The sequence below is a fragment of the Shewanella donghaensis genome (genome assembly GCF_007567505.1).
In the GTDB taxonomy this organism is placed as follows: Bacteria; Pseudomonadota; Gammaproteobacteria; order Enterobacterales; family Shewanellaceae; genus Shewanella; species Shewanella donghaensis.
Genome location: NZ_CP041783.1, coordinates 1,672,475 through 1,730,145, shown reverse-complemented (window position 1 = coordinate 1,730,145; position 57,671 = coordinate 1,672,475). Strand labels below are relative to the sequence as shown.

The window sequence follows — 57,671 nt, the reverse complement described above, 5'->3', positions numbered from 1 at the left end:
GCCATGAAACCCAACAAATGAACTAATGAGTATAAATAATGCGAAGGTTAATAAAATTCCTTTGAAATATTTGAAATGTTTATTTACCCTAATTCTGTTTATTTTTTGTTCTAGCATTTCAACAACTATTACCTATACCTGATTTCGTTTTTCTGTAAGAAGTGAAACTGATTTTTCATTGTAACTTTTCAATATAAAACCAAGCTTAAAGATAGTTATAGGTTTCTGCTTTATGCGGTCAAAATACGATACCATTCACGATTTAAGGCGAACTATAGCGAGTTGGAGTGTCATGAGTGCTTGTCGCTTTATATTTCAAGAATCAAACCACAAATAAATGATTCGGTCATAGTAGAGTGGTGATAGCCAGAGAGGTAAACAAGAGTCGGCATAACAGCCAGCACTTACGCCCATTTGGATATTGAATATGTTCGAGAAGAATTAGGGATTACCACGGCACATTTGCTTGGGACATTTGAGTAAGAATCGAATGTTGATAGGTTTTTGAGGGGAATGGAACAGCTCTCTTGTGCAGAAAAGTAGAGCTGTTTAGTAGGATTTAAGATTAATAAGAAGTTTTTGTTTAAATTAACTTCTTTCTTGTAATTAAATGATATTAATTAACTTTTTTATCTTAATTTAACAAAGCCAAGAATATATTATCGGAAGTATGCTGCCAGTTAAAACAATAAAGTGTAACAATGAAAAAGCCCAAGGTATATAAGCTTCTATTTTAGTAAATGGTAAGTAAACTTTTGAATCGTTACCTCTTCCCAAAAGTTCCCACTCCGCTTTATATGGACTAATAGGCAGTTCTTTCTCTATTTCATTAATTACTTTAAACTTTGCTGTGTTTATATCTTTATATGATCTGATAATTCTGTACCACATAAAGGAAATAATAATCCCAATTAATGATACTGCCCAATAATAATTTTGATTCTCAGTAGCTCCTAGGTTGATATATGTAATTAAAGATATTAAAGTTGTATTTAAAGTGACGAAGAATGTATTAGATGACTGTCTTCTGTTACTGATATTTTCGGCTGAAGATAAATATATTTTATATTGTTCTAGTAGGTGGTTATTATAGTGTTCTACTAAATTATAAGTTTTTGCATCCTGGCTTTTTAATATTTTACTTACTTTTTCAGTGTTCATGCTCATGCTCATTTTTTATCTTGGTAAATGCATAGGTTATTATTGTAACTTATAAGAATTGCTATGTTAAAGATTAGGTCACTTAAAATAACACCAAAATAATATATTTATTTGGATGCGATCCTTTAAACTTTCTAGTCATCCTCAACTCCTTCTGCATAGTGAATATCTAGAGAGGATAGTTTGTTGTAAACTTTGAAGTTTTTTCCTATATAATCAGGTAAAGCTAAATTGTGTGAAGTTTTAAAGATATATAATTGTTTATTATAAGCTGAAGCTAAACCAAGTTCATGAGAAACCCAAGTAGAGTTTTTGCTTTTTGCCGATAAAATGAGAATAACATTATTACTATTTTTAATTTTATTTTTAATTGTTTCTTGTAAGTTGGAAGCGTCGATGGTTAGGTTTTTTTCAAATGTAAATGTTTCCACCCCTAGCGAAGAAAGATATTTTGAAATTGAAATAGCTTTTTTACTAGCGTCTTTTGAATAGCTGATAAAAGTTGATTTCATTTTTTATTCTCTAAAGTTAATATGAGACAAGGTTATATTTGTTAAATGTAACTTTGTCTCAGCTATCATTTTTATCTAATTTATTTTGCGTAATTTCTAATTGCAGTAACAATACTTTCAGTATTCCAACGAACGTCAACTATAGAGCGGGTAGAAACTGTTGTTGATATTCTTTCTTGTGCCCATGGTATTACTCCAACGATAGGGATTCCAAGGCTTATTGCCTTATCTAGTTCCCACTCCATCCAGTCACTATAACTAGCGTACATACCAGCAAGCGCTAATACAATATCTGATTTTTCAATTTTTTCAGTTAAACGTAATTTAATGTAAGGGGAATTTGTGGAGTTGATAGGTTCATCTTTACTTACTTCTTCAAAAGTAACATTGAAATAACCACGCTCATTCAGCAAATTTCTTAGTGATACTAAATCATCAGAATTTTGCCACGAATGACTAATAAATATACTGTACGTTTTTGCCATTTTATTTCCTCACTAATTTAAGTAATCTTTCTTTACTTTCAAAGAATGTATCTTTTTCCCACTGAGCTTCTGAAAATTGTACAAATAAATTTTCAAATAAAAATGCTTTCTCATCATTTTTAAGTCCATAATAACAATTTGCTAGAGTTGCATAGGCCCATTTGTATTCGATATTGCTATTCCCATCATTAACTGAGGTTTCTACATTGTCCAAGATTTTTATTATCTTTTCGCGAGCTTTTTTTGCTGATATTACGTAGTAATTTTTTTCACACTCATCTTGTTCAATACTAGAAATAATATCTAAGCAAAGGGCGTAATTTTCTCCTGTGTAATAATCATTTCTTATCTGAAAACCTTTTTGATAATAGCTTATAGCCCTTTTTAAACACTCTGTATCAGAGTTTATAAACCACATGCGCTTATATATAGCACCAATTAAACCAAGAGTCTCAGGGTCATTAGATTCTCCTTCAGGTGCTAATTTTTCAATTACCCTCAATGCATCTGTTAAAGCTGTGGCTTCAGAGGGATTTTTAGATTTATAAATTGATAGTGCTTGTTGCTGAAGAAAGTAATCTTCAGATGGTAATGCAACAGCTGCTTTTTCCCAGAGTTTTGCAGCTTCAGTAAACTCATTTTCTAGCATGTGATCTTTGGCTTTTTCGACTATTGCAAATATATGAGTTTCTTTCTGAGCTAAATCACCTATAATTTTTTTGTACTCAGCTACTGGAATTTTTGGAGGTTTGATATCTTTAATGAATTCATATAATGGACTGTCAATAAAGGTGTTTTTAGTTATATTTATGATAATTTCTTTTAATTCATCTTGGCAACGTTTAGCTTCATCTGTACCGATATCTTCACCTAAATGTCTGTAAGGGAAAATTTTGTTGTGGTCTAAATCAAAAGGGATTTTACCTTCCTCTTCCTTTATTATAATAGTGGAGAAAGGTCTAACAGCATGCCGGATGCCTAGCTCATAAATAGCATTTGGATTGAAAGTTGAAATGTCAGCTACGACTAACTCAGCTTGCATAAGTAATGCATACATACTTTTATCAATTAGGCCAGCTTCTTGAATTTCATCACCTCTTACACATTGATAATCAGCGGCCTCAACCGCTGGTTGTATAATATTTTTGTATGTCTTATCTAAGTCTAGTGTTTTACCTGTAGAGTAATCCGTTTTCTTTCCAAAGCCCATAATAACAAAACATATCTTTTTCATTTTAGCCACGATGACTCCTCACTTTAACTTTGACAGTCATATTTATAGAGTTTTATAAGCAGGTTGCTTTCTTTGTTAACTTTTCTTTTCTACAGTTTTAGCAAGAAAATAAACTGTTTTTTCGAATCTATTTGGGCTTCAAGTTAGTGGGGGCAGAGTAAACAATACGTCAACCCCAAAGATTGCCTTAAAAGTTGCCTTATAAATTTTTTCTAGTATTAAGTTCCACATGCTTTTTCTTTTTGCTTTAAAACCTCTTCACTACTATCCTGCATTGCCTTCAATATCATCAAATTACATTCTTTCAGCTTTAATTCTTGCTCTGATTTCTGCTCTGGCTCACTAATATAAGCAACCATAGGTTTGTAATTAAGTGAAGCGTTACAGTACATGTTAGAGAGGCTGCGGCCTTTGTTGCTCAAATTATCCATGCTAGAAAGCTCTGAACATAATTCTGTAAACATAGATTTAGCTTGTTGAGTGCATTTGGAGAATTGAGTGGCTTGTTGTGTGAGATTGCTGCAAACACTGTTCGATATAATCTTCCAGAGCTGATGCTGAAAACGAATGTTGGTATTCTGATAAACTAAAGTTTTTGTCGTCACACTAGTATTCATTGAGTCTGTATAGACTTCAGTAATACTGTTAGAGACCGTATGCAGATATGCTGCAAACAATTGTGACAATGGGTCTATCATTACTCTTCCTTAAGTATCTGTTCAACCAGTGTTTATACTATCGATGTTACTATGTACTACTTGTGATTAATAGCTACTTTTAGGTTAATTATTCAAATGATTGAGTTTAGTTGATTCATGTCAATTTACATTTCGCTCTACCAAGCAGTTATTAACAATTTGGTACGCTAAGCCACTTGAATCACAAATCACCATCGCCCCTGCTAGCAATTGATTCACTGATAATTCATCGACTACGCCTACCGCTTTTAATGCTTTGACGAATTTAGAATCCATTACCGTGGTTGTGATGTGTTCTTCCATATCGGAACCATCAATCACACTTTTAATTTCTGCTTTGGGTAATGAATCTAGGGTTCTAGTCTCAACCGAACAGTTATTCCCACAAGTCCAAGGAGAGCGAAAATCAACATCTAAAGCAGGTTGCTTCCATGTTGGTAACGCAATGCGTTGGGTTTTATCTAATTTGGCATTTGATGCATTTACTGAAGCGCGAGATTTTTTTAACTCAGAAAATTCTGACCTTTCTTGGGTCACCATCGGGCGTAACTTCCAACGCTCTTCGCGAGTCACAATCACAGTGCTATCTGCAATCAAGCCTTTAATACGTTTTACGGTTTCGCCGTATTCATTACCATTTTCGGTTTCGTCATAATCAAGCGATAACGGCGTAACACTCAACGCCTTTTCAAATTCTAACCAATTGGATTGGTCTGCGGCGGCGCGTGCTTGTTCGATAACTTGACCACCATTATCAAGACGGCGCAATTCGCGCCAAATCGACACGCTAGATGTACCAAAAAATTGAAATTGTCTTAACTTATGACGGGATGCCCACGCACTAGCCAGCATGGCACCATGCGATGCGCTACAATCAGCGGTAAAATCTTGCTCTTCGTCCATGTGTTCGGCGGCAATGTTTTTAGAAATATATTTAATGACATAACCCACAGCGCTACCTTTGGACGGGTCGATGTTTTTAATGAGTAAACGGTTTTTAGCTGCGCCATTTTCGTCACCATCAACCTCAAAAGCATAGTCATGCAAAATTGATTTGAATTCACCTACGTCATTCGGTGCCATAAACGCTAATAAATGCCAATGTGGTGTGCCGTCTTTGTGTGGCTCAACTACCCGTAAGCCTGTCATATCAATACCTTGACGTTTTAGCTTGCTGCGAATTTTAGCCCACTGAGCCACAAGATATTTTTGTGCTGTTTTCGGGCTTTGTTCATTCCACTTGTGACTTACAGCATGATACTTACTCGGTGCAGTTAAGGTGATAAACAAGCCTTCTTTGCCTGCATCTTGCGCCATTTCTTCAAGACCGCGAGCGCGAACCACTAATTCAGTAAAGCGATTTTTGGGATTGGCCACACCAGCGTTTGATGCATCAGCCAAAGGCAACATCATGCCGCTTTCAGATTCAATCATGGTTGATTCAAGCCAATCCTGTGCACTACGCTGTTGCGTTTTCCATTCAGAAAAACTTTCTTTCGAAATATAAGGTGAATGCTTACCGACCATGCCTGCCGCAATGAATAAGTGTTCAATACATTGGTCGCGTAAGGCAGACAATTTACGTAACCACCACTTAGGGCAAATCATACGTAAAATACCGCATTCAGCCGCCTGCTCAATTCCATCATTTAATACTGCATTCGCATAAGGTGGGTTAACCTGCCAGTGCTTGCATAATTTCGCGGCATCAGTGTAAGCCGAAAAAATATCACCGCCACCATCAGATGCCGCTTGCACCCGTCTTAATGCTTCATTGGCGTTACTGTTAGCCTCAGCAATTAGCGCGTTTGTTTTTCTATAGCGGATCATTCTTGCGCCTTGCTGCACTAGCTTAAATGGGTATTGTTGCCAAACACGATTTAATACGCCTAATTGTCTTTCGGTGTCAGCATCAAACGCTTGAGCATGTTTTAGTTTCACTACACTTTTTAAACGCTTGTTGTAGTTATTGGTTAACTTATTTTGAATTTTCTTTGGCAGGTAATAGATATTACCAAGCGGTTTCACTCGCTCGACAGTTTCAATCTTTGACTTGAGCTTAACAAAATTTGGCGTGTAGCCGTCAATGTGACCAACGACGGCATAGGCGGCTGGTTTAATCTTCATACAGAGCGCATTCCCGTATATGAAAAGCAGAACAGCTAATATCTTTATGCTGAGTCACAAGCCCATCACCGAATATATTCACTTGTAGTTGTTCAGTTGTACTATTTGGGTTTAAAGGCCTATTTAAGGGGAGTTCAGTGAATATTGCAGGATTTTCGGTAAATATTCCCGAATCCAATCCAGCCATTGCAGGATTCGTTTCGGGAATATTCTCAGGAATTTTCGGCTCCAGTCCTGAATTTACTTCTGCAATTTCAGGGCTGATTGCTGCAATTCCCGAATGTGGATTAAAGCTAACCATATCAATATTCGGTTGTTGTACTGCTTCACCCTTAGTAGTTTTGCGGGTTTCTCTGGAATTAAACTCATCATCGACTTCATCAATGGCTTGGTGTTGCTTATCGGTACTAGGGCAAGCACCGTTTAAGAAACCATTCATGTATGAGAGCTGAAGCAAGATCATGACAACCATCGCTATAGTGACAAGCTCTAAGAATGAAAAACTAAAGATGTACTTATAGAGTGTGTTCATAAACCCTCCCATTGATGAAGTTTTCAACATCACTTTGACGGTACATGACTCGACGACCCACTTTGATAAAGCTAAGGGGGTATCTGCCAGTACAACGCCAAACGGAAAGGGTGCCGATAGTGACACCTAAGAACTCAGAAACTTGAGCTGGGGTAAGTAGTAGATTATTCATGTTAACTCCGATTAGTTTGTGTTCGTCGGAGTGAACAATATGATCAAAGAGGAATAGGGTATGCGCTTGTCAGGCTCAAAAAGGTGTTTCTCAGGGTGAGAAACACCTTTTTAATTTAGGTTCTATTTTGACATTTTTGACATTTTTGACTAATTTGAAGCATTATTTGGCTTATTTCATAAACTTTAGATTCATTTTTAGGCGCTAATAGAGGTAATCGAATGCCACTATAGCCACCAACTCCAATAGGGCCATAATCTTCATCCCATTGCTCACCTGTATCCATATTTATTGCATAGTGATTATCTTGAGTTACATCAATTTTGTTTTCTTTAGCAAATAGTGCCCAGGCATGCTGTTCAATAGGGTCTCTAGAGTTTTCAATTAATTCAGAGATTAAGCTTCGATTAGGTTGCTGTAAGGCTGAGAGCTTTAACCATTGATTAAATGGCTGCTTTTTAGAATCACTATCATAGTCTTCTCCCCAGTATTGATTGAATAAGTCAAACATTTCCTCACCATCGAAGTGGTAGCAGATTGATTTTTCGATTGAATCAAAATCATTTGCTTCAAAAATATCATCTATATTCGGAGAGGCTAAATCAGAAATAGTTACTTGAGAAATAAACCGTTCGAATGCTTGAGTAGGCTTTATCTGTTTCGCATAGTTATCTGCCCACTTTTTTTGGGTGTCGCCCATAGTTTGGCCTTTTAAGCTTTGCTCATACCAGTGTTGACTACTTTCACCTCCAGTAACTGAAGATAAATCATCTAGTAGCCATAAAAACTCCAAAAGCGTTGATTGCTTATCGCCTTTTATAGAACTCTGCTGTAACTCAGTAAAGAGGTTTTTAATGTCAATTTCGAATCCATTATAAGAAAACTTATTTACTGATTCATTTTCAAATCTGCTACTAGATTCACTGGAGTCCCTGCTGTCAAAATCATCATAGTTGGTAAGACTGTCAACATAGGTTAAGTAATGTAGTGCTTGCTGATTGATTAGTGATGATTGCATACCAATAAGCGAAGCTAATTCATCACGTATTAAATTGGCAAGTTGAGTTGAGTCTGTTTCGGTTTGATTTAGATGGATTGCTTTGAGCTTACATCTCTCAAAGGCTATTAAAGGTTCTTTATTTGCTTGCTCTAATAGATTTGTAATTGATGATGTTTTTAAGGCTGCATAAGTTTTTTTACCTAGGTATGCGGCAATTAGTTCGATGACTTGTGCTCTAGAAATCGTGCATTCAGGCAGTTTTTTTGCGCGTGAGGATACGTTATAAGTGTAAGTTGAAAGCATGTTCATAAATTAACTCCGCGGTTGAGTGCGAGGTGCATTAAAGCATTACCACATGCGATTACGGCGAGGCTTCTCAACCTAGTCATTTATGAAAAATTGGTTTTAAATTTTGATTTTAAACTTTCGTTTTTAGTGCCTGTTTTCACTCGCATGTAAGTGAGGCTGGCGCCTAATAAAGAATCTATATTAATGAGTAAATTGAATCAAGTTTATTTGCTTCAATTTTGACTATGACTATATGCGATTGCTACTTATTTGCCGCAAGAAACCAACGGTATACGGTTTGAAACCCTTGGTAATCGCTTGTGAAAGGGTGATGCATTGTGTTAGCAAAATCATTAATTGATGGAAATAGGCGTTCCGCAGCTTGTTTCGGGTTCTTGTAATCTTTCGTTGAATACAACGCTAGAGCAAAATCTTTACGTTGGCGGTTTTTACTGTGCCTAGTATTTTGCCCTTTTTTTGAATGACTTTGAGCGGTTTCAAGGATGCCTTTCTCAATACTTATGTCTGATTGCAAGGATTGATAGCTTTCATTTTTATCGATGAATTGCTGTTGAAGAAACAGCTTAAACAGATACTGTGAGTTTTTTGTCAGTCCAGCTATTTGGCATGTCATAGCTGCGTGCAGCAGTTCATCAGTATCTGGTGATATTGTCTCTTCAAAGCAAGATAGCTCAGAAGTACCAGCTTGCTTGAAAGCTTCAAAGATAGACGATGCATTAGCAAACTCTCGGATTACATTTAAGTCATCGCAAGGTGGTGTATTTGAGAATTGCTCAAACATCTCAGTAAACACATTGATTAACTGTGATTGCTCATTTTCTAAAGTTTGTTGGCTGTTATTTATTTTGGCTAGATCTTTGGCCAATGTTTCTTCAGTTATATCATCAGGAAGATTTTCCATTAATGCTGACGGTTTTGAAGATAATGATTCGAGGGATGTAAATTTTTGCGATAAATTATGATTATCGGGAGTGTAAGTTTTATTTGAGTTAAGAACTGCTAACAGTTGTTCTTTTTGTTCAACAGGCATTTCACTAAACATTTTGTTGAGCAATTCATCTTTGACTTTACTGTGATTACTACTTGATGAGGTGTCATCCATCACGTTCAACTTCCATATTCTTGTTTGATACAAAACTATTAGAAATGAAGCTAAATGTCTATAACTGAGATCAACTGTGTAAAACCCAGACTTTTGGAAAAGGTAAGAAAAAAAGTAGTGATTAGGGGGTGTTCTATGGCGGCACATAGGCGGCACAATTTTTAGTGTTTTTTGTAAGCTGCTGATAAGATTAAGTAAAAGAGGTGTTATGGTCTCCCCACAAGGACTCGAACCTTGATCGATCGCTTAGGAGGCGACTGCTCTATCCTGTTGAGCTATGGGGAGACTAAGCGCAATTATACAAGTTTTAATCTTGATTAAAAGTGTTTAAATTTAGTCGCTTAAATATTAAACATTACATCGTTTTTTCACCGGTTTACCTTCAACGGCTATTATCACCGATATTAACCTTAGCTATTGGTAAAATAACTTGCTTAAAATTATGACGTCTAATTGATAGATTATTGGTGGCTTTGTCGTATTGCTCAAACTATGAATTATTCATTATCAATTTGATTTTTTATGTAAATATGTCGTGGTAACATGAGTTTATGTGAGATATATTGATTGATTAGTGGATATGTCTATTGCTTCATTTAATCAAGAATGTATACATTTTATTTCTTGGTCCACTCTCCATTTTTGCAATGGAAAAATGTAAAGTCTTTTAATTATAAAGGAAATTGAAATGCTGCAATTTAATTACTTTTTAAAGTATTCGTAGACTATATGAAAGTGGCTATTATTCCCGCTAGAGGCGGAAGTAAACGGATATTGAAAAAGAATATTCGTTTATTCCATGGCAAACCTATGATTTTGTGGTCAATTGAGGCTGCATTAAATAGTGGTTGTTTTGATAGAGTTATCGTTTCAACAGATGATGAACAAATTGCTGAGATTTCAAGAGCTGCTGGTGCTGAAGTTCCATTTATTAGACCCGCTTCATTGTCTGATGATTTAACAGGAACATCTTCAGTCATTAGTCATGCAATTGGTTGGTTAACCGCAAGCATTGAAAGTAAATGCCTTAGTGAGCCTAATGCTATAATTGATGACTCTGTTTCTTATGTATGTTGTATCTATGCCACCGCTCCTTTTATAAGAGCGGAAGATATCAAGAATGGATTGCAATCTTTACTCTCGTCAGAAAGTGACTATGCATTAGCTGTTACTAAATTTAACTTCCCAATCCAGAGAGCTACCTACGTAAATGCTGAAAATAGATTGGAAATGTTTCAACCTGAATTTTTTCATACTCGCTCTCAGGATTTAGCTGAAGCTTTCCATGATGTAGGGCAGTTTTGCTGGGGAACTTCCGAGGCATGGCTAAATCAAAAAGTTGTTTTTGTAGCGCCCACTGTACCTGTCATTATACCTAGCTATAGAGCGCAAGATATTGACACTGAAGATGACTGGGTGAGAGCTGAAATGATGTTTTCATCTTGTTGTATCTAGCATCAATTATAAGATAGGCAGTAACGTTATGAGTACTCATATAAGCAGTGAAACAGTTGTCTTTAGAGTCGATTCTAGTGTTCAAATTGGTTATGGTCATTTGATGCGATGTCTGACGTTAGCTGTTGAACTTCGAAAGCAAGGCGCTGAGTGTTACTTTTTGTGTAGAGACTTAAGCGGTCATAATGCTTCAATTCTTGAGAAAAATGATTTTACTGTTTATTTGTTGCCAGCAAAAGAAACAGAACAATCGCCCACTTGTCATGAAGAAGCTATGCCTTGGCATTATTATTGGCTTGAAGTGAGTTGGTTGACTGATGTTAGTCAATGCATGCAGCATTTTAAGCGCTTAAAACCTAGTATTATCATCGTTGATCATTATGCCCTAGATGTTAATTGGGAGCGCCAGGCTAAACTATACTGTAATAAATTGATGGTTATTGATGATTTAGCAGACCGAGAACATTATTGTGATTTTTTGCTAGATTATAATTTAAGCGTGGCTTCTAACAGTTATCAGCAGCTCATTCCTGCATTTTGCCGTCAATTTTTAGGTGGGAAATACACTTTACTTCGTAATGAATTCTTACTTTGGAGAACAAAAAGCCAAGTTCGACGTATTAATAATAAACTGGAATCTATTTTAGTGACTTTTGGGGGGGCTGACCCTGACAACAATAGTGAGAAAGTGTTGGAGATCATTGCAAATTTACCTTTCAAACTAGTCAGAATAAATGTTGTGGTTAGTGATAAAGCATTACACCTACAGTCGCTAAAACGTTTTGCTTCCAGAATGTCAATTAGCACTAAAATACATACTAATGTCAATAATATGGCTGAATTGATGGCTGTTGCAGATCTTGCAATAGGCTCAGGTGGAGGAAGTACCTATGAACGATTATTTTTAGAATTACCTTCATTGTTAAAGCCTATCGCAAAAAATCAAGTCGAGCCGTTAACCCAAATGAGTGAGCAAGGTTTATTTACCCTTTTTGATAGTTATTCTGAATTAAAGAGTATTTTATTAACCCTCTGGGATACAAAAATACCTAAAATCGAATCTCCTGTTCTTTTTGGCGTACCTCTAGTGAGTCGATTGTTATTATCTAAGCAGGTCATATTATCTGATGTTAAATGCTGGGATGTTCGTCGAACATTTAGATGGTTGCAAAGTAAGGAATTGCAGAAGGCATTTTTAGTTTCTTCTCCCCCTCAAATATCCCGTCATTTTTCTTATTGGAGAAGTTTGCTACAAGCAAAAAATCAGTTTGTTTTCAGTATAATTAAAGATGGGAAGCATCTAGGAAATATAGGTGTAAAACATATCGATTATGAGAAAAGTGAGGCTGAAGCTTGGATATATATTGGGGAATCATCCGAACATCATTCAGGCGTTGGATCTGCGGCACTCTTTTTATTAGAGAAGTTTATAAAAGAAACCTTATTAATTCATCAGGTTATTATACATGTATCACAAACAAATCAGCCGGCATTATCTTTTTATAATAAGCAATGTTACAAAGAAAATTCAGACTCATTGACTGCTGAGTTTTCTGATAAAAATGTAATACAGATGAGAAAAAATTTATGAAAATATCCATTATGCAGCCCACTTTTTTACCATGGAGTGGCTTTTTTAATTTAATGGCGAATGTGGATTTATTCATTTTTTTAGATGATGCGCAGTTTCAAAAAGGCTCATGGCACAACAGAAATAGAATCGCGTTAAATTCTTCTGCTCATTGGGTCACAGTACCTATAAATCATGATCATTTAGGGCAATCGATAGAAAATACAATGATTAATGATCAGAGGCCTTGGCGTGAAAAAATGGTACGAACGTTAAAGCAAGTGTACTCAAAACATGAGCATGCTCAAGAGTTATTCCATTTTACAGATCTGATATTAAACGAGTCTTTTACTTCTTTAGCTCAAATGAACATAGCTATTATTCAAATGATGGCACAAAAAATGAATGTTAAATGCCAGATCGTCAAATCTAGTGAATTAAGTATACAAGGTGTTAGAACTGAAAGGCTGTTGTCTATTTTAAATAAAGTAAATGCGACTCATTATTTGTCTCCTCAAGGAGCTAGAGATTATTTAACCGATGATGGCTTTGAAAATCAAAATGACATAGATCTATCTTATCAAGTGTTTAAGCCGACTTTATACGTTCAAAAAAGTGTGACAACTTTTATTCCTCAATTATCGATGCTAGATGTTGTAATGAATTTAGGCTGGGCAAAGTCAGCTTTGTATATCAAATAAATAATATCAGGTGCCAGTTTTATGAAACAGAATAGTTATGACATTCAGCCAAATGAAAAATATGGCTTCTTACAGGTTACTCCTACGCCATCTGCTGAAGAGATTAACCGTTTTTACGCTGAAGAGTTTTACTCTAGCGATTACAAAAACTTTAATAACTCTTCTTTGGAAGTACAGGTTGCTGATAGAGAGTTTATGGAAGGGACGTGGAGTGATCAGGCGTGTGAAATTGAGTTGCAGCTTGAAAAACCGCTTTCTGAAATAGAATTATTAGATGTTGGTTGCGGCTGGGCTCAGTCGTTACTTCATTTTAAAAAGCTGGGTGTGAGTTGCTATGGCTTTGACCCTGCATTAGAAGCCGTGGAGTATGCTAATACTCAGGGGTTAAATGTAAAACACTGTGGTGTTGAAACCATGAATGTATTCGATAATAAACGCTTTGATGTTGTTATGTTGAATAACGTTTTGGAACATTTAGCTGATCCGATAAGGGTCTTGACTGAGATCCGTGAAAGCGTAATAAAAGAAGGTGGGTTAATTATTATAACTGTACCTAATGAATTTAATGCTTTTCAAATGGCAGCTCAGAAACTTCACAAGCTCGAGCAGTGGTGGGTTACACCGCCAGCTCATTTGAATTATTTCTCACGTAGTACTTTACAGAACTTATTGAGTGGTTGTGGCTTTCAAAATGGGTTAGCAATGTCTTCATTCCCGTTAGAGTTATTCTTGTTAATGGGTGATAATTATGTTGGCAATCGGGAAACTGGAAAAGAGTGTCATAAACGAAGAGTTCAATTTGAGATGAATTTACGTAATCTAGGTGAAGAGAAAACCTTAAAGAAGTTTTATCAGTCATTAGCTGAGGTGAATTTAGGCCGCCAGATTACTTGCTATGCAAAGGCAATATAATATGAACTCTTATATAGACAGTTTTCAAAAAGATGGCTATGTCATTCTTCCCAATATGATTAGCACGCAGCAATGTGCTCACTTTAGAGCGCTTTTAGAAAAAGATTATCTAAATTACTCTGATTTATATGCTAATGCTACTTCGTCAAAGGGCGAGTTATCAGACAAATCAAAAGAGAAAGTCGTGTTTAATCTGCACAATAAATCTTTGGATTGGTTTAGTTTATTTGAAAATGAAACAGTGCTTTCAATATTGGATGTGGTTCTTAAACAAGGAAGCTACAATAATGCTGAACCCTATTATTTAAATAATGTATCTGCACGCAGTCCTGCTAAAGGTGATACTAAGCAGCAAATGCATATTGATAGCGGCTTACCAGGTGTTAATTATTGTTTGAAGGCCAATGTTATTTGGCTATTAGACGATTTTACGATTGAAAATGGTGCGACTAGAATCATTCCCGGTAGCCATAAGTGGACCGAGTTTCCTCCTAATGGTGAACCACAGCATGAGGTTGAATATATTACTGCTCCTCAAGGGAGTGTATTGATATTTAATGCTAATTTATGGCATGGCGGAGGCCCTAATTATACAGCTAGTAGCCGTTGGGCTTTACTTTTAGGATACGCTAGATGGTTCATTAAACCTTCTTTTGACTTTATGAAAAATACGCCAGAAAATATTGTTGATAAAATGACAACTGAACAAAAGCAATTACTCGGCTTTCATTTAACGCCCCCAAAAGATGAATTTACTCGACTAAGAAGAGTTGCAAGTATTCCTGAGAACCCCCAGTCATATGAATTACCTTTATCTAAGTCATAAGGTTAGGGATAAGTTTGTTACATAATTTAAAGTTTATACATTTAAGGCTATCAAATGACAAGTCCATTTATCACAATTGAAGGTAGAAAAATTGGTAGGGACTATCCTCCTTATATTGTTGCAGAATTGTCAGCTAACCATAATGGTGATTTTGAACGAGCTAAACAAATTCTTGCGATGGCTAAGCGCTGTAATGCTAATGCGGTTAAGTTACAAACATACAGTGCAGATACCATTACATTAAATTCAACAAACGAAGAGTTTATGATCCGTGGTGGCTTATGGGATGGAAAAAGCCTTTATGAGCTATATCAATGGGCGCAAATGCCATGGGAATGGCATAAGCCATTATTTGATTATGCGAAGCAACTTGGAATCACCATTTTTAGCTCACCTTTTGACAATTCAGCTGTCGATTTACTTGAAGATTTGAATGCTCCGGCCTATAAAGTTGCATCTTTTGAAGCAATCGATATTCCGTTGATTAAATATATTGCTGGTACTAAGAAACCGATGATAATTTCCACTGGTATGGCAAATTCAGATGAAATAACCGAGGCAGTTGAAGCTGCGCGTTCAGGTGGATGTAAAGAGCTTGCCCTATTGCATTGTGTAAGTAGTTATCCCGCGCCGTCATCAGAGTACAATTTACGAACTATTGCTGATATGCAAAAACGCTACGGTGTCGTAGTAGGCCTTTCTGATCATACTATTCATAATATTACTGCGATATCGGCGATCTCAATTGGGGCTGGAATAGTTGAAAAGCATGTAACTCTTGACCGAAAAGGGGGGGGGCCTGATGATTCTTTTTCGTTAGAAGAGTTAGAGTTAGCTGAGTTATGCGAGCATTCAAAAATAGCATGGGAAGCAGTTGGAAAAGTAGATTACTCCCAACAGTCAAGTGAGAAAGCTACGGTTAAATATCGACGCTCTTTATACATAGTCAATGATAAAAAAGTGGGCGATGTCATTAGAGCGGAAGATCTACGTAGTGTACGTCCGGGTTTTGGGCTTGGGCCTAAATACTTTGAAGATCTGATAGGCCGTAAGCTAAATACTGCTGTAAAAGCGAATTCCGCAACGAGTTGGGAAATATTTGAAGATTAACAACTAGCACTTAATTTAGGAGCGCTTCTCTTAGCACTTCAGCGATAAACTCTTGCTGAATCAATGTTAGTTCTGGATACATTGGAAGGCTAATTATGCGTGAATAAAAGTCTTCTGCTTGTGGGTAATCACCCCAATTAAACCCTAACTCTTGATAATATGGCTGAGTGTGTATTGGAATATAGTGCACATTTACCCATATCTCTGCTTTTCGGAGTTTATTGAAAACCATTGCTCGCTTTGATTGATCTTTCAATCTAATTATAAATAAATGCCATGCGCTATCATCCTTACCCATGGTTGCTAATGAGGGTAAGTCAATTTCTAGTTCTGATAATAACCTATGGTAATTCTGGGCAATACTTCTGCGTTTATTGATTATCTCTGTTAAACGTTTGCTTTGGCTTATTCCTAGAGCGGCTTGCATATCCGTCATACGATAATTGAACCCTAATGACAACTGTTGATAATACCAAGCACCATGACTATCCTCTGTCATCAATTGTTCATCTCGAGTGACGCCGTGACTTCTCAAGTGTTGCATTTTTTCAGCTAGGTCATTTTTATTTGTTAGCGCCATTCCACCTTCAGCGGTAGTAATAATTTTAACTGGATGAAAACTGAAAACAGTAATATCACTATACTGACAGCTGCCTATCATTTTTCCTTGAAACAGCCCTCCAACGGCATGAGAAGCATCTTCAATAATGGCAAAGTTATACTCTAGGCTTAGAGCATGTATCTGTTGCATGTCGCAACTGGTACCCGCTAAATGAACCGGTATCACTACGTTAGGTAAAGTGCTATTTATCTTGGCATCGGCTAATTTTTCTTTCAATGAAGTAATAGACATATTGCCACTGTTGGCATCAACATCAATAAAGTCGATATTAGCGCCGCAGTATCTCGCACAATTTGCAGAAGCGACAAAGCTAATTGTTGATGTCCATACTCTTGAGCTTGGTCCTACATTCAGCGCTAAACAAGCTAAATGTAATGCTGAAGTGGCGTTTGTTGTTGCAATAGCATAGTGGGCGGTTGTTATATCACATAAGGATTTTTCAAATGCGGGGACTGCTGGCCCTTGAGTTAAAAAATCACCCTGTAATACATTGATGACAGAGTCTATATCTTCCTGAGTAATATTTTGGCGGCCATAAGGGATCATGACATCGCAGCCTTATTGAAATTACTAATATCTTCAACAGAGAGAAACTCTGGGTTAGCGTCAGATGTATATTCAAATCCAGGTTCAACTAAACTTCCCTGTTCATCTAGGGCATTAGTTGAAAAGTCATTGCTACGACTAAAAAACTTAATCGCTGGGGCAATTACAAAATGATCTTTAAACTCATAAGTATGATAAGACATATCACCAGGGCACATCATTTCATGAAGTTTCTCTCCAGGCCTAATTCCGATCTCTTTTATCGGCAGGTTAGGTGCTATGGATGCTGCTAGATCTACAACTTTGATGGAAGGTATTTTGGGAATAAAAATTTCTCCTCCCAACATGCGCTCAAAATTGTTCAAAACAAAATCAACACCATGTTGAAGGCTTATCCAAAATCTGGTCATTTCAAGGTGAGTGATTGGGATATGATCACTACCATTGTCAACTAATTGTTGAAAAAAGGGCACGACAGATCCTCTAGAGCCAACAACATTGCCGTAGCGTACTGCAGAAAATCGAGTTTGGCCTTCGCCAACCATATTATTGGCAGCTACAAACAATTTATCGGATGCCAGTTTGGTTGCACCATATAAGTTTACAGGGTTTGCTGCTTTATCTGTGGATAGTGCAATGACCTTTTTGACATTATTACTGATAGCTGCACGAATTACATTTTCAGCACCATGAATGTTGGTTTTAATACACTCCATTGGATTGTATTCCGCTGCGGGTACTTGTTTTAATGCTGCTGCATGGATTACGTAATCTACATCTTTAAACGCTTGGTTTAAGCGCTCACCGTCTCGCACATCGCCAATGAAATAACGCATACAAGGCTCGTTAAACACTTGTTGCATTTCATACTGTTTTAACTCATCTCGAGACAATATAATGATGCGTTTAGGTTTATAGCGTTGAAGCAATGTTTTGGTATATTTATAACCAAATGAACCTGTGCCGCCAGTAATGAGTATTGATTTATTATCAAACATAATTTCTCCATAAATATTCTGTAACTTTATGCGTTACTGGCACACAGTGAGACTAATTTACTATGACGAGTAAGTTACTTGAGTAAGCAATATACGAACCAAAAACAACTGTGCAATTTTTTACATGAAAACTATTTAATTCTGTATTTATAACATATTTAAAAAACAATTAAAATTAATAGGTTAAGAAGCTTTTTGTCTCATTGTTAGATTTTATCAAAGTTAATCTTATAGGACGGAGGTGGCGACTAACAGTTTAGAGGTCATTACTCTTAAAACAATATAAGCTACATAAATTGATGCCAGTTTTTTGGCGTTATAACTTTATGTAGAAAAGAACAAATAATGCTTTATTTACCTTTCCATCGTTATTTGACGATTGTTAGTAAGTTTGGTACTTCGTATTCTAAATAGTCAGCTAATCCTAGCCAATCATGTTTTTCTTGCGCTTCTAGAATCATGGGCAATAATGCCGAAATATGTTGTGCATTCTCATGATATTTTAATATTTGTTCTAGTAGATTTATACATTGCCGAAACATTTGGGAGGCTTCGGCTTCTTTGCCTAGCCTAAACTGCTCTGATGTTTGTGTTAGCAACTTAATAAGTTGAATGATTTGTTCATGTTGCATTTTTTAATCTCTGTAATGAGTGCCAGCAATTTTGGCTCCGAGCTTACTTGACTGATAAAACTTGATTTCAGGCTTAGCCAATATATATATTTCTAGGTATCTTAAATAGGCTCTAAAGTTTAGGTCTGTGGGTACACGTTGATTGTGCCCATTTAATACCCAGTGATTCTTTTTTAAATTTATTGAGGGACCTAATACTCCATCTTGCCAGTATGCGTGTGTTTTATTATGTGGGTAACTAAAATCACATCCATATAGGCTAATCTCTTGCAGTCCGAGTTGAACGGCTAAATCAACAGTTGGGTGAATAACACTACCGTTGGTATACAATCTTATCTTAGGCGAATTTTTGTGACATTCATCAAAAATGGGTCTATTAGAGTAAGCGTTAAACTTTTTCCCTTTCCAACTATTTATCACATCAGGGTTTGAGTGAGGGAAATAAACTAGGCTTGTATCACTTGGTAATTTCTCAGGAAAATGCTGTAAAGTAATGTTTTTATCAAGAGTTACTACGATATCTGGGATAATACCTTGGCTTGTTAACGCTACTAATGCAGTATCTACTACAATCATTGTTGGTCTTTCTTGAGGCGGTAAATTTCGCTGTTTCTTTAGCGCTTCATAATGGACTTCGAGTGTTGGACCTGAAGCAATAATACTCGCTTTAGTATTATTTTTTGTGTTTAATTTGATGTGTTCTGCACTTGGGTCTCTATTTAAAGCCTCCAAATTGAGTTTATGTAGTTCTTCAATCTCTCGGTCATTGGCTGAGTGAACTGAATTGATAAATTCACGATTGTTTTCCATGACTAAAAAATCACGTATGACACAATTGTGTTCATCAGCTAAAACTAAATCTGCTGCTATAGCTAAATAATTTTCGGCTAACTGATATTGCTCGGGCTGAATTAAGTTGACTCTTGGATCTGATAGCCATTCACTTTGGTCTGTATAGGTTAATAATAATGCGAAGAGACTAAGGTTTAACGGTGCTACATTAATGATGTTTAGATTGCTCTTATCAATGAGCAAGCTGGGAACATCTCCCATACCAATTCCGTAAAGGGTGATAGAGTTACAGTTAGAGCATAATTGATCTATGTATAGCTTTGCCTCCGACAAGCGGTTGTGCCGGCTGCTTAATTGAATACCGTTTACACTGATTGTTTGATTCTTTCCTGTGACAAGAACGGCATCAAATTCGCTTACTGATTCTAACGTTATCTTTTTGGCTATTTGAGGCCATCTTTGATTAATAATATTAATGTTTTCTAGGAAGAGTTCACTCATGTTATTGATTCACTTTATTTAATCAAGTTAGCTGCGCTAAATAGTTGGATGCGGTTAGGTTATCTGGATTAAACGATAGTATCTGTTCAAAAGTGGATTTAGCACTATTTATTTCCCCAAGCCCTGCAAGAAAAACACCTAGCTTAATTAGTGTGTTTTCATCGGTGGGATATTTATCTAGGAAATTTAGATACATATCTAATGCTTGTTGATTATTACCTTGTAAAGATAAAATATGGGCATGTTGCGGCAGGTATTCGTCACTGTATTGTGCTAACTCTCTGAGCGTTTTTTCCGCTAAATCTAATTGATGCAGTTTGAGTGAGATCATCAATATTTGCTTCATTTCCACTTCAGTTCTATCGGCTGGTGCAATATGTTGAACTGATTTTAATGCAGATTCATAATCTTCATTAATTAGATGAATGTAATGATTTGTTAAATGGAATAATTTTACCGCATATGAATCATCTTTCATCAAGGGTTGAATCTTATCTGCAAGTAATGCAAGCCCTGGTATATTTTTCCGCTGTTTCAAGTCGATAATTTTTGCGAGTGTATTATCTAGATTTTCATAATCTTCTTTCATGGAGAAATAAGGATGAGAAAAGCCTGTCAGTTGCTGCTGATACTCTTTATTCAGGTTGCCTAATGCAGTATTTTCATTTTCAGTTAAAGAGGAGATAAATTCAGAACTTTGGTTAGATAACCATAGTCTAGAACGCCCAGGCTGAAGGTGTTTTTTCCATTGGGAAGTTAGCATTGGAATGGAAGGGGTTGCTTTTATTTCTTCTAATCGGGATGCGGTTATTTCTAAAGAGGTTTCAATCAAGTCATATAAATTTTCAGCGATGAAATAATAGGCGGTATAATATTTAGCCGTCATTGTGCGCATTTGTTGAAGCGACCAACCTCCAGATTTTTTTGTAGTCAAAAACTGTGAAAATTCAAAATAACCATAGATCTTAATGAGCTTACTGAATATCGGATATTTTCTATTGATTTCAGCTTCTATTTTCTCAATTTTATTTATTTTACTCTGATAACGGTGAGTATTAATGTTGAGTTTTTCTGATGCCGAATTTAAATATAGTGCTTCATCACACAGCTTCTTTATGTTCAAAAACGCGGAGCTAGCTTTTGTTAGGTTATGCTTCAGTGAAATTAAGAATTTTTTATGGTTTTTAGTTGAATTAGGCAACATATCAAGGAGTTGTTGAGGTGAACAATTCGCTGGGTTTAATATTAATTCATTGGTTGTACTATGAGTAATTCCCTTCAGTTTTGCAGCATTTTTTGACAGATTAATTACATTTACATGTGGAAAAAGTGCGACTTCTTCTTCTAATGTTTGTGCAGCATGAAGTAGTTGTATTGGTGTTTCAGCTAACTTACCTGCATATGTTTCTACCCATTGGTAAATCCTACTATTATTACTTCCTGCTTTAGATTCTAAGCTGCCTTTTGCATGAGTCATGCCGGTACTTGAGTGACAAAAATCAACGCCAGATAATAAAATTTGGTTAAAGCCCATTTTTATGGCAATTCTTACTGCGCTATTGGTTACTGTTGGCCCAATTGTCGGAATATTGTCAGTGTCGCACCAGGGAAGCTGCTCTCCAAGAAAAAGTGATTGACCTTGCCATTGGGCTAAAATTCTATGGCAAATGTGATGTGAGTTAATCAGTAAGCTTTCTTTTGCCAAGCTCATCATATCGCGATTAACTTCAAAACTATGTTCTTGAGGATCTATTGAGACAATAATATGTGCGGGAATACCTAACTGAGATAGTTTTGAAGCGAATCGTGAGACGGTAATAATGAATAACTCATTGTAATTACACTTTATCCATTCTATGTTTTCATCTAAAGATGGTCCACCACCAATGACCATACAGGTTTTACCACAAAAAGTGTCTTTTAATAGAGATGCTGGTTGTCTATTTTCTACTACGTTATACATCTGTTCTGTAAAAAATAGTTTTTGTTGTAAATTAGCTTTAAGAGACTCAATGTAGCTTGTAAGGAGGTGGCTAACCCTATTGTATAACTCTGAATACTCTTCAATTACTCCAGTTGATGCTGACAGGGAAAGAGTGACTTTTAATTGATCTTTCATTAAGAACAGATCGTCTTTAGCTGTCTCGATATGGTCGTTGAAGCCCTCGAAATCAAGAACTTTTATATAGTCCTGCTTATCTTCAGGAATATCAACATTTAGCAAAGATAGCACAGCTGGTAATTCTATAAATATGTATTTACTTCCCTCACTGACTGGGGTGTCTAGGATGTAGTTGACTAGTAAACCAGAGTCTATCCCTAGAATTATATGTAAAGTATCTTCTTGAAATATATCTTGTTTATATTTGTTTTTAAAAGCTGTTTTTGAGTCTACTTTTTCAAATGTATTACGGTTGATACTTGGCAGGTAATATTCATTAAACTGGCTGATCGCAAATTGATTATTGAATGATGAGTTTGTTGTTGCCATGGTATGAAAACCTTTTCTAATTAAGTCGATTTGCCAAAAATTCTGAGTTTACTTTATCTAGTTCACCTAAGATTTTGAGCTGAACGATATTTTCCTGTTTTAAATCTTAATGACAATATCTTGTATTTGAATGTTACCTGATGCCTCAATACCTTGTAATACAGCAGTGGCACTTTCTTCTGAGACTTGCTCTATAGTGACGGTGGCGCGATTTTTAGTTGCAACGGCTCTCATCAAATTTACTCTGTCGGGGATATTTTGTTGTAGCACGATTTGAAAGCTATCGCCCATTTTTACATTGTTTCTTCTACCTAAATTAATGATAATTCTATTACCTTGTTTAGCCACAATTTGTCCTAGTAGTGGACGGCAGTTGAGGAGATTATCAATATCGTTTGTACTCAGTTGGATTAGCTGATCCAAGGTTTGACCATAATTTGATTGCCAAAAACGTTTGGTTGTCGGTGATACACTTTCGCTTCGTTCAAATTCCCATTCAGCTTCTGCAGCATAATCTTTACTCCAAACCTTCTCACCACTGATACCGTGATAAAGAGATAACCTAAAGCTCATTTGTCTCATCGGATCATCTGTAACAAATCCCAAAAATGAACTTGATGTAGGCGCTGTAGAGATATCTACAATTTCTGGTTGCAATATATATTGGCTATCGGTGATTTCACCAAGCCAACTTGGAATTCTATTACCTTTAAAGTTAATCAGTTCATTAGTGTGATCTAAGGTTTCATCTGCATGAATACGAGCGTAGCTATAATCGGATTGGCTATTTAGAGTCTTGCCAAGTTGTTCAGATAGAGCTTTAGGAAAAGTTAATAGTTGCCCGTAACGCAGTTGTGAACGGTCATTAATGGTCGCTTGTGGGATCATAATCGCAGCTTTCAATTCTTGGCTGTGACATTGCTGTGATTGTAAGTTTGATTTAGATTGAAGATCCAGCCTGAGTAAAACGGTTATATCCTTATTTGTTACAATTTCGGAGACTAACTGAATATTATTCGCTTCACCCATTCGCTGAATTTGAAAGGCATCTTGGGTTAAGTTACCCTGATTAATGGTTTGCTCACTACTAAAATTAACCCCAGCTTTTAAGCTAGCGTAGTTTAACGCTTGGTTGATTGCCGCTTCACGTGCTTTATCTAGGTCACCATTAACAATGTTTGCCTTTCCGCTTACTTCTACCATTTCAGCCATTACTGGTGCATTAGTCAGACCAAAGAGCAATAATATGAATGTCAGTTGAAGTAGTTGTCTGTTTTTAATGAATATTATCATATTGATCACTTGTTTAAACTTAACGATGAACGAGTAATGCTACGCCAACTTAATGGCGCTAGCGTATCAAAAGCGAGTCTTTGGTAAATAAATGCAAAGAGTGTGCCTGTTATTGACGAGTGCAGCTTCGAGATCATTTTTAATTCGCTAAAGTTTCTGTTGTGGTTGCCGATAGCATTTGTAGAGTTAATTAGACATTTTATGCTGCTATAAACTTCGTGATAAATAGCAACTAAGTGAAGCAAAGCATAAAAGAAAGGAATGCATTATGCGCCGAATTGGTTTAATCCCTGTTGTGATATTGATGACATCTTGTGCTGGCTTACCACCATCAGAACATGATGACTTGTCTTATGTTAATGACGGTCAAGAAACGAATTTTTGGTTTGATTCAGAGCCTAAACAAGACGTTCTTACTTACGATATTCAAAAGTCGGGTTTAGCGCCTAAAGCTGAAGTTAATATTCTGGCAGAAAAGATAGTCAATGAATTAGTGATGCAGAACGATAGTTTACGCTCTGACCAACCCTTGTTGATTTCAACGCCCGTTAAGTTAGACAATTATGCCGAAACTAATTCTCTTGGTTTGCAATTACAGCAAGGAATGATTGCTGCTTTCCATAGTCATGAATTTAATCTCGTCGATTTGAATGTTGCTAATTCTTTACGTTCGACCCCAACGGGAGAATTTATTCTTAGTAGAGATTGGACTCAACTCCCTTCTGATTTACCTGTTACGCATGTGGTTGTTGCGACAATGGATAGCACTTCACAAGGCGTAGCGGTCAATGCCAGAATTGTGAATGTTGCAAATAATCGAGTGGTATCAGCGGTGCAAACTTTTGTGCAGACTAAAAGTTTACCTGGTTATTTATTTCCCGCAGGTAAAGTCGTTTCAAAAGATGGCTTACTTTATCGGAATGAGCAGGCTGGCATGACGACCGTTGCTATTTTAGGAGAACAATAATGAAATCATTTATTTTTGCAGCGTTCACCGCATCACTATTGTTGACTGGATGTGCATCTAATGACAAATATGTGCAATGGGAAACAGAAGCGCCAGAACAGTTTCCTAAGTTGACAGCGATTGGCTATGCGCCTCTTGATACTCAACCCGGTAATGAGCAATCTCAAAAAGTGTTGATGGCGATGCAAGCGTCAAAGATTGCTGCGTATCGCGAATTAGCTGAGCAAGTTTACGGTCAGCAAATTGATGCTAATAGTCAGGTGAATGAATGGCTGCTAAGTAGCGACACGATTTCTGCTAATGTTTCTGGAATGATTAAAGGAGCAAAGGTGGTTAAGAGTTATCCTGCAGGTGATATGTATGTCACTGAGCTTGAGTTAGATTTCGCTCAAGTGTGGAATCTATACCAACAGCAGAATCGCCCTCGAAAAATAAAAGATGTGACCTATTTTTAGTGACTGTATTGACATAAAAGAGTTCACATAAAAAAACCGCTTAATGAGCGGTTTTTTATTGGGTTGTGATCAAGAAGAAAGCTTATTAAGCCTTTAGATTTTGCCCAAGCGAGGAAATCGTAGAAGTGCGGCCTTTATCATTATAGGTCAAACTTGATGAGTTTCGGCTCATTTGTAACGCTTGTGAAAAGCGATTAAGGCTAGCAATATTAAGCTCAATTAAGCTGGCATTTTCGTTATTAATCGACTTACATTGCTCAAGTATGACTTTGGCTTCATCCACTTTAACCTTCAATTCAGCATTGGTATTCAATAATGCTTTATCTGGGTGTGATGCAAGTTGCTCATCATTGTTCTTTAGCGTATTGAGACAGGTCACTTTATCTCTAGCAAGTGACAATAATGTATCGGCATCACGTTCAGTGAGAGCTTTTTTTTCTTCAGACACAAGAGATTTCAGCGACGATAAAGTATCGTGCTGAAATGATAATAACTGCAGTAATTCATTCATAACTTACTCTTTAAATAAACCACATTACGTTGATGTAATGAATGGCTAATAAAATCAAGAGTAACTATGTTGTTACTCTTGGTCGAAATTCAATCCGTTGAGATCAGCTTCGAAGTTGGCAATATTAGCCGCTAATTTTTCAGGGTCGACTTTATAGCGGCCTTCTGAAATAGCTAATTTAATTGCATCAACTTTGCTTTGGTCAACTTCCGGTAAAGATGCCATTTTACTCTGAGCTCCTTGCAACTGCTGTGCTTGAGCGGTAATACTGACAGAGTCAGTTTTTACTGGCGCAGCTGTATTGCTTGTCGCAGCGTCAGTATTTTTACCAGCAGCTCCAGCATCGCGATTTGGTCGCAATTGAGCATGAGAAGCTGTTTTTAGATTATTAATATCAATTGCCATGTTTGGCTCCAGCGTAATGTTTTGGTTTTCCTAACAGGGTATCGGCCACCAGGAAAAAAACTTTAGAATATTTTACATTCTAACTTCAACTTCGCCAACGCCTGTGACTATGACATCTAATCGCCTGTTAGAATTGCTATTTCTGACTCTAATAGCATCACCAATATTACCATCTCTTAGTGCCTCACCGGCAGTTTTTATTTCAAATGAGTTTGTTTTAGCGTAAATGGATACCGAATCTCCCTTACAAACAAAGCATAAATTGTTATTAAGTATTGGTGCCTTGGCTGATACACGCCTTTTTGAACGGGTTCCTATTAACTCTTTTTTGTTTGAAAAAAACTGCCCTCGAATGCTGTGTTGGTCGACATAATTAATTTCGATGCTGTCAGCGGTAATCAGTTCACCTTTTTCAATAATATTTTTTGCCGTTATGACAGGGAAGGTGATCTCCACTTTTACCGATATGAACATTTGCCAAGGATAATCATAGTCTGGGCTTATACAGCTTATTTTTACCGTATTGGTGCGGCGGATCTCTCTTTCGCTAGCCATTTCCACTGCAATAGGTGGCAAACATGCAGGAGGATCTAGCCTCCCTTCAAGGTTTTGCGGGATAATATTAATGACAGCATTTGGCTGTGGCGATATTTTTTTTGCTACTGCCTCTTTAGCTAGCTCAGAAATGGTCGATAAAGAATAAGTCATAGTGGTATCTTCAGCGGCGAAAGCGGCTAAAGGACAAGAAAGCATTATCAATAATAATAGTATTTTTTTTGTCATAATATTCTAACTAGCTTGGTTTGCCAGATAACCTCTATACTTTGACTAGCTTATGAATGAAAAGCGGTTCATTTAAATACGAGTATTGCTTGTCAGAAGTTTGACTTGTTTTACTCAATTAGCTTATTTGATCCCAAGTTATGAATACTAAGCAATAAGTATGCCCATAACCGTCATTTATTGACTTAATCGATTAATTCATTGTTGTTACTATGATACCGTTCACTTTAGATGGATTTACAGTCGCAATAAAACTACATTAGTAGAAAGCACTTATAATAAAACCCGAAGGGTTAGCATTAATAAACAAGGCAGGGTTATGTCGAGTATTCTTGAATCAGTTAACAAACGTACCCAACTCGTTGGCCAGAATAGACTTGAGTTGTTACTTTTTAAACTAAACGGTCGTCAACGTTTTGGTATTAACGTTTTTAAAGTAAAAGAAGTGCTGCAGTGTCCGCCATTAACAAAATTACCGCGCTTAAGCCCGTTAATTAAAGGTATTGCCCATATCCGTGGTTCTACCATCTCAGTGATTGATTTAAGCGCTGCGACAGGTGGGCGTCCAATTGAGTCAACTGAAAATTGTTTTATTATCATTTCAGAATATAACCGTAGTATTCAGGGCTTTTTAGTGAGTTCAGTTGAGCGGATTATTAATATGAATTGGGAATCAATTATGCCACCACCACAAGGTGCAGGGCGTAACTCCTATTTGACTGCGGTGACTGAAATTGAAGGTGAATTGGTTGAAATCTTGGATGTTGAGAAAATTTTAGACGAAATTTCACCGGTCAAAACAGAATTGAGCCAAGAAGCAAACGATGCAATAACCATTGATAAAGAACGACATTATCATATTATGGTTATTGATGATTCAGCTGTTGCCCGTAAGCAAATTATTCGTTCACTATCTTCATTAAACCTGCAGATTGATACTGCCATAGATGGTAAAGATGCCCTCATAAAGCTAAAAGCCATCGCGAGTGAAATGGATAATGTAGCCGATGAAATTCCATTGATTATTTCTGATATTGAAATGCCTGAAATGGATGGTTATACCCTCACAGCAGAAATTCGTGATGATCCCAAATTAAAAGATATTAAAGTGGTATTACATACATCATTAAGTGGTGTATTCAACCAAGCAATGGTTGAAAAAGTCGGTGCGAATGACTTTATTGCTAAATTTAACCCTGATGAATTAGCCTCTGCAGTCAACAAACATTTAATGTTATAGGTATAAACGTTAATTTTGACTATGATTAGTTGGCAGGTTTAATGTTAGTTAGCTTTTGCTATTGGTTGAATCAATAACGAAAAAGTAGTCGTCCAGATTGAGAAAACAACGTGGTTTCTCTCGTAACAATAAGGTGTAAAAGTGCCGAATAAATCACTTGCTGAAACAGAATATAATCAATTTAAGCTCTTTTTAGAGCAACATAGTGGCATTGTATTAGGTGACAATAAGCAATATTTAGTGAGGAGTCGTTTAGCCCCTTTAATGGGGAAGCACAATTTACCGTCATTGTCTGAAGTGGTAAAACGCTCTATGAAACCTGCAGAGCGACAGCTAAGAGCGGAAGTCATAGATGCAATGACTACGAATGAAACTTTATGGTTTAGAGATAAATACCCATTTGAATTACTGCATAATGCATTATTACCTGACTATAGCCGTTTAGGTCGGCCATTAAAGATTTGGTCTGCTGCTTGTTCATCTGGTCAAGAGCCTTATTCATTGGCTATGACTATTCTTGAGTATCAACAGCGCAAACCTGGCGCTTTACCGGGTAATGCGACAATTCAAGCGACAGACTTATCACCGTCTATGCTTGAGCGTTGTAAAAATGCTGAATATGACAGTTTAGCGCTAGCTCGAGGCTTATCGCCAGAGCGTAAAAGACAGTTCTTTGATGCTTTACCGACAGGGAATATGAAAGTAAAAGACAATGTTAAGCGACTCGTTAATTTTAGGGCGCATAATTTACTTGAGAGTTATAGCTTATTAGGTAAATTCGATATTATTTTTTGCCGTAATGTACTGATCTACTTTGCCCCTGAGGCAAAAGCTAAAATTTTGCGGCAATTCGCTGCCGCTCTTAACCCAAATGGGATTTTATTCTTAGGTGCGTCAGAATCTATCTCAGGATTAACTGATGAATTTAATATGGTTCGTTGTAATCCTGGAATATATTACCAAAAGAAAACCTAATCTTAAGTTGCTGATTTATAATCGTTTACCTCTTTTAAATGCTGGCGTCCGTCGGCATTTTTTATTTTTATTCTCTCTCTGACCAAAACTCTATTATTTTGGCATAAGGATTGCTTTGTAATCATCAGTTAGCTGATGGAGGCAATTTTATGGCGATTAATTTTGAAAATGGTTTAGGAATACATCAATACTCGTTGGGCATACGTGCTCAAAGGGCTGAAGTGCTCTCTAGTAATATCGCCAATTCAGATACTCCAGGTTACAAAGCTCGAGATATCGACTTTGAATCAGCTATGAATAGTGCTCGCTCTCATCAAAAAGGGCTGCAAATGAGTCAAACCACTGACAAGCACTTTGATTTGAAGGCATTAAGCGAAGAACATGTTCAATTTCGCGTTCCTAATCAACCTGATACTGGCGATGGTAATACCGTTGATTCTCAAGAGGAAAAGTCTGCTTTCATGCAAAATTCTTTAGAGTATCAAATGTCGTTAGGTTTTCTTGAAAGTAAGTTTTCTGGCATGCGCAAAGCCATTAGAGGTGATTAATCATGAGTCTATTTAATATTTTCAATGTGTCTGGTTCAGGAATGTCTGCTCAATCAGTTCGCTTAAATACCACCGCCAGTAATATTGCTAACGCTAATTCAGTATCAAGTAGTGTCGGTGAGACATATAAAGCACGTCACCCTATTTTTGAAGCTGAAATGGCCAAAGCGAGTCATCAGCAAAATAGCTCTCATAGTGTCAGTGTTAAAGGTATTGTTGAAAGTGATGCGCCGCTACTAAAAGAATTTTCTCCTAATCACCCAATGGCTGACGGTGATGGGTTTATCTATAAGCCAAATGTAAATGTTATGGAAGAGATGGCTGATATGCTTTCCGCTTCTCAGTCATATCAAATGAATGTCCAAGTGGCTGATGCAGCTAAATCAATGCTGCAACAAACGCTTCGTATGGGTAAGTAATATGAATTTTGTTGGAGGTAACCTATGAGCCTCGTAAATCCTTATAGTCAGTCTTTACCGCAGAGTAAGTCGTCAACAGCGTCAAGTATAGCGACCAACTCTTCGACAACCGAGACAACAGGAAATACATTTTTAGACAGTGTAAAGCTGCAAGAAACAACGGAAGAAACGGGTGAAATTAAAAATAACGAATTAACCCAAGCCGATTTTTTTGCGTTATTGAGCCAACAGTTGTCGATGCAAGACCCATTTGAGCCTGTTGATAATGATCAAATGATTGCACAAATGGCATCCTTTTCGACGGTTGATGGTATTTCAAAGTTAAATCAAGAAATTCTTAACTTGAACAGTGTTATGAGTTCAAGTCAGGCACTACAAGCATCAGGTTTAGTGGGCCAGAAAGTGTTAATTCCATCTGATACCGGTCATATATCAGCTGAACACTCAGAAATAAAAGGGGTAGTGAGTACCCCATCGCCTGTCGATACTATTACTGTATCTGTAGAAGATGAAACTGGGCAGGTCATTACAACCTTTGAAGTTGATGGCTCAGCTGGTGGCAACATTGATGTGTCATGGGACGGGCTAGATAAGAATGGTGAACCTGTTGAAGAAGGGCTTTATTCATTTAAAGCCAACGGAAAAGTCGATGGTAAAGCGGAAGATTTAGCCGTTTCAACCTATGCCCATGTAACCAGCGTGTCACTTGGTAGTGTCGCAACAGGGGCGATTCTTAACCTTAGAGGCATTGGTGGCATTCAATTATCTGATGTACTTGCTGTTGCTGAAAGCTGATGTTAACTGCAAAAATAACTAAAAACTGTCAGAAAACTGTCAGTTAAAACATAACCGAATTTAGAGAGTATAGAGGTGATTTATGTCGTTTAATATAGCATTGAGTGGTATTGCTGCTGCTCAAAAAGATCTTAACACCACTGCAAATAACATTGCCAACGTTAACACTATCGGCTTTAAAGAATCCCGTGCAGAATTTGCCGATGTGTATGCTAATTCCATTTTTTCTAACAGCAAAACCGCTGTCGGTGGCGGTGCAACTACCACTCAGGTTGCCCAGCAGTTTCAACAAGGTAGCTTACAATTTACCAGTAACTCTTTAGATATGGCGATCAGTGGCGGTGGATTTTTCGTAACATCTGCTGAACAAGGAACGCAAGACCATGCCTTTACACGGGCAGGCGCGTTTAAAGTTAACTCTGAAAGTTATATGACAGATTCAGCGGGTAATTTTTTACAAGGCTTCCCAGTAGATGCCAGCGGTAATTCAACTTCAGTGAGCTTAACTACAACTCAACCGATTAAAATTCCAGATACTGCAGGTAGTCCTGTAATGACAGGTTCAGTTGGTTTTCAAATGAATTTAAATGTTGGTGAAACGGCATTAGACCCTGCGAACTTTGATCCAAATGATCCAGACACTTTTAATAACTCTACTTCAGTGACTATTTATGACTCTTTAGGTGAGTCACATATTATGACCACTTACTTTGTTAAACCTGAAGGGGGTTCATATACAGGTGAAAGTAACTGGGTGGCTTTTTATGCAGTAGATGGTGAACAGGTTGATATCGATTCAGCAACTGGTGGTTCTTATCAAACCGATACAACTGGCGATGGTTTACCTGACACTCCTCAGCAAGCTGAGAATGCATCTGGATGGAAAGGTTCAGTATTAAAATTTAACGATGCAGGTGCCTATACCGGTTCAGATCCTGCTGTTGTTTCAACAGTTGAACTTGGTGTTAATGGCGCGAATGTATTAGGTCCTGGTGCTGATGGTAGCCAAAAATTGGATATTGAATTCAATAATCCGACACAATATGCATCACCATTTGAAGTGACTGAACTTACACAAGACGGTACTACAGTTGGCCGTCTGACTAACGTAGGTGTTGGTGATGATGGTCTAGTTACTGCCAGTTACAGTAATGGTTCTACAGTCCCTTTAGCGCGAGTTGCTTTAGTACGCTTTGCTAATGAGCAAGGCTTAACACAAGTGGGTAATACTTCTTGGAAGGCCAGCTTAGATTCAGGTCCAGCATTAGCTGGTGAAGCTAATAGTGGTACGTTTGGTAGTATTCGCTCTTCGGCACTTGAGCAATCAAACGTAGACTTAACCACAGAATTGGTTGACTTGATTTCAGCACAGCGTAACTTCCAAGCTAACTCTCGAACGCTTGAAGTTAATAATACGTTGAACCAAACGATATTGCAGATCCGCTAATAATTTAGTCGCTAAACATTATCGTCAAAGAGTTGCCGCAACGGCAACTTTTTGCCATTTATCATCTATTGTCTTTTAGCTTTAATCTCTTTATCTTCCTGTTTTTACAATCCATTTAATTCATTTTCGTTGCTTAATTATACTTTGGCACACTGATTGCTTACTCTAAATATATCTTTTGTTATTAAGAAAGTTTGACGGAGCGGCAAATGGACAAATTACTTTATGTTGCCATGAGTGGAGCAAAGCAGAATATGAATGCTTTGGCCGTTCGTGCCAACAATTTAGCTAATGTTAATACTGATGGCTTCAGAGCTGATTTGGCCCAAGCACGCTCTATGCAAGCTTTTGGTGAAGGTTTACCTACACGTGTTTTCGCGATGACAGAAAGCCCTGGGCATAATTTTGACTCAGGCCCAATAAAAACCACTGGTCGTAATTTAGATATTGCGATTAAAGATAGTGGTTGGATTGCGGTTCAGGCTGAAGATGGTGGTGAGGCTTACACACGATCTGGGAGTTTAAACTTTGACAGTACTGGTTTACTCACCAACGCAAGAGGCAACCCAGTGATGGGAGAGACGGGGCCCATTGTTCTGCCTATACCAGTAGATAAAGTCCAAATTTCGCCTGAAGGTATTATTTCAGTTAGACCACAAGGCGCAACAGCTGATGTTATCGAAGAAGTCGCACGAATAAAGTTAGTTAATCCCAGTAATGCGAACATGATGCGTGGCGAAGACGGTTTATTTAGACTCACATCGGGACAAAATATTCCTAGTGATCCCAATGTACAAGTTGAAAGCGGTGCTTTGGAAGGCAGTAATGTCAATGCTGTGTCAGAAATGGTGGCGTTAATCGATATCCAGCGTCAATACGAAATGCAAGTGAAGATGATGAAGAATGCTGAAGAACTTGATCGTTCATCATCGTCTCTATTGAGAGTTAGTTAGGAGTAAATATTATGCATCCTGCTTTATGGATTAGTAAAACGGGTCTTGATGCCCAACAAACCGACATTGCTGTTATTTCTAACAACGTTGCCAACGCCAGTACAATTGGTTTTAAAAAGAGCCGAGCAGTGTTTGAAGATTTGTTATATCAAACAGTTAATCAGGCGGGTGGTATTAGTGCTGATAACACTAAATTGCCCAATGGATTAAACCTAGGTGCTGGTACTAAGGTTGTTGCAACACAAAAGATGTTTACCCAAGGCAACATGCTGACTACTGATAACTCTTTGGATTTGATGATTGAAGGGCCTGGATTCTTTGAAGTTGAGATGCCTGATGGTACAGCTGCTTATACCCGAAATGGTCAGTTCAGTTTAGATGAAAATGGTCAAATTGTGACCCCCGGCTCTGGTTATGTCATTCAGCCAGCGATTACCATTCCGGATGATGCAACATCCATTACCGTTTCTTCTGAAGGTGAAATTTCAGTCAAATTATCAGGTGCGACAGAAAGCACGGTTGTTGGCCAGCTAGCAATGAGCGATTTTATTAATCCGTCAGGATTAGATCCATTAGGGCAAAACCTTTATACCGAAACTGGAGCAAGTGGTACACCGATCCAAGGTACTGCTTCTTTAGATGGTTTAGGCGCTATTCGTCAAGGTGCGCTTGAAACATCAAATGTGAACGTGACAGAAGAGTTAGTAAACCTGATTCAAAGTCAGCGTAATTATGAAATGAATTCAAAAGTGATTTCAGCTGTCGATCAGATGATGTCATACGTTACGCAAAACTTATAACGCTTGATGCCTGGAGAAGAGATTATGAATAAATATATCATCTTAACATCAGCATTACTGTTGATGGGTTGTGGCTCTACTCAGCATAAACCGATACCTGATGATCCATTTTATGCACCGATATACCCTGAAGCGCCAGTGACAAAGGTGGTGTCTACGGGGTCAATTTATATGGATCAACAAGCATCAAGTTTGTACTCAGATATTCGAGCTCACAAGGTGGGTGACATTATTACCGTACTGTTAAATGAATCGACTCAAGCGACTAAAAGCGCTAATAACGAAATCAAGAAAGGCTCAGATTTAAGCGTTGACCCTGTTTATGCCGGTGGTGGCAATGTCACCATTAAAGGTATGCCAATTGATCTACGTTATTCAGACTCAATGAATACCAAACGTGAATCAGATGCCGACCAGTCTAACAGTTTAGATGGCAGTATTTCGGCCAACGTCATGCAGGTACTAAGTAACGGTAACCTTGTTATTCGCGGCGAAAAATGGATATCAATTAATAATGGTGATGAGTTTATCCGAGTCACTGGTATGGTGCGAAGCCAAGATATTACCCCTGATAATACCGTTGAATCGACACGTGTTGCTAATGCACGCATTCAATATAGCGGAACGGGCACTTTTGCCGATGCCCAAAAAGTGGGTTGGTTAAGCTCATTCTTTATGGGTGAATGGTGGCCTTTCTAAGGAGCATGCCATGAAAATTAAATCACTTATTTTATTGATTCTATCACTAGCTATAGTCACATTACCCGCACAAGCTCAGCGCATTAAAGATATCGCCAATATACAAGGCGTGCGTAGTAACCAGCTCATTGGTTATGGCTTAGTTGTGGGTCTACCAGGTACAGGTGAAAAAACTCGCTATACCGAACAAACCTTCAGAACCATGCTAAAAAACTTTGGTATTAACTTAGCTGATAATGTTAACCCGAAAACTAAAAACTCAGCAGTTGTAGCGGTTCATGCTGAAATGCCAGCCTTTATAAAGCCCGGTCAAAATATTGACATTACCGTATCAAGTATTGGTGAAGCTAAAAGCTTACGTGGTGGTACCCTTTTACAAACGTTCCTTAAAGGTGTTGATGGTAATGTTTATGCTATTGCTCAAGGTACACTTATCGTAAGTGGCTTTAGTGCTGAAGGCCAAGATGGCTCAAGGGTTATTCAAAATACACCGACGGTAGGTCGTATACCAAGTGGCGCAATGGTTGAACGCAGTGTTATGTCACCGTTTGCAACAGGGGATCATTTAACTTTCAACTTACGTCGCTCTGACTTTTCTACAGCCAAAAATATGGAACAAGCCATTAATGACTTATTAGGCCCAGGTATGGCAAGAGCATTAGATGCCACCTCAGTGCAAGTTAGCGCGCCCCGTGATGCCTCACAGCGGGTATCGTTTCTCGCCACGCTTGAGAATATCGAAGTCGAAATAGCCGATGAGTCAGCAAAAGTCATTGTTAACTCACGCACGGGGACTATTGTAGTGGGCCAAAATGTACGCTTGATGCCTGCAGCGGTAACCCATGGCGGATTAACTGTCACTATTGCAGAGGCAACTCAAGTCTCGCAGCCTAATGCGCTTGCTGGTGGTCAAACTGTTGTCACTACCGATAGTACAATTGATGTAATAGAAGATGATAGTCGCATGTTTTTGTTTGACCCCGGAACCACGCTAGATGAGCTAGTTAGAGCGGTTAACCTGGTTGGTGCAGCTCCTTCAGATGTACTTGCAATACTTGAAGCGTTAAAGATGGCAGGCGCTTTGCATGGTGAACTTATCATCATCTAAATATTGTCGGTATGACTATGGAAAAGCTGTCAAGTGCATCGAACTTTCTGGATCTAGGAGGACTAGACCAATTACGTTCTCAATCCCAGAAAGACGAGAAGGCAGCTTTGAAAGAAGTTGCCAAGCAGTTTGAAGGGATATTCATTCAAATGCTGATGAAAAGCATGCGTGATGCCAACGAAGCTTTTAAATCAGATAGTCCATTGAACAGCGAAACCACCGCATTTTTTGAAAATATGCGTGACCAACAAATGTCATTGAATCTATCAGATAAAGGCATGTTGGGAATTGCTGACATGATGGTGCAACAGCTTTCCCCTGAAGATTCCAACTATAAACCAGCTTCTGTTTTACGTGGCAATATTGACTCTAGGATTGGCCACCAGCTATTTGATGACAAATCAACGTCACTACCCCATGGCAGCATTAATCCGATAACGACCACAACAGCAGACAAGCCTGTCATTGATATCAACCAGTTGTCTACTAGCCATTCAGTTATTGATACACAAAAACTCGATCAACTTTTAGCTGGCCAAGCGGTTAATCCCGTTACTGCCAGTGGCAATGCATTGCCGCAATCGGTAGCTAAATCGCCTAATCAATTTGAAAGCCCACAACATTTTGTAACTGTGCTTTATCCCCATGCAGAAAAAGCAGCCAAAAAGTTAGGTACAACACCAGAAGTGTTATTGGCGCAATCTGCTTTAGAAACTGGTTGGGGTCAAAAAATTATTCGCCGCAATGATGGCACTGCGAGTAATAACTTATTCAATATTAAAGCCGATAAACGCTGGGATGGCGATAAAACCTCTGTCAGCACCTTGGAGTTTGAAAAAGGCGTTGCAGTAAAACAAAAAGCAGATTTTAGGATGTATGACAACATCGAACAGAGCTTTGATGATTTTGTGTCCTTTATCTCAAATGGTGAGCGTTACCAAGATGCCAAGAAAGTGGCCGCAGAACCGGCAAAATTCATTAATGCCTTACAAAAAGCTGGTTATGCAACCGATCCTCAATACGCAAATAAGGTATTGAAAGTCATGGAGTCAGTGACCAACGGACTCAAATCAGTATTACCTGGAGAGACTAACTAATGGCTATTGATTTATTAAACATTGCCCGTTCTGGTGTCCTAGCTGCTCAATCACAAATGGGCGTAACCAGTAACAATATTTCGAATGCCAATACTGTCGGTTATCACCGTCAAGTCGCTGAGCAATCAACGTTAGAATCCCAACAAATCGGTAATAGCTTTTACGGCCAAGGTACTTATGTTTCTGATGTGAAAAGGGTTTACAACGAGTACGCCGCAAGAGAACTTCGTATTGGTCAAACATCAATGAGTGGTGCAGAAACCCGCTATAGCAAAATGACCGAAATGGACCAGCTTTATTCACAAATAGGCTCTATGGTGCCTGGTAGGTTGAATGATTTTTTTGCGAGTATTAATAGTGTTTCTGATTTACCCTCAGACATAGGCTTGCGTAACAGTATGTTAGGTGCTGCAGAACAAGCGGCGACGAGTCTGAACCAAATGCAGTCCCATCTAGACTCTCAAATGAAACAAACTAATTCTCAAATTGGTGCAGTGGCAGATCGTATCAATGAGATTAGTTCAGAGTTAGCAAATATTAATTTAGAGCTAATGAAATCACCGGTTATGGATAGCCAGCTATTAGATAAACAAGACGCATTAATTTTAGAGCTAAGCGAATATTCTGAAGTTAATGTCATTCCTCTCGAAAATGGGGCTAAAAGCGTCATGTTGGGCGGTTCAGTTATGCTGGTCTCGGGTGAAGTGTCTATGCAAGTAGGCATAACCACAGGTGACCCTTACCCAAATGAACCTAGATTAACCACATCTAGTGGTAACAATACCTTAGTGATAGATGGTTCAAAATTAGGTGGCCAACTAGGGGAATTGTTTAAGTTTCGAGATGACACATTGGTTCCTGTTGCTCAAGAATTAGGTCAACTAGCATTGGGCATTGCTGATGCATTTAATGAAATGCAACAAAACGGCTTTGATTTAGATGGCAATATAGGCAGTAATATTTTTACAGATATTAATGATCCGAAGATGTCGTCAGGACGTGTTGGTGCATACGAAAACAATACTGGTACAGCCGCATTAAAAGTCAATATTGATGATGTTGGCCAGTTAACGGGGAATTCATACGAGTTGTCATTTACTGCGCCATCAACTTACGAATTAAAAGACACCCAAACCGGTAAAACTCAACCATTAACCCTCAACAATGGTCAGCTTGAAGGCGCCGATGGTTTTAGTATTCAAATTGACTCTGGTAGTTTTGCTGACGGGGACCGTTTTGAAATTAGACCTAATGCAGGGGCTGCAGCGGGTATTAGTGTTGACATGACCGATCCTAGAGGGATTGCAGCAGCGGGCTCAACCATAACCGCTGATGATGCTAATTCAGGCTACACCAGTGTCAAACTTAATGGCATTGATCGCAGTGTTAGTGGTTTCCCTGAAACAGGTAGTGAATTAACTGTTGAAGTCGACACTGCTAACAATACTTATCAGGTATATGACACTGATGGCAATACTGTCGGTGCTCCTACTGCGTTTACGCCACCACAAATAGATACCCCTTTTGGCTTTAGTTTTGAAGTAAATGATACCTCAGTTGCTGGTGTAACAGATCGCTATACCTTTGATTTATCATTTGCTGAAGGTGATAACAGTAATGCCATTGAAATGGCTAAATTATCTGATGCGAAACTCATGAACAATGGCTCATCGACTTTGGATGGTGTGTTTGAAGGCTCAAAATTGGATGTGGCCAGTAAAGCTAAAGCGGCAACAGTGAGTTTATCCTCAAACGAAGCGGTTTATCAGCAAGCTTATAATCGTGTGCAAAGTGAGTCTGGAGTGAATTTAGATGAAGAAGCGGCAAACTTAATGCGTTTTCAGCAAGCTTATCAAGCTTCTGCTCGAATAATGACAACTGCGCAGCAGATGTTTGACTCATTAATTAGCTCAGTTCGTTAGGAGATTAGGTTATGCGAATTTCAACTGCGCAAATGTTTCAGCAAAATACCCAAAGTTTAACTAAGGGTCAGTCGGCAACAAATAAAATATTAGAGCAGCTAGCCAGTGGCAAAAAAGTCAATACTGCTGGAGATGATCCGGTAGCCGCTATTGGTATTGATAATTTAAAACAAAAAAATACTCTGGTTGATCAATATGTCAAAAATATTGACTATGCGAAAAATAGATTAGGTGTTACCGAATCTAAAATTGGTAGCACTGAAACCCTGATTGATAGCATGCGTCAACAGTTACAAAAAGGCGCAAACGGCAGTTTATCGCAAAGCGAGCGGCAAATGGTTGCCGATGAAATGAGAACGAGCTTAGATGAGTTGTTATCAATCGCGAATGCTAAAGATGAATCAGGTAATTATCTGTTTTCTGGCACCAAAACAAATACGCCACCATTTGCATTCAATAATAATGGTGAAATTGTTTATAGCGGCGACTCTGGAGTGAGACAAAGTATTGTCGCTTCAGGGGTAACAGTTGGGACTAATGTCCCTGGTGATAGCATCTTTATGAATGCACCTAACCCTTTAGGTGATTATGGCGTCAATTATTTGCCGTCGCAACAAGGTGACTTTTTAGTTGATAGTGCCAGCATAGTCGATCCGTCAACCTATGTTGAGGATACTTATACTTTTAATTTTGTTGCCAATGGTTCTGATGTCGATCTTAACATTTTAGACTCTAATGGCGCTGTTGTATCTACAGTTCCAAATTTTGACCCGAGCACACCAGTTTCGTTTAATGGCATTGAAGTTCAGCTCTCTGGAGAGCCTGTTGCGGGCGATAGTTTTACCATGGAGCCTCAAGCTACGGTGAGTATCCTTGATGAGCTTAATAGCGCCATTGCTTTGTTAGAAGATCCGGATTTGGCAGATACACCAGAAGGAAACTCAAAGTTGGCACAACTATTGAATAGTATTGATAGTGGTCAAAAACAAGTCAGTGTTGGAAGAAGTGTCGCTGGTAACAGTTTAAAAGGTTTAGAAAGCATTGAGACTAATCATGCTGAAGAAAAAATTGTAAATGGTAGCGCACTGTCCATGTTAGAAGATTTGGATTATGCCGCCGCAATTACAGAGTTTGAAAAGCAGCAACTAGCACTTAATGCAGTATCGAGTGTTTTTGCAAAAGTAGGGTCAATTTCACTATTTGACTACATCTAGTTTGACTACGTCTAGTTTGAATACATCAAAAGAGATGTATTGAGCAAGATCGAGTGAATAAAGAATTAATCGTTAAATTGTAATATTTAGCCAAGCTCCAAAGTCTTGGCAACAAAACTAAGAATGAGGATTTATATATGGCTATTACAGTAAATACCAACGTAACGTCAATGAAAGCGCAAAAAAACTTAAATAGTTCAACTCAGGGGCTTTCAACCTCGATGGAGCGTTTATCATCTGGTCTACGTATTAATAGTGCGAAAGACGATGCTGCAGGTCTTGCAATCTCTAATCGCTTGAACTCACAAGTTCGCGGCTTAGAAGTTGGTATGCGAAATGCTAACGATGCAATATCGATTGCTCAAATTGCTGAAGGTGCGATGCAAGAGCAAACTAATATGTTGCAACGTATGCGTGACTTAACTATTCAATCTGAAAATGGTGCAAACAGTACGCAAGATTTATTATCGATTAAAGCTGAGATGGATGAGCTAGCATTAGAAATAACTGAAATCGGTAACAATACTGCTTTTGGTGATACGAAATTAATGGATGGTGGTTTTTCTGCTGGTAAGACTTTCCAGGTAGGCCATCAGGCCGGTGAAAGTATTTCAATTAGCGTAAATAAAATTGACTCATCAAGTTTGGCTGTTGGTGCTCTTACGAATGCGACTTCAGCTGGAAGAAGCGCATCTTTAACAAATATTGATGCAGCGATTAAAACAATTGACGGACAACGTGCTGATTTAGGTGCAAAGCAGAACCGTCTAGCCCATAACATTGCTAATAGCGCGAATACCCAAGCTAACGTAGCTGATGCTAAGAGTCGTATTGTGGATGTGGATTTCGCCAAAGAAACAGCTGAAATGACCAAGAACCAAGTTCTGCAACAAACAGGTAGTTCGATGCTTGCGCAAGCAAATCAGTTACCTCAAGTTGCGTTATCTCTACTGGGATAAGTTATTGGCTCTTTAGTTTTACTCTTTAAAATCCATCATAATTTTTTATGATGGATTTTTTTTGCTTGAAATTTAATTTTTCTATTGTGAAAATTACCCGCTATATCTAGGGTTTAGCGCGTTATTATTCATAAAAATTCAAATTGTTTAAAAAAAAAGCTAAAGAATAAAAACATGCTGCCGTTACAGTATTTGTAACCCAATAGACCCGCCTGGCGACACTAGACAGGCAATGTTTTAAAGCCAGGTATAAAGAGGAATCAAATTATGGCTATTACAGTAAATACAAACGTAACGTCAATGAAAGCACAAAAGAACCTTAACTCGTCAACAAATGGTCTTGCTACCTCAATGGAGCGTTTGTCTTCAGGTTTACGTATTAATAGTGCAAAAGATGATGCTGCTGGTTTAGCAATTTCAAACCGTTTGAATTCTCAGGTTAGAGGTTTGGAAGTTGGTATGCGTAATGCTAACGATGCCATTTCAATTGCACAAATCTCTGAAGGTGCAATGCAAGAGCAAACAAACATGCTTCAGCGTATGCGTGACCTAACGGTACAATCAGAAAACGGTGCAAACAGCACAGCAGATTTAACAGCAATTAAATCTGAAATGGACGAATTAGCTCTAGAAATTACAGAAATCGGCAATAACACCGCTTTTGGTGATACCAAATTAATGGATGGTGGATTCTCTGGCGGTAAAAACTTCCAGGTAGGTCATCAGGCTGGCGAAAATATTACTATCAGTGTTAAGAAAACTGATGCTAGCTCATTGGCTGTCGGCGCTTTGACTAATGCGACATCAGCAGGTCGTTCAGCCTCTTTAACTGCAATCGATGCAGCTATCACTTCTATTGATACTCAACGTGCTGATTTAGGTGCAAAACAAAACCGCTTAGCACACAACATTGCTAACAGTGCAAATACTCAGGCGAACGTTGCAGATGCTAAGAGCCGTATTGTTGATGTCGATTTCGCGAAAGAAACGGCTGAAATGACCAAGAACCAAGTTCTACAGCAAACAGGTTCTTCTATGTTGGCTCAAGCGAACCAACTGCCGCAAATAGCATTATCTCTTCTTTAATCGAAAAGTAAGCTAAAGTTCGATTAAAAACGATTTAAAGAAGGGAGATTCTACTAGAATCTCCCTTTTTTTAATCAAATTGTTTTTTCTGGGGGTATAATATGACTATGGAATTAAATGTTAATGGTCCTCAACAAGTTGTATCTGACTATATAGGAACTCAGCGATTAGCTGAAAATAACATTAAAGACAATGAAGACAAGTTTAAAGTGTCCGAATTGGCTAAGGCTGAATCGCTCACAGAAGAAACGGCAAAAGAAAAGCCCAAAGATGTTGAGGTTGCAGAACTCGTTGATGAACTCAATAGCATGGTATCACTGATGCGTAAAGGATTAGCCTTTAAAATTGATGATGAGTCGGGTAAGCAAATCGTCAATGTTCTCGATCTTGACTCTGGCGATATTATTCGTCAAATTCCAAATGAAGAAGCATTAGAATTATCGCAAAAATTAGCAGAAGTGGCTGGTTTTTTGCTTAAAACAGAAGCGTAAGTCAAAATTAGCTAGTAGCATTTTAGGAGCACATCATGGCATTAACAGCAACCGGTATTGGATCTGGATTAGATATTAACACTATTGTTGGTGTGTTAGTTGATGCCGAAAAGCTTCCTAAAGAAGCATTATTTGATAAAACGGAAGAAACCATTGAATCTAAAGTTTCTGGTATAGGTACTTTAAAAAGTAAGTTAGCCACGTTCCAAGATGCTTTAGAAAAATTAACTGATCCAGACTCTTTGAATATTAGAAATGTCTCAACGGGTGACAGCATTTATTTTGGTGCTACAGCTGACAAAACTGCGCAGACTGGCAACTATCAAATTCAAGTGGAGCAATTAGCTTCCTCGCATAAAATTGCAGGAACGAATGTTGCTGATGCAACGTCTGCTGTTGGTCAAGGTAGCCTCGATTTATCGGTAAATGGTGAAGCGTTTTCAGTTGATATAGAAGCAACCGATAGCCTTAAAGATATTGCAGATAAAATTAATAGCGCTGATGATAATTCAGGAATTACGGCCACCATTATTACAAGTGACGCTGGCAGTCGGTTGGTATTTAGTTCTGATGAAACTGGAACCGATAACGAAGTTTCTGTGGTTGCAAATGACACTGCAGGCTCTGGCTTAAATGATATGTTTGGTGCGGGTAATTTGACCACATTGAGTGATGCAAAAAATTCAATAGTCTACATTGATGGGCAAAAAGTGACTTCACAGTCTAATGAAGTTAAGGATGCCATTGTCGGAGTAACTTTATCACTGACCGAAGCTGATATGAGTAAGACATCTACATTAAAAATAGAACAAGATGATGAAAGCGTAAAAGACAATATTCAAGGTTTTGTTGATGCATACAACAGTTTAGTCGATTCCATTAGTAGTCTTTCGAAATATGATGTAGAAAATGAGGAAGCTGCCGCTTTACAAGGTGACTCAATGATACGCTCAATAGAGTCACAAATGCGCAGTGTTATTAGTACTCGAGTCGATGTCGATGGCAGTTCTACCGCACTTTATGATATTGGTATTGAAACGGACCGTTACGGAAAACTGTCAATTGATAGCACTAAGCTGGATAAAATCATTAGCGAAGATATGAATTTAGTTGAAGGTTTATTTGCTTCTCCTGATACCGGTATTGCTAATCGATTAGATACACTCGTTGAGAGCTATGTTGAGTCTGGAGGCTTAATTGATAGCCGCAACACCAGTTTAACGAAAGAGCAAAGCCGTTTAGATGATCAACGTGAATCATTTAGTTTGAAAATGGAGATGCTAGAAGCAAGATTGTTCAAACAATTTAATGCGATGGATTTAATTGTCGCACAAATGAATCAACAGAGTTCAGGTTTGGTGGATAGACTTAACTCTTTACCTGGCGTTGTTCCTCAATCATAAATTTAGGGTATTCCGTTGCTAGAAAATATTAATCAACGTGTCGATGATACGCTTAATGAACTAGAAAACTTACCTTCAGAAGATGAAAAGTCTGATGAGCTGGTATTAAAATTGCAGGAGTTGGTGCAGAAGCGTCAAATTTTACTTGATGATTTTAAAGATGACAATATTGAAGTGGTTCGAACTGTTTTGAATGAGCAATTATTGATTACTCAAGCTTTTGAAAAACGCGCCAGTAAAGTACTTTCACATATTCAATCTTTGCTTAATCTCAGAAAGAAAAATCAGCGCCAGATAAATCTATATCAATCCGTTGATGCAAATAAGTAAAAGGTGGTTCCTATGAGAGGATCAATAAAGTCTTATCGTAAAGTCTCTTTAGATAGTGAGATAGCAGTTGCTTCTCCGCACAGAATTATACAAATGATGTTTGATGGCGCATTACTGCGTTTAGCTCAAAGCCGCTATGCTATTGAGAATAATGATCTTGCAAGTAAAGGCATATTCATTAATAAAGCTATTGGGATCATTAATGGTTTAAATGGTAGCTTAAATATGGATGTTCAAGATTCCGTAGCAAGCAATTTAAGTGATTTATATGACTTTATGTTGCGTCGTGTATCTGAAGCCAACATGAATAATGATGTAGCCGCGATTGATGATGTCACTTCAATACTCAGGACCATCAAAGAAGGCTGGGATGCTATTCCAAAAGACATGCATCATATGACTTCTGAAGCCAGTTAAGGTGAGATGTAAAAATAGGCGCTTTTAGCGCCTTTTTTGTGTCTTATTTATGCCTAAGCACCAGCTATAAAATCATTTCGTTAATTTTGACTTAAAACTTGATTATAAAAACATCTATTAGTGCCATAAATCAATAGCATGCTACAATATTCTTATTCGGTACTTGATTCTCATGCGCCGATAATACAATATTTACTATTACACATTCGTTTAAACATTATTATGCATATGTCTATTTTTATAGCTAAAGTAATAGAAGCGTGTCTGTAAAATGGTATGTTAGTGTTTATATTATAAAATTGTCATTAGACTTTTATATATAGCCTGTAATAGTCACATTCACGTGGTGCTTTCGTTTTATCTCAAATAACGAGATAATATCGGTGAATGAATAATAACTCGAGCTCTGGCCTTCTTAATGATGCAAATTGAACAACGAATATTAATTGTTGCTGAACCTTCTGAGCGTGTGTCTCGTCTTTGTTGTATTTTTGATTTTTTAGATGAACAATATCATCTCATTACTACTGAGCAGCTCGCACCCTTAACCCGCGAGTCTCGTTACAGAGCTCTAGTGGTTGATATTGAATCAGCTTCAGTAGAGTTTATTAAAGACATCCAGTCTTCTATACCTTGGCAACCTGTATTGCTGTTGGGTGACAGTGCTGCCAAAGGTGTCAATATCTTAGGTTCAATTGAAGAACCCATCAATTACCCGCAATTAACGGAATTACTGCATTTTTGCCAAGTATATGGTCAGGCTAAACAACCACAAACCCAAACCAGTGCGAACCAAACAAAACTATTTAGAAGTTTAGTCGGGCGCAGTGAAGGCATTGCAAATGTCAGGCACTTAATCAGCCAGGTGGCCACTTCTGATGCCACTGCGTTGGTTTTAGGTCAGTCTGGAACGGGTAAAGAAGTCGTTGCCCGCAATATCCACTACATGTCTGAACGCAGAGATGGACCGTTTATTCCGGTAAACTGTGGCGCTATTCCACCGGAGTTACTCGAAAGTGAACTGTTTGGACATGAAAAAGGCTCTTTTACTGGCGCTATTTCAACACGAAAGGGGCGTTTTGAACTTGCTGAGGGCGGCACACTGTTTTTAGACGAAATTGGTGACATGCCCTTACAAATGCAAGTTAAGTTATTGCGTGTGCTTCAAGAGAAAATGTTTGAACGCGTTGGTGGCTCTAAAACTATCAGTACCGATGTTCGTGTGGTTGCGGCAACCCATCGTGATCTTGAACACATGATCACTGAAAACCTATTCCGTGAAGATCTTTATTATCGATTAAATGTGTTTCCAATAGAAATGCCTTCGTTGAGTGAACGCCGAGATGATGTGCCACTTTTACTGCAAGAGTTAGTGAGTCGTGTTTTTAATGAAGGTCGAGGTAAAGTGCGCTTTACTCAACGTGCCATTGAGTCACTTAAAGAACACAATTGGTCTGGCAATGTGCGTGAGTTATCTAATTTAGTTGAACGTCTTACTATTTTGTTCCCTGGTGGTTTAGTCGATGTAAATGATCTTCCTAGAAAGTATCGCTACATTGATGTGCCAGAATACTGCGTAGAAATCAGTGAAGAACAACAAGAGCGTGATGCTTTAGCGTCGATATTCAGTGATGAAGAGCCAATTGAGTTACCTGAGACGCGTTTTCCAAGTGAGCTTCCACCTGAAGGGGTTAATCTTAAGGATCTTTTAGCCGAGCTTGAGATTGATATGATACGTCAAGCGCTTGAACAGCAAGACAGTGTTGTGGCGAGAGCGGCTGAAATGTTAGGTATCCGTAGAACAACGTTAGTTGAAAAAATGCGTAAATATGGCATGAGTAAGGATTAATATCCTTTCAGCTAACTTTTTAATTTTAATAAAAAAGCATGTCATATAGGCATGCTTTTTTTGTTTCTGTGAACAGTAAACTTTAAACTGGCATATCAAATGCATTAGCACTATCAAAGTAATTATTTTGACGGAGTGAACATGTATTCAGCACAAAAAATAGCGATTCAGCAAGCATTCTCTGAAAGCTATAGTGAAGTGGCTGTGCCTGCCTATATCACTGATGAGGCTTCATCTGCTGAAAAGATGGAACATTCACTCCCGAAAAAGGCTGCTAATATGTCAAATCAAATGGCACATATTCTTCAGGCTATGCCATCTGGTGTTGTAATTCTTAATGGCGATGGTGTCGTCACATTGGCAAACCCAGTGGCGACAGAGTTATTAGGTCGTCCACTACAAGGTGCTAAATGGTTTGATATCATTAATCGCGCTTTCTCTCCGCAAGATGATGATGGACATGAAGTTTCATTAAAAGATGGTCGCAGAGTTAAACTCGCTATAACGCCGTTATCACCGGAGCCTGGCCAGCTGATTGTGTTAACTGATTTGACTGAAACGCGTTTGCTTCAAAAGAATTTATCTCATCTACAGCGCTTATCTGCATTGGGGAAAATGGTTGCAACACTGGCACATCAAGTTCGCACGCCACTGTCTGCCGCGATGCTTTATGCGTCAAACCTTGCGAGTCCTAAATTAAATGATGTGGCTAAAAAGCGTTTTCAGGGTAAGTTAGTGGATAGACTGAATGAACTAGAACGCCAAGTTAATGACATGCTGCTTATGGCTAGAAATAAGCAGGATGGTGCTGCTACAGCTGTCTCTACTGCAACTATAATAGATCCCGTACTGGCCAATTGTGAGCCAATAGCAGAAAGTAAACAGTGTACGTTACATTTTTTTGACCATACTGATAAAGAAATTCTCGCTAATTCTAATGCGCTCAGTTCTGCGATTAATAATTTAGTGATGAATAGCTTAGAGGCGAATGCTTCTGAAATTCGGATCATTACTGGTGCTGATGAAAAAGGTATTAATATTGATGTGATTGATAACGGTAAAGGGTTATCAGTAGATATGCAGCAACAGATCCTTGAGCCCTTTTTTACCACTAAAAGCCAGGGTACAGGATTAGGTTTAGCGGTTGTTCATACTGTGGTTAGAAATCATGGTGGGACATTACAAGTTTCATCACAACCAGATAAAGGTTGTTTAATACGGTTATCTTTTCCATTTATTTTAGAAGAAAAACAAGCAGAGGCATTTCATGAGTGAAGCTAAGTTATTGTTAGTTGAAGATGATGCGTCACTTCGCGAAGCTTTATTGGATACATTGATGTTGGCGCATTATGAATGCGTTGATGTAGCCTCAGCCGAAGAAGCGATCATTGCGATGAAAACCTCAGAGTTTGATATGGTCATCAGTGATGTTCAGATGGAAGGCATTGGTGGGCTAGGGTTATTAAATTATTTACAGCAGCATCAAAGTAAAATGCCAGTGCTATTAATGACCGCCTTTGCCACTATTGATAGTGCTGTCAGTGCGATTAAATTAGGTGCCGTTGATTATTTAGCCAAGCCATTTGCGCCAGAAGTATTATTGAATCAAGTCTCTCGTTATTTACCTTTAAAGCAGAACCTCGATCAACCCGTAGTGGCTGATGACAAAAGTTTGGCGCTACTGAACATTGCTAGACGCGTTGCCAGTTCTGATGCTTCGGTGATGATTATGGGACCTAGTGGCTCAGGCAAAGAAGTGCTTGCCCGATACATTCACCAAAATAGCCCACGAGCAACACAACCTTTTATTGCCATAAACTGTGCTGCGATCCCTGAAAATATGCTCGAAGCCACCTTATTTGGTTATGAAAAAGGCGCTTTTACCGGCGCATATCAAGCCTGTCCTGGAAAATTTGAGCAAGCTCAAGGTGGCACGATTTTGCTGGATGAAATTTCAGAAATGGAATTGAGTCTGCAGGCAAAATTATTACGGGTACTGCAAGAGCGCGAAGTTGAACGTTTAGGTGGACGAAAAACCATTTCACTGGATGTGAGAGTGTTGGCAACTTCCAACCGTGACCTTAAATCTATGGCTATGTCAGGGGCATTTAGGGAAGACTTATATTACCGAATTAATGTGTTCCCATTAACTTGGCCTGCATTAAATCAACGACCTGCGGATATCTTACCGTTAGCGCGGCATTTACTGGTTAAGCATGCCAAAGCATTTAATATAGCACCTGTTCCAGCATTTGATGAAGCCGCTTGCCGACGTCTATTAGCTTATCGCTGGCCTGGTAATGTACGTGAGCTAGACAATGTAATTCAACGGGCATTAATTCTTAATAATAATGAGTTTATTTGTCCTGGGGATATCATTCTTGATTCACAAGATATTAATTTGCAAGTTGAAGAGCAACCGGCACAAGCTGCTGATAACGATGGTCTTGGTGGAGAGCTGCAGGCGCAAGAACATGTCATCATTTTGGAAACCTTAAACCAATGTAACGGCAGTCGTAAAGACGTCGCTGAAAAGTTGGGGATCAGTGCTAGAACCCTTCGTTATAAAATGGCTAAAATGCGAGATTTAGGAATTCAAGTTCCCGCATAGAATATTATTATTGCCACTAAAAAGAACATAGAGCTGCTATAAGTTATTCTAGCGGTTCTTTTTTGGCTATTTATTCCTCACTCAACTCACTTTAGACTTCATTTCTCGCACTTTGGTGCAAATTATTTATTGTTGGCATCCTACTTGCTAAATCTATTGTAACTGTTTTAACTCGTCAATTATCCGGCGAATGGAGATTACAATGCAGATTGGCTCAAATCCTTTTTTACAAGAAATGCAATCCTTACGTGGCGAAATCTCTCCAAATTTAGGCTCGCCAATCAAACCGGATATGATTCAACAAGTCGGTAATACAACAGGTGCTGATTTTGGTCAGTTGCTATCTCAAGCTGTTGGTGGTGTCGCAGAATTACAGACGAATGCGGGTAACTTAGCGACTCGTTTAGAAATGGGCGATAGCACAGTGACATTATCAGATACCGTTATTGCGAGAGAAAAATCAGGCGTAGCATTTGAAGCGACTGTTCAAGTTAGGAATAAACTTGTAGAAGCTTATAAAGAAATTATGAGCATGCCTGTTTAATTTTTCGTTACAGCATTAAAGAATAATAGGTAAATATTGTGAGTACAGACCTCGTATTAGATTCAAGTTCAGTCGACAACGCCGGCATTCAGCAGGAAAATAAACCTGGCTTGATGAGTTCGTTTGGTGGTGCAGACTTTATGCGTCAAATTACTATGATACTGGCGTTAGCGGTATGCCTAGTTTTGGCTGTATTCATGATGATTTGGGCGCAAGAGCCTGAATACCGACCTCTTGGTGAAATGCAAACTACTGAAATGATCCAAGTATTGGATGTACTCGATAAAAATAAAATCAGTTATAAAATCGCTGGTGATGTGGTGAGTATTCCTGAAGATAAATATCAAAATGTGAAACTACTTTTAGGTCGTGAGGGTGTCGAGACTAATAGCCAGCCAACAGACTACTTAAGTAAAGATAGTGGCTTTGGTGTAAGCCAACGCATGGAGCAAGCACGATTAAAGCAAAGCCAAGAAGTAAACTTAGCCCGTATTATTGAAGAGTTAAGAAGTGTCAGCCGTGCCAAAGTGATTTTAGCGTTACCTAAAGAAAATGTATTTGCGCGAAATAAATCTAAACCGAGTGCCACTGTCGTTGTCAGTGTTCGCCGCGGAAGTCTAGGACAAGAAGAAGTAGATGCTATTGTCGATATCGTCGCATCTGCAGTACAAGGCTTAGAACCTACGCGCGTTACCGTTACCGATTCCAATGGCCGTTTATTAAACTCTGGCAGCCAAGATGCTGCTTCATCAAGAGCACGTCGTGAGCTTGAACTTGTTCAACAACAAGAAGCTGAATATCGCAATAAAGTCGAATCAATCTTGATGCCGATCCTCGGTCCTGAAAATTTCACATCACAAGTTGATGTGAATATGGACTTCACCGCTGTTGAGCAAACAGCAAAACGTTTTTCACCCGATTTACCCGCAGTCCGCAGTGAAATGACAATAGAGCGTAACTCTAGTGGTCAATCAATGGGTGGAGTTCCAGGCGCGTTATCAAATCAGCCGCCAATGGAGTCAGATATTCCTCAAGAGGTGGGCGGGGCAGAACAAGCCAGTGCAGCCAGTGGAAATACTTTTAGAGAAGCCACTCGAAATTTTGAATTAGATACCACCATTAGCCATACCCGCCAACAAGTAGGTGTTGTTCGCAGAGTCAGTGTTTCTGTCGCAATCGATTATAAACCAGGTGTGCCAGATGAAGAAGGCGTGGTATCTCGCGTGCCACGAACGGAGCAAGAATTAACTAATATTAGACGATTACTTGAAGGCGCCATGGGCTTTACTAGTCAACGTGGTGATACTTTAGAAGTAGTGACAGTCCCATTCATGGATCAGCTGATTGAAGATTTACCTGCACCAGAAATGTGGGAAGAACCTTGGTTCTGGCGAGCTGTAAAACTTGTTTTAGGTGCATTCCTTGTATTAGTTCTCATATTGTTTGTTATTCGCCCAATGTTGAATAAGCTACTCAAAACAAATGAAATTGAAATGCCTGAGGACACACGTTTAGGTAATGAACTTGCAGAGATTGAAGACCAGTATGCTGCAGATACCCTAGGAATGCTCAACACCCAGCAAGCTGATTATAGTTATGCTGATGATGGCTCTATTCAAATTCCGAATTTGCATAAAGATGATGATATGATTAAGTCAATTCGGGCATTAGTCGCGAATGAACCTGAACTATCTACCCAAGTGATTAAGAGTTGGTTACAAGACGATGGCAAATAAAAACGCTGAAGCTGCTGAAGCATCAACAGGCTCGAAGGTTGATGATCTTTCTGGTATTGAAAAAACCGCAATTTTATTACTGAGTTTAAGCGAAGCTGATGCAGCTTCGATATTAAAACACCTAGAGCCTAAACAGGTTCAAAAGGTGGGTATGGCGATGGCGGCAATGCAAGATTTTGGTCAAGAAAAAGTCATTGGTGTGCATAAACTTTTTCTTGAAGAAATTCAAAAGTTTTCCTCAATTGGTTTCAACAGTGAAGAGTTCGTTAGAAAAGCATTAACAGCAGCACTTGGTGAAGATAAAGCAGGTAATTTGATTGAACAAATTATCATGGGCAGTGGCGCAAAAGGATTGGACTCACTCAAGTGGATGGATGCCCGCCAAGTTGCTACGATTATTCAAAATGAACATCCTCAAATTCAGACCATTGTTCTTTCTTATTTAGAACCTGATCAAGCAGCAGAAATCTTTAGCCAGTTCCCAGAAAATACTCGCTTGGACTTAATGATGCGTATTGCTAACTTAGAAGAAGTTCAGCCAGCAGCATTGCAAGAGTTAAACGATATCATGGAGAAACAGTTTGCCGGTCAGGGCGGTGCGCAAGCCGCTAAAATGGGTGGCTTGAAAGCCGCTGCGAGTATCATGAACTTCTTAGATACAGGCGTTGAAAGTCAGATCATGGAAACTATGCGTGAATCAGATGAAGAAATGGCGCAACAAATACAAGATCTTATGTTTGTGTTTGAAAACCTTATTGATGTCGATGATCGCGGTATTCAAGCTCTACTTCGTGAAGTGCAGCAAGACGTATTAATGAAAGCGCTCAAAGGTGCAGATGATCAGCTATCTGACAAAATTGTTGGTAATATGTCGAAGCGTGCGGGAGAATTACTTAAAGACGATCTTGAAGCCATGGGGCCAATTAGGATCAGTGAAGTCGAAGTCGCCCAGAAAGAGATTCTTGCTATTGCGCGTCGTTTAAGTGACAGTGGCGAAATTATGCTTGGCGGCGGCGGCGGAGAGGAGTTCCTCTAGCATCGATAACCACCAATTTAATCCGAAGTAACATTAGGCAATATAATGACTGAATCTAAAACCAACAAATCAAATGAAATTGATGACAGCGTAGATTTTAGTCACTGGCAATTGCCAGATGTTACCCAGCAAAAAAACGATGTGGAATCGAATTTATTTGGCCAGTTAGGCCGAGATAACCCTCAACCTATTCTAGATGAACAACCGCTGCTACCACCGACAATGGCTGAAATCGAACAAATTCGAGCTGAAGCTGAGCAAGAAGGCTTAGCACAAGGACAGGCAGAAGGGCATGGTAAGGGGTTAGAACAAGGCCGTCTTGAAGGTTTAGAGCAAGGACATGCAGAAGGTTTTGCTCAAGGTGAGCAGCAGGGTTATGACGTTGGCCTAACCAAAGCTAATGATATGCTCGAACGTTTATCTGCTTTAGTTCAGCAATTTGAGCAACCATTAATGGTACTTGATGCTGAATTGGAAGCTGAGCTATTACAGCTTTCAATTAATTTGGCTAAATCAATTGTTGGTAATGAATTACAAACCCATCCTGAACATATCTTATCGGTTTTACGCCAAGGTGTTGACTCGCTTCCTATCAAGAAACAGCAAGTCACACTGAGGTTTTGTCCTGATGACGCCACTCTCGTATATCAATTATATAGCGACAGCCAGCTAGAAAAAAATAAGTGGGAAATCGAGGCTGATCCCTCACTGAAAGTCGGTGATTGTATCATTCAAAGCGAGCGTTCTAATGTTGATTTACGTGTTGAAGAAAGGATGAAACAAACCTTCACAGAACTGCAACAACAAGTTGCGGGCATTAACGCCAATGTGCAAACGGTAAAGTCAGAGTCAAACCAATATACCACTAAGATAGTTGATGAGTTCTCCGTTAGAAATAGTGAACTATCTGCAGAGACTGTTGCTGATGAGACTTTTGCAACAGAGGCTGTAACCACTGAAGCTGTAACTACAGAGACGCTTGCAACAGAGACTCTAAGCGCTGAAACAGAAGTCCACCCCGAAACTCAAGCAACAGAAATCTCAGAACCTCAAATAGCATCGAATCAAGCCGAAATAATTCATAATGAACCGTCACAACTTGGTGAGGTCGATGATGCAAAACCGTCAACATCAATTACTGAATAAAATTAAACTTCAAAATAGTAAAGTTAGCCCAATAAGACCCGTTGCCAGTGGTCAATTAGTGCGCGTTGTTGGCTTAACACTTGAAGCGACAGGTTGCCGTGCTCCTGTAGGCAGTTTATGTTCAATAGAAACCATGGCTGGTGAGCTGGTTGCTGAAGTTGTCGGCTTTGATGATGAGTTGCTATATCTCATGCCAGTCGATGAGTTAAGAGGAGTATTGCCAGGGGCAAGAGTCCAACCACTGGGTGAGCAGTCAGGACTAAATGTCGGTCTAAGCTTATTGGGCAGAGTGCTTGATGGCAGTGGTTTACCTCTAGATGGTCTGGGACCATTGAATACTGATCAAAATGCTTCTAGACATGCGCCGCCTATCAACCCGTTGTCTCGAAGAGCGATTACTGAACCTCTTGATGTCGGCGTTAGAGCAATTAATGCGATGCTAACGGTGGGTAAAGGTCAGCGGATGGGCTTGTTTGCAGGCTCAGGTGTGGGTAAAAGTGTACTTTTAGGGATGATGACACGTGGTACCACTGCAGATATTATTGTGGTTGGTTTAGTTGGTGAGCGTGGTCGAGAAGTCAAAGAATTTATTGAAGAAATTCTAGGGCCTGAAGGACGAGCTCGTTCAGTGGTGGTCGCTGCACCTGCAGATACTTCACCACTAATGCGTTTACGCGCCTGTGAAACCTCTACTCGAATAGCCGAGTATTTTAGAGACTTAGGTTATAACGTGTTATTGCTGATGGACAGTTTAACTCGTTATGCTCAAGCACAGCGTGAAGTCGCACTTGCTGTTGGTGAGCCGCCAGCGACCAAAGGTTATCCACCTTCAGTATTTGCCAAACTGCCTAGATTAGTTGAACGTGCTGGAAATGGTGGCCCTGGTCAGGGCTCTATTACGGCATTCTATACCGTACTAACAGAAGGCGATGATCAACAAGATCCGATTGCTGATGCTTCTCGTGCCATTTTAGATGGTCATATCGTGTTATCCAGAACACTTGCTGATTCTGGTCATTATCCTGCGATTGATATCGAGCAATCTATTAGCCGTGTCGCACCTATGGTGATAAGTGAAGCTCATTTAGAATCTATGCGTTTAGTAAAACAGATGTATTCCCTTTATCAGCAAAATAGAGACTTAATCTCTATTGGTGCTTATTCACAAGGTAGCGATCCTAGAATTGATAATGCCATCAGATTACAACCAGCGATGAATGCTTTTCTACGTCAGGGCTTTAAAGATGTTATTTCATTTGATAATAGCCAACTTATGGTAGGGCAGATAGCTGCTCAGTGTAAATAATGCGCCGAGCAGATCCTCTAATTACGGTATTGAAAATAAACAAAGAAGCTGAAGAGCAAGCTGCTTTGCAGCTTAAATCGGCTCAATTAGAATTACAAAAAACTGAAAGCCAATTAGACGCTTTAAATAATTACCGGCTAGAGTATATGAAACAGATGGGTGAGAATCAGGGAAAGGTATTATCTGCCAGTCAGTACCATTCTTTTCACGAATTTATAAAACAGGTTGACCAAGCTTTAGTTCAACAAGTTAACACCGTTAAAGAAGCGCAAAAACAAACCCACCATCGACAAGTTCATTGGCAAGAAAAGCAGCAAAAACGTAAAGCTGTAGAGTTATTATTGGAAAAGAATGCTCAGAAGGCCCTGCAAATAGCCAACAAGCGTGAACAAAAAGATTCAGATGAATTTGCCATGCAACAATATATTCGTAAAAAACGCCGCTAGATTGAGCTTCTGTTCTCTTTTTATGATTTTCGTTCTTACTCCTACTTACTTTTGGCACTTTTATTGCTTTGTTCTGTGTATCAATGACAGAGTGTCAGCAATGTGACAATAATAAAATCAAAACGATAAATTGATTTTTGATGTAATGACTTGGAGTCGGTTATGCAGCAAGTGAGTAATATTTTACTTGGAAATAGCACTAAAACTGCGAGTTCTTTTAATGAGAACGCAACGCAAGATGCTGATAATAATTCATTTTTGTCTGCTTTTAACGAAGCGTCACAAGCAGATGCAAAAAAAGTGAATACAGATAAAACGGAGACTTTCACTCAGACATCTTTAACAAAAGATAATATTGATGAAGCCGATGTTGATTTAATTTTTGCACAAATTGATTTAGCTGAAAACTTTGAAGGCAATAAAGATACTGGTGAAGATGGCAAAGTTCTGCCGTTACCAATTCAAGCCAATGAAGGTGATGTTACATTGGAAGGCCAAAATAAGCATCTTGATAATAAGTTAGTACTTGATCATCAACTTCCAATTGTCGACGCTAGCCTAGCAGATGCAGATGTTAATTCAGATAATAGCAACACCTTAAACATGAGTGTTAGTGAACTGCTAGGCAGTTTGTCTTCAGAGCAGTTAGGCGCATTGTCAGCGTTCAGTTCAATGAACGAAACAGAGCTATCATTACTTTCCCCTGGCCAGTTAAACCAATTGATAACCGATTTTAATCAACAGCCATCATTGGAATCTAGCATAGTGATTCAACCTGGTGCTGCGATTGAAACTATGACGTTGCAATCTCCTTTATCAACCAATCAGATAGAATTAAATTCGCAAACAAATAGCGTTCAAACAACTAGTACTGAAGCGTCTAGTACTCAAGCGTCTAGTAATCAGAATACATATGTTCAAGCTACTAATATTCAGAATTCTAGTAATGCATCTATCCAACAGAATGAATTGTCTAAAAGTGCTGATGGTTTAAATCAATCAACGCTGGATAAACTTAATGCAGTTGTAACTAATAGTGTCGTTACTAATGAATTAACAATTAAGGCGGTAGCAACTAATGCTGCGGTATCGAATGTAGCTGCAGATAAGACTTTGGGTGATGCTGACAGTGTTGAAGGAAAGATTAACCCTAAAGATCCTGCAGTTAATTTAGCTAAAGCAGAACTTAGCGTCTCGCTTGATAAAACAGTAAATATGAATGGGAATAACAATCCTGTGAGTAGCGCATCTGCCAACAGCAGCGCGCTAAGTCAAATATCACCCCCCCTATCCACAAGTGAGCTTACTGCAGAGTTAGAACCCATAGATTTAAAATCAATACAGAATCAAAGCAGTTTAACGTCACCTCATAAAAGTGACGTCCCTCAGTTTCAGTTATCGTTACGACAGGGCGCCGAATCAGTAGTTCAAATGCAAGAAATGATTCAAAAATTTGCACCGGTTATGAAGCAACAATTAATTACGATGGTTGGGCAAGGGATCCAGCAAGCGGAAATCCGTTTGGATCCAGCAGAGCTTGGACATATGGTTGTACGAGTACAGGTTAATGGAGATCAAACCCAAGTCCAATTTCAAGTTGCTCAATCACAAACTCGAGACTTGATTGAACAAGCTATTCCTCGTTTGCGTGAAATGTTAGCTGAAGAAGGTATGCAATTAGCTGATAGCCATGTTTCTCAAGACGGTGAAAGACATCAGGGATCTGAATATGATGAATCAAAAAGTTCTGATGAAACACTTTTGGATGAATTATCGGCACAAGAACTTGAGTTAACGACAAAACATGCAATGAGTAGCAATTCAGCTATAGATTATTATGCTTAATTCGGTAACCTATAGCGTAATCATATTGCAATAATTGTGACGTTGCGAATTAAGTTAACGTTAGCAGAGCAATAGCAGTAATAAATTAATGGAATGAATCATGGCTGAAGAAGAGTCTTTAGAATTAACAACGGAAAATGCGCCTAAAAGTAAGAAAAAACTGATTATCTTCGCTGCAGTAGGTGTTGTATTACTAGCACTGATCGGTGGTGGTTTATTTATGTTTTTAGGTAGTGAGGATGAATCAACTACCGCTTTGCCCGGTATCGCGACTGCAGAAGACGTATCATCAGACTCATCAACGAAAGGCAAAGCAAATTATGTTGGCATGCCAAGACCCTTTTTAT

57 protein-coding genes and 1 tRNA gene (1 of these 58 cut by a window edge) are annotated in these 57,671 nt (G+C 38.5%); 38 read left to right on the top strand and 20 right to left on the bottom strand.

The genetic code is table 11. From position 1 onward, the window contains the following. Window positions 1–639: 639 nt before the first annotated feature. The 11 genes from FPK91_RS07385 to FPK91_RS07335 form a co-directional block, all read right to left on the bottom strand. A complete protein-coding gene (locus FPK91_RS07385; RefSeq protein WP_193559183.1) occupies window positions 640–1,161 on the bottom strand; it encodes a RipA family octameric membrane protein in 522 nt (173 codons plus the stop codon). Between the two features lie 134 nt (window positions 1,162–1,295). Continuing rightward, window positions 1,296–1,673, bottom strand: coding sequence for a toll/interleukin-1 receptor domain-containing protein (locus FPK91_RS07380; RefSeq protein ID WP_144210049.1), 378 nt, complete (start codon window positions 1,671–1,673; stop codon window positions 1,296–1,298). Between the two features lie 80 nt (window positions 1,674–1,753). Beyond that, the gene (locus FPK91_RS07375; protein ID WP_144210047.1) at window positions 1,754–2,158 is read right to left on the bottom strand and encodes a TIR domain-containing protein; all 405 of its coding nucleotides are present in this window, start codon (window positions 2,156–2,158) and stop codon (window positions 1,754–1,756) included. A gap of 1 nt (window position 2,159) precedes the next feature. Then, window positions 2,160–3,392 (bottom strand): TRAFs-binding domain-containing protein, encoded by a 1,233-nt coding sequence (locus FPK91_RS07370; RefSeq protein ID WP_227006753.1) that lies wholly within the window; start codon window positions 3,390–3,392, stop codon window positions 2,160–2,162. 218 nt (window positions 3,393–3,610) lie between these two features. Next, window positions 3,611–4,090: a hypothetical protein gene (locus FPK91_RS07365; protein WP_144210043.1), complete on the bottom strand. Its 480-nt coding sequence runs from the start codon at window positions 4,088–4,090 to the stop codon at window positions 3,611–3,613. Between the two features lie 120 nt (window positions 4,091–4,210). After that, a complete protein-coding gene (locus FPK91_RS07360) occupies window positions 4,211–6,217 on the bottom strand; it encodes a replication endonuclease (RefSeq protein ID WP_144210041.1) in 2,007 nt (668 codons plus the stop codon). After that, window positions 6,207–6,749: a hypothetical protein gene (locus tag FPK91_RS07355; RefSeq protein ID WP_144210039.1), complete on the bottom strand. Its 543-nt coding sequence runs from the start codon at window positions 6,747–6,749 to the stop codon at window positions 6,207–6,209. Before FPK91_RS07355 ends, FPK91_RS07360 begins: the two co-directional genes overlap by 11 nt. Then, the gene (locus tag FPK91_RS07350; protein WP_144210037.1) at window positions 6,733–6,921 is read right to left on the bottom strand and encodes a helix-turn-helix domain-containing protein; all 189 of its coding nucleotides are present in this window, start codon (window positions 6,919–6,921) and stop codon (window positions 6,733–6,735) included. The genes FPK91_RS07355 and FPK91_RS07350 overlap by 17 nt, the downstream gene beginning before the upstream one ends. 115 nt (window positions 6,922–7,036) lie before the next feature. Next, the gene (locus tag FPK91_RS07345) at window positions 7,037–8,230 is read right to left on the bottom strand and encodes a hypothetical protein (RefSeq protein WP_144210035.1); all 1,194 of its coding nucleotides are present in this window, start codon (window positions 8,228–8,230) and stop codon (window positions 7,037–7,039) included. Between the two features lie 241 nt (window positions 8,231–8,471). Next, window positions 8,472–9,332, bottom strand: a complete 861-nt coding sequence (locus FPK91_RS07340; RefSeq protein ID WP_144210033.1) for a hypothetical protein — start codon at window positions 9,330–9,332, stop codon at window positions 8,472–8,474. Between the two features lie 209 nt (window positions 9,333–9,541). Next, window positions 9,542–9,617, bottom strand: a tRNA-Arg gene (locus FPK91_RS07335). Between the two features lie 444 nt (window positions 9,618–10,061). On the opposite strand from FPK91_RS07335, the gene pseF reads away from it, so the two are divergent. The 6 genes from pseF to pseI are packed head-to-tail and all read left to right on the top strand — an operon-like array spanning window position 10,062 to window position 15,906. After that, complete coding sequence (gene pseF, locus FPK91_RS07330) at window positions 10,062–10,787, top strand: pseudaminic acid cytidylyltransferase (RefSeq protein WP_144210031.1); 726 nt, start codon at window positions 10,062–10,064, stop codon at window positions 10,785–10,787. A 28-nt stretch (window positions 10,788–10,815) separates the two neighbouring features. Beyond that, window positions 10,816–12,378 carry a UDP-2,4-diacetamido-2,4,6-trideoxy-beta-L-altropyranose hydrolase gene (pseG, locus tag FPK91_RS07325; RefSeq protein ID WP_144210029.1) on the top strand — a complete coding sequence of 521 codons (1,563 nt, stop codon included), beginning with the start codon at window positions 10,816–10,818 and terminating at the stop codon, window positions 12,376–12,378. After that, window positions 12,375–13,058 carry a WbqC family protein gene (locus FPK91_RS07320; protein WP_144210027.1) on the top strand — a complete coding sequence of 228 codons (684 nt, stop codon included), beginning with the start codon at window positions 12,375–12,377 and terminating at the stop codon, window positions 13,056–13,058. The genes pseG and FPK91_RS07320 overlap by 4 nt, the downstream gene beginning before the upstream one ends. Before the next feature lie 21 nt (window positions 13,059–13,079). Further along, window positions 13,080–13,970 carry a class I SAM-dependent methyltransferase gene (locus FPK91_RS07315; protein WP_144210025.1) on the top strand — a complete coding sequence of 297 codons (891 nt, stop codon included), beginning with the start codon at window positions 13,080–13,082 and terminating at the stop codon, window positions 13,968–13,970. Between the two features lies 1 nt (window position 13,971). Next, on the top strand, window positions 13,972–14,796 hold the full coding sequence (locus FPK91_RS07310; protein ID WP_144210023.1) for a phytanoyl-CoA dioxygenase family protein: 825 nt from the start codon (window positions 13,972–13,974) through the stop codon (window positions 14,794–14,796). A gap of 54 nt (window positions 14,797–14,850) precedes the next feature. Next, entirely contained in the window at window positions 14,851–15,906 is a 1,056-nt protein-coding gene (pseI, locus tag FPK91_RS07305) for a pseudaminic acid synthase (protein WP_144210021.1), read from the top strand. Between the two features lie 10 nt (window positions 15,907–15,916). Here pseI and pseC read toward each other — a convergent pair whose 3' ends face one another. From pseC to FPK91_RS07275, 6 genes are all read right to left on the bottom strand, one after another. Beyond that, entirely contained in the window at window positions 15,917–17,074 is a 1,158-nt protein-coding gene (gene pseC, locus FPK91_RS07300; RefSeq protein ID WP_144210019.1) for a UDP-4-amino-4,6-dideoxy-N-acetyl-beta-L-altrosamine transaminase, read from the bottom strand. Then, window positions 17,071–18,072: a UDP-N-acetylglucosamine 4,6-dehydratase (inverting) gene (gene pseB, locus FPK91_RS07295; protein WP_144210017.1), complete on the bottom strand. Its 1,002-nt coding sequence runs from the start codon at window positions 18,070–18,072 to the stop codon at window positions 17,071–17,073. The genes pseC and pseB overlap by 4 nt, the downstream gene beginning before the upstream one ends. A gap of 368 nt (window positions 18,073–18,440) precedes the next feature. After that, the gene (locus FPK91_RS07290) at window positions 18,441–18,704 is read right to left on the bottom strand and encodes a hypothetical protein (protein ID WP_144210015.1); all 264 of its coding nucleotides are present in this window, start codon (window positions 18,702–18,704) and stop codon (window positions 18,441–18,443) included. A gap of 3 nt (window positions 18,705–18,707) precedes the next feature. Then, window positions 18,708–19,757, bottom strand: coding sequence for a motility associated factor glycosyltransferase family protein (locus FPK91_RS07285; protein WP_227006711.1), 1,050 nt, complete (start codon window positions 19,755–19,757; stop codon window positions 18,708–18,710). A 262-nt stretch (window positions 19,758–20,019) separates the two neighbouring features. After that, on the bottom strand, window positions 20,020–22,488 hold the full coding sequence (locus FPK91_RS07280) for a 6-hydroxymethylpterin diphosphokinase MptE-like protein (RefSeq protein WP_144210012.1): 2,469 nt from the start codon (window positions 22,486–22,488) through the stop codon (window positions 20,020–20,022). Window positions 22,489–22,587: 99 nt separating this feature from the next. Beyond that, the gene (locus FPK91_RS07275; RefSeq protein WP_144210010.1) at window positions 22,588–23,781 is read right to left on the bottom strand and encodes a flagellar assembly protein FlgT; all 1,194 of its coding nucleotides are present in this window, start codon (window positions 23,779–23,781) and stop codon (window positions 22,588–22,590) included. A 268-nt stretch (window positions 23,782–24,049) separates the two neighbouring features. Here FPK91_RS07275 and FPK91_RS07270 point away from each other — a divergent pair, with 268 nt between their 5' ends. Then, window positions 24,050–24,748, top strand: a complete 699-nt coding sequence (locus tag FPK91_RS07270; RefSeq protein WP_144210008.1) for a FlgO family outer membrane protein — start codon at window positions 24,050–24,052, stop codon at window positions 24,746–24,748. After that, window positions 24,748–25,203, top strand: coding sequence for an LPP20 family lipoprotein (locus FPK91_RS07265; protein WP_144210006.1), 456 nt, complete (start codon window positions 24,748–24,750; stop codon window positions 25,201–25,203). The genes FPK91_RS07270 and FPK91_RS07265 overlap by 1 nt, the downstream gene beginning before the upstream one ends. Before the next feature lie 85 nt (window positions 25,204–25,288). Here the strand turns inward: FPK91_RS07265 and FPK91_RS07260 are convergent, their stop codons facing one another. From FPK91_RS07260 to flgA, 3 genes are all read right to left on the bottom strand, one after another. Further along, a complete protein-coding gene (locus tag FPK91_RS07260; RefSeq protein WP_144210004.1) occupies window positions 25,289–25,714 on the bottom strand; it encodes a flagella synthesis protein FlgN in 426 nt (141 codons plus the stop codon). A gap of 72 nt (window positions 25,715–25,786) precedes the next feature. After that, on the bottom strand, window positions 25,787–26,119 hold the full coding sequence (gene flgM, locus FPK91_RS07255) for a flagellar biosynthesis anti-sigma factor FlgM (RefSeq protein ID WP_144210002.1): 333 nt from the start codon (window positions 26,117–26,119) through the stop codon (window positions 25,787–25,789). Between the two features lie 72 nt (window positions 26,120–26,191). After that, entirely contained in the window at window positions 26,192–26,902 is a 711-nt protein-coding gene (gene flgA / locus FPK91_RS07250) for a flagellar basal body P-ring formation chaperone FlgA (protein WP_144210000.1), read from the bottom strand. A 319-nt stretch (window positions 26,903–27,221) separates the two neighbouring features. Here flgA and FPK91_RS07245 point away from each other — a divergent pair, with 319 nt between their 5' ends. The 30 genes from FPK91_RS07245 to fliL all read left to right on the top strand — a co-directional run. Beyond that, complete coding sequence (locus FPK91_RS07245; RefSeq protein WP_144209998.1) at window positions 27,222–28,142, top strand: chemotaxis protein CheV; 921 nt, start codon at window positions 27,222–27,224, stop codon at window positions 28,140–28,142. 141 nt (window positions 28,143–28,283) lie between these two features. Beyond that, window positions 28,284–29,117, top strand: a complete 834-nt coding sequence (locus FPK91_RS07240) for a CheR family methyltransferase (RefSeq protein WP_144209996.1) — start codon at window positions 28,284–28,286, stop codon at window positions 29,115–29,117. Between the two features lie 149 nt (window positions 29,118–29,266). Next, window positions 29,267–29,665, top strand: a complete 399-nt coding sequence (gene flgB / locus FPK91_RS07235; RefSeq protein ID WP_144209994.1) for a flagellar basal body rod protein FlgB — start codon at window positions 29,267–29,269, stop codon at window positions 29,663–29,665. 2 nt (window positions 29,666–29,667) lie between these two features. Then, a complete protein-coding gene (gene flgC / locus FPK91_RS07230; RefSeq protein ID WP_144209992.1) occupies window positions 29,668–30,084 on the top strand; it encodes a flagellar basal body rod protein FlgC in 417 nt (138 codons plus the stop codon). Between the two features lie 24 nt (window positions 30,085–30,108). Next, window positions 30,109–30,879: a flagellar hook assembly protein FlgD gene (gene flgD / locus FPK91_RS07225; RefSeq protein ID WP_144209990.1), complete on the top strand. Its 771-nt coding sequence runs from the start codon at window positions 30,109–30,111 to the stop codon at window positions 30,877–30,879. Between the two features lie 82 nt (window positions 30,880–30,961). Further along, a complete protein-coding gene (gene flgE / locus FPK91_RS07220; RefSeq protein WP_144209988.1) occupies window positions 30,962–32,326 on the top strand; it encodes a flagellar hook protein FlgE in 1,365 nt (454 codons plus the stop codon). 209 nt (window positions 32,327–32,535) lie between these two features. Next, the gene (flgF, locus tag FPK91_RS07215) at window positions 32,536–33,279 is read left to right on the top strand and encodes a flagellar basal-body rod protein FlgF (protein WP_144209986.1); all 744 of its coding nucleotides are present in this window, start codon (window positions 32,536–32,538) and stop codon (window positions 33,277–33,279) included. Window positions 33,280–33,290: 11 nt separating this feature from the next. Then, window positions 33,291–34,079 (top strand): flagellar basal-body rod protein FlgG, encoded by a 789-nt coding sequence (flgG, locus tag FPK91_RS07210; protein WP_144209984.1) that lies wholly within the window; start codon window positions 33,291–33,293, stop codon window positions 34,077–34,079. A 24-nt stretch (window positions 34,080–34,103) separates the two neighbouring features. Continuing rightward, window positions 34,104–34,778: a flagellar basal body L-ring protein FlgH gene (flgH, locus tag FPK91_RS07205; protein WP_144209983.1), complete on the top strand. Its 675-nt coding sequence runs from the start codon at window positions 34,104–34,106 to the stop codon at window positions 34,776–34,778. Between the two features lie 10 nt (window positions 34,779–34,788). Continuing rightward, entirely contained in the window at window positions 34,789–35,886 is a 1,098-nt protein-coding gene (locus FPK91_RS07200) for a flagellar basal body P-ring protein FlgI (protein ID WP_144209981.1), read from the top strand. Window positions 35,887–35,903: 17 nt separating this feature from the next. Next, a complete protein-coding gene (flgJ, locus tag FPK91_RS07195; protein WP_144209979.1) occupies window positions 35,904–36,983 on the top strand; it encodes a flagellar assembly peptidoglycan hydrolase FlgJ in 1,080 nt (359 codons plus the stop codon). Next, the gene (flgK, locus tag FPK91_RS07190; protein WP_144209977.1) at window positions 36,983–38,905 is read left to right on the top strand and encodes a flagellar hook-associated protein FlgK; all 1,923 of its coding nucleotides are present in this window, start codon (window positions 36,983–36,985) and stop codon (window positions 38,903–38,905) included. Before flgJ ends, flgK begins: the two co-directional genes overlap by 1 nt. A gap of 11 nt (window positions 38,906–38,916) precedes the next feature. Further along, on the top strand, window positions 38,917–40,119 hold the full coding sequence (gene flgL, locus FPK91_RS07185) for a flagellar hook-associated protein FlgL (RefSeq protein WP_144209975.1): 1,203 nt from the start codon (window positions 38,917–38,919) through the stop codon (window positions 40,117–40,119). 137 nt (window positions 40,120–40,256) lie between these two features. Beyond that, entirely contained in the window at window positions 40,257–41,078 is an 822-nt protein-coding gene (locus tag FPK91_RS07180) for a flagellin N-terminal helical domain-containing protein (RefSeq protein WP_144209972.1), read from the top strand. 267 nt (window positions 41,079–41,345) lie between these two features. After that, the gene (locus FPK91_RS07175) at window positions 41,346–42,164 is read left to right on the top strand and encodes a flagellin N-terminal helical domain-containing protein (RefSeq protein WP_144209970.1); all 819 of its coding nucleotides are present in this window, start codon (window positions 41,346–41,348) and stop codon (window positions 42,162–42,164) included. 101 nt (window positions 42,165–42,265) lie between these two features. After that, complete coding sequence (locus FPK91_RS07170) at window positions 42,266–42,655, top strand: flagellar protein FlaG (protein ID WP_227006710.1); 390 nt, start codon at window positions 42,266–42,268, stop codon at window positions 42,653–42,655. 35 nt (window positions 42,656–42,690) lie between these two features. Continuing rightward, window positions 42,691–44,058, top strand: coding sequence for a flagellar filament capping protein FliD (fliD, locus tag FPK91_RS07165; RefSeq protein ID WP_144209968.1), 1,368 nt, complete (start codon window positions 42,691–42,693; stop codon window positions 44,056–44,058). Between the two features lie 15 nt (window positions 44,059–44,073). Next, on the top strand, window positions 44,074–44,388 hold the full coding sequence (locus tag FPK91_RS07160) for a hypothetical protein (protein ID WP_144209966.1): 315 nt from the start codon (window positions 44,074–44,076) through the stop codon (window positions 44,386–44,388). A gap of 12 nt (window positions 44,389–44,400) precedes the next feature. After that, window positions 44,401–44,805, top strand: coding sequence for a flagellar export chaperone FliS (gene fliS, locus FPK91_RS07155; RefSeq protein WP_144209964.1), 405 nt, complete (start codon window positions 44,401–44,403; stop codon window positions 44,803–44,805). Window positions 44,806–45,223: 418 nt separating this feature from the next. Continuing rightward, the gene (locus FPK91_RS07150; RefSeq protein WP_144209962.1) at window positions 45,224–46,654 is read left to right on the top strand and encodes a sigma-54 dependent transcriptional regulator; all 1,431 of its coding nucleotides are present in this window, start codon (window positions 45,224–45,226) and stop codon (window positions 46,652–46,654) included. 246 nt (window positions 46,655–46,900) lie between these two features. Further along, window positions 46,901–47,929, top strand: a complete 1,029-nt coding sequence (locus FPK91_RS07145) for a sensor histidine kinase (RefSeq protein WP_144214238.1) — start codon at window positions 46,901–46,903, stop codon at window positions 47,927–47,929. After that, the gene (locus tag FPK91_RS07140; protein ID WP_144209960.1) at window positions 47,922–49,265 is read left to right on the top strand and encodes a sigma-54-dependent transcriptional regulator; all 1,344 of its coding nucleotides are present in this window, start codon (window positions 47,922–47,924) and stop codon (window positions 49,263–49,265) included. The genes FPK91_RS07145 and FPK91_RS07140 overlap by 8 nt, the downstream gene beginning before the upstream one ends. Window positions 49,266–49,467: 202 nt before the next feature. Then, window positions 49,468–49,809, top strand: coding sequence for a flagellar hook-basal body complex protein FliE (gene fliE / locus FPK91_RS07135; protein ID WP_144209958.1), 342 nt, complete (start codon window positions 49,468–49,470; stop codon window positions 49,807–49,809). A gap of 113 nt (window positions 49,810–49,922) precedes the next feature. Further along, the gene (gene fliF, locus FPK91_RS07130; protein ID WP_405127358.1) at window positions 49,923–51,545 is read left to right on the top strand and encodes a flagellar basal-body MS-ring/collar protein FliF; all 1,623 of its coding nucleotides are present in this window, start codon (window positions 49,923–49,925) and stop codon (window positions 51,543–51,545) included. Continuing rightward, entirely contained in the window at window positions 51,535–52,581 is a 1,047-nt protein-coding gene (gene fliG, locus FPK91_RS07125) for a flagellar motor switch protein FliG (RefSeq protein ID WP_144209954.1), read from the top strand. The genes fliF and fliG overlap by 11 nt, the downstream gene beginning before the upstream one ends. Before the next feature lie 45 nt (window positions 52,582–52,626). Next, entirely contained in the window at window positions 52,627–53,727 is a 1,101-nt protein-coding gene (gene fliH, locus FPK91_RS07120; RefSeq protein ID WP_144209952.1) for a flagellar assembly protein FliH, read from the top strand. Further along, window positions 53,696–55,033, top strand: a complete 1,338-nt coding sequence (gene fliI / locus FPK91_RS07115; protein ID WP_144214236.1) for a flagellar protein export ATPase FliI — start codon at window positions 53,696–53,698, stop codon at window positions 55,031–55,033. Before fliH ends, fliI begins: the two co-directional genes overlap by 32 nt. Next, a complete protein-coding gene (fliJ, locus tag FPK91_RS07110) occupies window positions 55,033–55,479 on the top strand; it encodes a flagellar export protein FliJ (protein ID WP_144209950.1) in 447 nt (148 codons plus the stop codon). Before fliI ends, fliJ begins: the two co-directional genes overlap by 1 nt. 162 nt (window positions 55,480–55,641) lie before the next feature. Beyond that, the gene (locus FPK91_RS07105; RefSeq protein ID WP_144209948.1) at window positions 55,642–57,324 is read left to right on the top strand and encodes a flagellar hook-length control protein FliK; all 1,683 of its coding nucleotides are present in this window, start codon (window positions 55,642–55,644) and stop codon (window positions 57,322–57,324) included. A gap of 100 nt (window positions 57,325–57,424) precedes the next feature. After that, a protein-coding gene (gene fliL / locus FPK91_RS07100; protein ID WP_144209946.1) for a flagellar basal body-associated protein FliL crosses the window boundary here: on the top strand, window positions 57,425–57,671 show its start. It continues 278 nt past the right edge of the window; only the first 247 of its 525 coding nucleotides appear in the window; the start codon lies at window positions 57,425–57,427; the stop codon falls past the right edge of the window.

What these genes read in the sequence shown, in the direction of transcription:
- pseB (WP_144210017.1), bottom strand. Translation starts at nt 18,072, where the DNA reads ATGTTTGATAATAAATCAATACTCATTACTGGCGGCACAGGTTCATTT.
- flgL (WP_144209975.1), top strand. Translation starts at nt 38,917, where the DNA reads ATGCGAATTTCAACTGCGCAAATGTTTCAGCAAAATACCCAAAGTTTA.
- FPK91_RS07245 (WP_144209998.1), top strand. Translation starts at nt 27,222, where the DNA reads ATGTCGAGTATTCTTGAATCAGTTAACAAACGTACCCAACTCGTTGGC.
- FPK91_RS07180 (WP_144209972.1), top strand. Translation starts at nt 40,257, where the DNA reads ATGGCTATTACAGTAAATACCAACGTAACGTCAATGAAAGCGCAAAAA.
- FPK91_RS07275 (WP_144210010.1), bottom strand. Translation starts at nt 23,781, where the DNA reads ATGATAATATTCATTAAAAACAGACAACTACTTCAACTGACATTCATA.
- FPK91_RS07145 (WP_144214238.1), top strand. Translation starts at nt 46,901, where the DNA reads ATGGAACATTCACTCCCGAAAAAGGCTGCTAATATGTCAAATCAAATG.
- FPK91_RS07270 (WP_144210008.1), top strand. Translation starts at nt 24,050, where the DNA reads ATGCGCCGAATTGGTTTAATCCCTGTTGTGATATTGATGACATCTTGT.
- fliH (WP_144209952.1), top strand. Translation starts at nt 52,627, where the DNA reads ATGACTGAATCTAAAACCAACAAATCAAATGAAATTGATGACAGCGTA.
- FPK91_RS07150 (WP_144209962.1), top strand. Translation starts at nt 45,224, where the DNA reads ATGATGCAAATTGAACAACGAATATTAATTGTTGCTGAACCTTCTGAG.
- fliD (WP_144209968.1), top strand. Translation starts at nt 42,691, where the DNA reads ATGGCATTAACAGCAACCGGTATTGGATCTGGATTAGATATTAACACT.
- FPK91_RS07385 (WP_193559183.1), bottom strand. Translation starts at nt 1,161, where the DNA reads ATGAACACTGAAAAAGTAAGTAAAATATTAAAAAGCCAGGATGCAAAA.
- fliE (WP_144209958.1), top strand. Translation starts at nt 49,468, where the DNA reads ATGCAGATTGGCTCAAATCCTTTTTTACAAGAAATGCAATCCTTACGT.
- fliI (WP_144214236.1), top strand. Translation starts at nt 53,696, where the DNA reads ATGCAAAACCGTCAACATCAATTACTGAATAAAATTAAACTTCAAAAT.
- flgF (WP_144209986.1), top strand. Translation starts at nt 32,536, where the DNA reads ATGGACAAATTACTTTATGTTGCCATGAGTGGAGCAAAGCAGAATATG.
- pseF (WP_144210031.1), top strand. Translation starts at nt 10,062, where the DNA reads ATGAAAGTGGCTATTATTCCCGCTAGAGGCGGAAGTAAACGGATATTG.
- FPK91_RS07380 (WP_144210049.1), bottom strand. Translation starts at nt 1,673, where the DNA reads ATGAAATCAACTTTTATCAGCTATTCAAAAGACGCTAGTAAAAAAGCT.
- FPK91_RS07175 (WP_144209970.1), top strand. Translation starts at nt 41,346, where the DNA reads ATGGCTATTACAGTAAATACAAACGTAACGTCAATGAAAGCACAAAAG.
- FPK91_RS07105 (WP_144209948.1), top strand. Translation starts at nt 55,642, where the DNA reads ATGCAGCAAGTGAGTAATATTTTACTTGGAAATAGCACTAAAACTGCG.
- FPK91_RS07280 (WP_144210012.1), bottom strand. Translation starts at nt 22,488, where the DNA reads ATGGCAACAACAAACTCATCATTCAATAATCAATTTGCGATCAGCCAG.
- fliJ (WP_144209950.1), top strand. Translation starts at nt 55,033, where the DNA reads ATGCGCCGAGCAGATCCTCTAATTACGGTATTGAAAATAAACAAAGAA.
- FPK91_RS07360 (WP_144210041.1), bottom strand. Translation starts at nt 6,217, where the DNA reads ATGAAGATTAAACCAGCCGCCTATGCCGTCGTTGGTCACATTGACGGC.
- fliG (WP_144209954.1), top strand. Translation starts at nt 51,535, where the DNA reads ATGGCAAATAAAAACGCTGAAGCTGCTGAAGCATCAACAGGCTCGAAG.
- flgM (WP_144210002.1), bottom strand. Translation starts at nt 26,119, where the DNA reads ATGGCAATTGATATTAATAATCTAAAAACAGCTTCTCATGCTCAATTG.
- pseG (WP_144210029.1), top strand. Translation starts at nt 10,816, where the DNA reads ATGAGTACTCATATAAGCAGTGAAACAGTTGTCTTTAGAGTCGATTCT.
- flgA (WP_144210000.1), bottom strand. Translation starts at nt 26,902, where the DNA reads ATGACAAAAAAAATACTATTATTATTGATAATGCTTTCTTGTCCTTTA.
- flgB (WP_144209994.1), top strand. Translation starts at nt 29,267, where the DNA reads ATGGCGATTAATTTTGAAAATGGTTTAGGAATACATCAATACTCGTTG.
- FPK91_RS07285 (WP_227006711.1), bottom strand. Translation starts at nt 19,757, where the DNA reads ATGGGAGATGTTCCCAGCTTGCTCATTGATAAGAGCAATCTAAACATC.
- flgD (WP_144209990.1), top strand. Translation starts at nt 30,109, where the DNA reads ATGAGCCTCGTAAATCCTTATAGTCAGTCTTTACCGCAGAGTAAGTCG.
- flgE (WP_144209988.1), top strand. Translation starts at nt 30,962, where the DNA reads ATGTCGTTTAATATAGCATTGAGTGGTATTGCTGCTGCTCAAAAAGAT.
- FPK91_RS07260 (WP_144210004.1), bottom strand. Translation starts at nt 25,714, where the DNA reads ATGAATGAATTACTGCAGTTATTATCATTTCAGCACGATACTTTATCG.
- FPK91_RS07370 (WP_227006753.1), bottom strand. Translation starts at nt 3,392, where the DNA reads ATGAAAAAGATATGTTTTGTTATTATGGGCTTTGGAAAGAAAACGGAT.
- FPK91_RS07320 (WP_144210027.1), top strand. Translation starts at nt 12,375, where the DNA reads ATGAAAATATCCATTATGCAGCCCACTTTTTTACCATGGAGTGGCTTT.
- FPK91_RS07200 (WP_144209981.1), top strand. Translation starts at nt 34,789, where the DNA reads ATGAAAATTAAATCACTTATTTTATTGATTCTATCACTAGCTATAGTC.
- fliF (WP_405127358.1), top strand. Translation starts at nt 49,923, where the DNA reads ATGAGTTCGTTTGGTGGTGCAGACTTTATGCGTCAAATTACTATGATA.
- FPK91_RS07355 (WP_144210039.1), bottom strand. Translation starts at nt 6,749, where the DNA reads ATGAACACACTCTATAAGTACATCTTTAGTTTTTCATTCTTAGAGCTT.
- fliS (WP_144209964.1), top strand. Translation starts at nt 44,401, where the DNA reads ATGAGAGGATCAATAAAGTCTTATCGTAAAGTCTCTTTAGATAGTGAG.
- FPK91_RS07365 (WP_144210043.1), bottom strand. Translation starts at nt 4,090, where the DNA reads ATGATAGACCCATTGTCACAATTGTTTGCAGCATATCTGCATACGGTC.
- flgC (WP_144209992.1), top strand. Translation starts at nt 29,668, where the DNA reads ATGAGTCTATTTAATATTTTCAATGTGTCTGGTTCAGGAATGTCTGCT.
- FPK91_RS07170 (WP_227006710.1), top strand. Translation starts at nt 42,266, where the DNA reads ATGACTATGGAATTAAATGTTAATGGTCCTCAACAAGTTGTATCTGAC.
- FPK91_RS07310 (WP_144210023.1), top strand. Translation starts at nt 13,972, where the DNA reads ATGAACTCTTATATAGACAGTTTTCAAAAAGATGGCTATGTCATTCTT.
- FPK91_RS07290 (WP_144210015.1), bottom strand. Translation starts at nt 18,704, where the DNA reads ATGCAACATGAACAAATCATTCAACTTATTAAGTTGCTAACACAAACA.
- pseC (WP_144210019.1), bottom strand. Translation starts at nt 17,074, where the DNA reads ATGATCCCTTATGGCCGCCAAAATATTACTCAGGAAGATATAGACTCT.
- FPK91_RS07140 (WP_144209960.1), top strand. Translation starts at nt 47,922, where the DNA reads ATGAGTGAAGCTAAGTTATTGTTAGTTGAAGATGATGCGTCACTTCGC.
- flgK (WP_144209977.1), top strand. Translation starts at nt 36,983, where the DNA reads ATGGCTATTGATTTATTAAACATTGCCCGTTCTGGTGTCCTAGCTGCT.
- FPK91_RS07375 (WP_144210047.1), bottom strand. Translation starts at nt 2,158, where the DNA reads ATGGCAAAAACGTACAGTATATTTATTAGTCATTCGTGGCAAAATTCT.
- flgG (WP_144209984.1), top strand. Translation starts at nt 33,291, where the DNA reads ATGCATCCTGCTTTATGGATTAGTAAAACGGGTCTTGATGCCCAACAA.
- flgJ (WP_144209979.1), top strand. Translation starts at nt 35,904, where the DNA reads ATGGAAAAGCTGTCAAGTGCATCGAACTTTCTGGATCTAGGAGGACTA.
- FPK91_RS07345 (WP_144210035.1), bottom strand. Translation starts at nt 8,230, where the DNA reads ATGAACATGCTTTCAACTTACACTTATAACGTATCCTCACGCGCAAAA.
- pseI (WP_144210021.1), top strand. Translation starts at nt 14,851, where the DNA reads ATGACAAGTCCATTTATCACAATTGAAGGTAGAAAAATTGGTAGGGAC.
- flgH (WP_144209983.1), top strand. Translation starts at nt 34,104, where the DNA reads ATGAATAAATATATCATCTTAACATCAGCATTACTGTTGATGGGTTGT.
- FPK91_RS07315 (WP_144210025.1), top strand. Translation starts at nt 13,080, where the DNA reads ATGAAACAGAATAGTTATGACATTCAGCCAAATGAAAAATATGGCTTC.
- FPK91_RS07340 (WP_144210033.1), bottom strand. Translation starts at nt 9,332, where the DNA reads ATGGATGACACCTCATCAAGTAGTAATCACAGTAAAGTCAAAGATGAA.
- FPK91_RS07265 (WP_144210006.1), top strand. Translation starts at nt 24,748, where the DNA reads ATGAAATCATTTATTTTTGCAGCGTTCACCGCATCACTATTGTTGACT.
- FPK91_RS07350 (WP_144210037.1), bottom strand. Translation starts at nt 6,921, where the DNA reads ATGAATAATCTACTACTTACCCCAGCTCAAGTTTCTGAGTTCTTAGGT.